Annotated in this window: 53 protein-coding genes, 1 other RNA gene and 2 other annotated features (1 of these 56 cut by a window edge); of the genes, 49 read left to right on the top strand and 5 right to left on the bottom strand. The window is 54.2% G+C overall.

All coding sequences use genetic code 11. From position 1 onward, the window contains the following. The 25 genes from A3EQ_RS0103630 to A3EQ_RS0103795 form a co-directional block, all read left to right on the top strand. Window positions 1–223, top strand: partial view of a GspE/PulE family protein gene (locus A3EQ_RS0103630; RefSeq protein ID WP_020153827.1) — the end only. It extends 1,433 nt beyond the left edge of the window; 223 of the gene's 1,656 nt are visible here — the last part of the coding sequence; its start codon lies beyond the left edge, outside the window; its stop codon occupies window positions 221–223. 12 nt (window positions 224–235) lie between these two features. Continuing rightward, the gene (locus tag A3EQ_RS0103635) at window positions 236–1,273 is read left to right on the top strand and encodes a type IV pilus twitching motility protein PilT (protein WP_020153828.1); all 1,038 of its coding nucleotides are present in this window, start codon (window positions 236–238) and stop codon (window positions 1,271–1,273) included. A gap of 2 nt (window positions 1,274–1,275) precedes the next feature. Further along, complete coding sequence (locus tag A3EQ_RS0103640) at window positions 1,276–2,484, top strand: type II secretion system F family protein (protein WP_026499718.1); 1,209 nt, start codon at window positions 1,276–1,278, stop codon at window positions 2,482–2,484. A gap of 98 nt (window positions 2,485–2,582) precedes the next feature. Then, on the top strand, window positions 2,583–3,050 hold the full coding sequence (locus A3EQ_RS0103645; protein WP_020153830.1) for a type II secretion system protein: 468 nt from the start codon (window positions 2,583–2,585) through the stop codon (window positions 3,048–3,050). A 220-nt stretch (window positions 3,051–3,270) separates the two neighbouring features. Further along, a complete protein-coding gene (gene pilM, locus A3EQ_RS0103650; RefSeq protein ID WP_020153831.1) occupies window positions 3,271–4,257 on the top strand; it encodes a type IV pilus biogenesis protein PilM in 987 nt (328 codons plus the stop codon). Next, window positions 4,254–4,844, top strand: a complete 591-nt coding sequence (locus A3EQ_RS0103655) for a PilN domain-containing protein (protein WP_020153832.1) — start codon at window positions 4,254–4,256, stop codon at window positions 4,842–4,844. The genes pilM and A3EQ_RS0103655 overlap by 4 nt, the downstream gene beginning before the upstream one ends. Further along, complete coding sequence (locus A3EQ_RS21635) at window positions 4,837–5,574, top strand: hypothetical protein (protein ID WP_020153833.1); 738 nt, start codon at window positions 4,837–4,839, stop codon at window positions 5,572–5,574. Before A3EQ_RS0103655 ends, A3EQ_RS21635 begins: the two co-directional genes overlap by 8 nt. Window positions 5,575–5,601: 27 nt before the next feature. Beyond that, the gene (locus A3EQ_RS0103665; RefSeq protein ID WP_020153834.1) at window positions 5,602–6,360 is read left to right on the top strand and encodes a prepilin peptidase; all 759 of its coding nucleotides are present in this window, start codon (window positions 5,602–5,604) and stop codon (window positions 6,358–6,360) included. A gap of 118 nt (window positions 6,361–6,478) precedes the next feature. Beyond that, window positions 6,479–7,408, top strand: coding sequence for an SPOR domain-containing protein (locus A3EQ_RS0103670; RefSeq protein ID WP_020153835.1), 930 nt, complete (start codon window positions 6,479–6,481; stop codon window positions 7,406–7,408). 334 nt (window positions 7,409–7,742) lie between these two features. Continuing rightward, on the top strand, window positions 7,743–8,414 hold the full coding sequence (gene radC / locus A3EQ_RS0103680; RefSeq protein WP_020153837.1) for a RadC family protein: 672 nt from the start codon (window positions 7,743–7,745) through the stop codon (window positions 8,412–8,414). A 150-nt stretch (window positions 8,415–8,564) separates the two neighbouring features. After that, window positions 8,565–9,587, top strand: a complete 1,023-nt coding sequence (locus tag A3EQ_RS0103685) for a rod shape-determining protein (protein ID WP_020153838.1) — start codon at window positions 8,565–8,567, stop codon at window positions 9,585–9,587. Window positions 9,588–9,608: 21 nt separating this feature from the next. Next, window positions 9,609–10,481, top strand: coding sequence for a rod shape-determining protein MreC (gene mreC / locus A3EQ_RS0103690; RefSeq protein ID WP_020153839.1), 873 nt, complete (start codon window positions 9,609–9,611; stop codon window positions 10,479–10,481). Further along, window positions 10,478–11,014 carry a rod shape-determining protein MreD gene (gene mreD / locus A3EQ_RS0103695; protein WP_020153840.1) on the top strand — a complete coding sequence of 179 codons (537 nt, stop codon included), beginning with the start codon at window positions 10,478–10,480 and terminating at the stop codon, window positions 11,012–11,014. The genes mreC and mreD overlap by 4 nt, the downstream gene beginning before the upstream one ends. Window positions 11,015–11,304: 290 nt before the next feature. Next, on the top strand, window positions 11,305–11,985 hold the full coding sequence (gene minC / locus A3EQ_RS0103705; protein ID WP_020153842.1) for a septum site-determining protein MinC: 681 nt from the start codon (window positions 11,305–11,307) through the stop codon (window positions 11,983–11,985). Window positions 11,986–11,987: 2 nt separating this feature from the next. After that, a complete protein-coding gene (gene minD, locus A3EQ_RS0103710; RefSeq protein WP_020153843.1) occupies window positions 11,988–12,791 on the top strand; it encodes a septum site-determining protein MinD in 804 nt (267 codons plus the stop codon). A gap of 430 nt (window positions 12,792–13,221) precedes the next feature. Beyond that, a complete protein-coding gene (locus A3EQ_RS0103720) occupies window positions 13,222–13,923 on the top strand; it encodes a M23 family metallopeptidase (RefSeq protein WP_244874560.1) in 702 nt (233 codons plus the stop codon). Continuing rightward, window positions 13,916–14,776 (top strand): site-2 protease family protein, encoded by an 861-nt coding sequence (locus tag A3EQ_RS0103725; protein WP_020153846.1) that lies wholly within the window; start codon window positions 13,916–13,918, stop codon window positions 14,774–14,776. Before A3EQ_RS0103720 ends, A3EQ_RS0103725 begins: the two co-directional genes overlap by 8 nt. Before the next feature lie 29 nt (window positions 14,777–14,805). Further along, complete coding sequence (locus A3EQ_RS20555) at window positions 14,806–16,224, top strand: Rne/Rng family ribonuclease (protein WP_020153847.1); 1,419 nt, start codon at window positions 14,806–14,808, stop codon at window positions 16,222–16,224. Window positions 16,225–16,658: 434 nt separating this feature from the next. Then, window positions 16,659–16,738: a sequence feature (ribosomal protein L21 leader region), on the top strand. Between the two features lie 12 nt (window positions 16,739–16,750). Beyond that, on the top strand, window positions 16,751–17,059 hold the full coding sequence (gene rplU / locus A3EQ_RS0103740) for a 50S ribosomal protein L21 (protein ID WP_020153849.1): 309 nt from the start codon (window positions 16,751–16,753) through the stop codon (window positions 17,057–17,059). An 11-nt stretch (window positions 17,060–17,070) separates the two neighbouring features. After that, window positions 17,071–17,406, top strand: a complete 336-nt coding sequence (locus A3EQ_RS0103745; protein ID WP_020153850.1) for a ribosomal-processing cysteine protease Prp — start codon at window positions 17,071–17,073, stop codon at window positions 17,404–17,406. A 12-nt stretch (window positions 17,407–17,418) separates the two neighbouring features. After that, window positions 17,419–17,709, top strand: coding sequence for a 50S ribosomal protein L27 (rpmA, locus tag A3EQ_RS0103750; RefSeq protein WP_020153851.1), 291 nt, complete (start codon window positions 17,419–17,421; stop codon window positions 17,707–17,709). Between the two features lie 247 nt (window positions 17,710–17,956). After that, window positions 17,957–18,508 carry a Spo0B C-terminal domain-containing protein gene (locus A3EQ_RS21640; protein ID WP_020153853.1) on the top strand — a complete coding sequence of 184 codons (552 nt, stop codon included), beginning with the start codon at window positions 17,957–17,959 and terminating at the stop codon, window positions 18,506–18,508. Between the two features lie 5 nt (window positions 18,509–18,513). Continuing rightward, complete coding sequence (obgE, locus tag A3EQ_RS0103765; RefSeq protein ID WP_026499719.1) at window positions 18,514–19,797, top strand: GTPase ObgE; 1,284 nt, start codon at window positions 18,514–18,516, stop codon at window positions 19,795–19,797. A gap of 296 nt (window positions 19,798–20,093) precedes the next feature. Next, on the top strand, window positions 20,094–21,425 hold the full coding sequence (gene safA / locus A3EQ_RS21645) for a SafA/ExsA family spore coat assembly protein (protein WP_020153857.1): 1,332 nt from the start codon (window positions 20,094–20,096) through the stop codon (window positions 21,423–21,425). Window positions 21,426–21,803: 378 nt separating this feature from the next. Further along, the gene (locus tag A3EQ_RS0103795) at window positions 21,804–22,529 is read left to right on the top strand and encodes a YebC/PmpR family DNA-binding transcriptional regulator (protein ID WP_020153860.1); all 726 of its coding nucleotides are present in this window, start codon (window positions 21,804–21,806) and stop codon (window positions 22,527–22,529) included. A 102-nt stretch (window positions 22,530–22,631) separates the two neighbouring features. On the opposite strand, the gene A3EQ_RS0103800 is transcribed toward A3EQ_RS0103795, so the two are convergent. After that, complete coding sequence (locus A3EQ_RS0103800; RefSeq protein ID WP_020153861.1) at window positions 22,632–23,186, bottom strand: ferritin family protein; 555 nt, start codon at window positions 23,184–23,186, stop codon at window positions 22,632–22,634. Between the two features lie 163 nt (window positions 23,187–23,349). Here A3EQ_RS0103800 and A3EQ_RS0103805 point away from each other — a divergent pair, with 163 nt between their 5' ends. The 7 genes from A3EQ_RS0103805 (at window position 23,350) to yajC (ending at window position 28,680) form a co-directional block, all read left to right on the top strand. Beyond that, the gene (locus A3EQ_RS0103805; RefSeq protein WP_020153862.1) at window positions 23,350–23,841 is read left to right on the top strand and encodes a hypothetical protein; all 492 of its coding nucleotides are present in this window, start codon (window positions 23,350–23,352) and stop codon (window positions 23,839–23,841) included. Window positions 23,842–24,364: 523 nt separating this feature from the next. Then, window positions 24,365–24,958, top strand: coding sequence for a Holliday junction branch migration protein RuvA (ruvA, locus tag A3EQ_RS0103815; protein ID WP_020153864.1), 594 nt, complete (start codon window positions 24,365–24,367; stop codon window positions 24,956–24,958). Between the two features lie 14 nt (window positions 24,959–24,972). Beyond that, a complete protein-coding gene (gene ruvB, locus A3EQ_RS0103820) occupies window positions 24,973–25,992 on the top strand; it encodes a Holliday junction branch migration DNA helicase RuvB (RefSeq protein ID WP_020153865.1) in 1,020 nt (339 codons plus the stop codon). Further along, entirely contained in the window at window positions 25,971–26,177 is a 207-nt protein-coding gene (locus A3EQ_RS0103825) for a DUF2905 domain-containing protein (RefSeq protein WP_020153866.1), read from the top strand. The genes ruvB and A3EQ_RS0103825 overlap by 22 nt, the downstream gene beginning before the upstream one ends. Before the next feature lie 19 nt (window positions 26,178–26,196). Beyond that, window positions 26,197–27,225 carry a tRNA preQ1(34) S-adenosylmethionine ribosyltransferase-isomerase QueA gene (gene queA, locus A3EQ_RS0103830; protein WP_020153867.1) on the top strand — a complete coding sequence of 343 codons (1,029 nt, stop codon included), beginning with the start codon at window positions 26,197–26,199 and terminating at the stop codon, window positions 27,223–27,225. An 18-nt stretch (window positions 27,226–27,243) separates the two neighbouring features. Next, a complete protein-coding gene (gene tgt, locus A3EQ_RS0103835; protein ID WP_020153868.1) occupies window positions 27,244–28,389 on the top strand; it encodes a tRNA guanosine(34) transglycosylase Tgt in 1,146 nt (381 codons plus the stop codon). A gap of 15 nt (window positions 28,390–28,404) precedes the next feature. Beyond that, window positions 28,405–28,680: a preprotein translocase subunit YajC gene (gene yajC, locus A3EQ_RS0103840; RefSeq protein WP_020153869.1), complete on the top strand. Its 276-nt coding sequence runs from the start codon at window positions 28,405–28,407 to the stop codon at window positions 28,678–28,680. A 65-nt stretch (window positions 28,681–28,745) separates the two neighbouring features. Here yajC and A3EQ_RS0103845 read toward each other — a convergent pair whose 3' ends face one another. Continuing rightward, a complete protein-coding gene (locus A3EQ_RS0103845; protein WP_040369100.1) occupies window positions 28,746–29,126 on the bottom strand; it encodes a TIGR04086 family membrane protein in 381 nt (126 codons plus the stop codon). A 541-nt stretch (window positions 29,127–29,667) separates the two neighbouring features. On the opposite strand from A3EQ_RS0103845, the gene A3EQ_RS0103855 reads away from it, so the two are divergent. After that, entirely contained in the window at window positions 29,668–30,357 is a 690-nt protein-coding gene (locus A3EQ_RS0103855; RefSeq protein WP_020153872.1) for a DUF421 domain-containing protein, read from the top strand. Here A3EQ_RS0103855 and spoVB read toward each other — a convergent pair. Beyond that, window positions 30,347–31,894 carry a stage V sporulation protein B gene (gene spoVB, locus A3EQ_RS0103860; protein ID WP_020153873.1) on the bottom strand — a complete coding sequence of 516 codons (1,548 nt, stop codon included), beginning with the start codon at window positions 31,892–31,894 and terminating at the stop codon, window positions 30,347–30,349. The two genes, A3EQ_RS0103855 and spoVB, sit on opposite strands and share 11 nt — an antisense overlap. Before the next feature lie 105 nt (window positions 31,895–31,999). Between spoVB and A3EQ_RS0103865 the strand changes: the two genes are divergently transcribed. The 10 genes from A3EQ_RS0103865 (at window position 32,000) to ssrS (ending at window position 45,715) form a co-directional block, all read left to right on the top strand. Next, window positions 32,000–32,293 (top strand): post-transcriptional regulator, encoded by a 294-nt coding sequence (locus tag A3EQ_RS0103865; RefSeq protein WP_020153874.1) that lies wholly within the window; start codon window positions 32,000–32,002, stop codon window positions 32,291–32,293. Between the two features lie 120 nt (window positions 32,294–32,413). Continuing rightward, window positions 32,414–34,675: a protein translocase subunit SecDF gene (secDF, locus tag A3EQ_RS0103870; protein ID WP_020153875.1), complete on the top strand. Its 2,262-nt coding sequence runs from the start codon at window positions 32,414–32,416 to the stop codon at window positions 34,673–34,675. Window positions 34,676–35,353: 678 nt separating this feature from the next. Further along, complete coding sequence (gene recJ / locus A3EQ_RS0103885; protein ID WP_026499722.1) at window positions 35,354–37,714, top strand: single-stranded-DNA-specific exonuclease RecJ; 2,361 nt, start codon at window positions 35,354–35,356, stop codon at window positions 37,712–37,714. Then, the gene (locus A3EQ_RS0103890) at window positions 37,705–38,217 is read left to right on the top strand and encodes an adenine phosphoribosyltransferase (RefSeq protein ID WP_020153879.1); all 513 of its coding nucleotides are present in this window, start codon (window positions 37,705–37,707) and stop codon (window positions 38,215–38,217) included. The genes recJ and A3EQ_RS0103890 overlap by 10 nt, the downstream gene beginning before the upstream one ends. Before the next feature lie 445 nt (window positions 38,218–38,662). Next, complete coding sequence (locus A3EQ_RS0103900; RefSeq protein ID WP_020153881.1) at window positions 38,663–40,858, top strand: RelA/SpoT family protein; 2,196 nt, start codon at window positions 38,663–38,665, stop codon at window positions 40,856–40,858. 13 nt (window positions 40,859–40,871) lie between these two features. Further along, window positions 40,872–41,318, top strand: coding sequence for a D-aminoacyl-tRNA deacylase (gene dtd / locus A3EQ_RS0103905; RefSeq protein ID WP_020153882.1), 447 nt, complete (start codon window positions 40,872–40,874; stop codon window positions 41,316–41,318). Between the two features lie 172 nt (window positions 41,319–41,490). Beyond that, window positions 41,491–41,667 carry a hypothetical protein gene (locus A3EQ_RS22700; protein WP_169382644.1) on the top strand — a complete coding sequence of 59 codons (177 nt, stop codon included), beginning with the start codon at window positions 41,491–41,493 and terminating at the stop codon, window positions 41,665–41,667. A gap of 442 nt (window positions 41,668–42,109) precedes the next feature. Next, window positions 42,110–42,349, top strand: a binding site (T-box leader). 55 nt (window positions 42,350–42,404) lie between these two features. Further along, the gene (gene hisS / locus A3EQ_RS0103925) at window positions 42,405–43,685 is read left to right on the top strand and encodes a histidine--tRNA ligase (protein WP_020153885.1); all 1,281 of its coding nucleotides are present in this window, start codon (window positions 42,405–42,407) and stop codon (window positions 43,683–43,685) included. After that, window positions 43,685–45,448 carry an aspartate--tRNA ligase gene (gene aspS, locus A3EQ_RS0103930; RefSeq protein ID WP_020153886.1) on the top strand — a complete coding sequence of 588 codons (1,764 nt, stop codon included), beginning with the start codon at window positions 43,685–43,687 and terminating at the stop codon, window positions 45,446–45,448. The genes hisS and aspS overlap by 1 nt, the downstream gene beginning before the upstream one ends. Before the next feature lie 82 nt (window positions 45,449–45,530). Beyond that, window positions 45,531–45,715: non-coding RNA, 6S RNA (ssrS, locus tag A3EQ_RS22030), on the top strand. A 425-nt stretch (window positions 45,716–46,140) separates the two neighbouring features. Here ssrS and A3EQ_RS0103940 read toward each other — a convergent pair. Continuing rightward, window positions 46,141–47,418: a replication-associated recombination protein A gene (locus A3EQ_RS0103940; RefSeq protein ID WP_026499724.1), complete on the bottom strand. Its 1,278-nt coding sequence runs from the start codon at window positions 47,416–47,418 to the stop codon at window positions 46,141–46,143. A 304-nt stretch (window positions 47,419–47,722) separates the two neighbouring features. Here A3EQ_RS0103940 and A3EQ_RS0103945 point away from each other — a divergent pair, with 304 nt between their 5' ends. From A3EQ_RS0103945 to A3EQ_RS0103985, 6 genes are all read left to right on the top strand, one after another. Then, the gene (locus tag A3EQ_RS0103945; protein ID WP_020153889.1) at window positions 47,723–48,382 is read left to right on the top strand and encodes a YczE/YyaS/YitT family protein; all 660 of its coding nucleotides are present in this window, start codon (window positions 47,723–47,725) and stop codon (window positions 48,380–48,382) included. A gap of 6 nt (window positions 48,383–48,388) precedes the next feature. Then, window positions 48,389–48,814: a cysteine metabolism transcriptional regulator CymR gene (gene cymR, locus A3EQ_RS0103950; RefSeq protein WP_020153890.1), complete on the top strand. Its 426-nt coding sequence runs from the start codon at window positions 48,389–48,391 to the stop codon at window positions 48,812–48,814. A gap of 36 nt (window positions 48,815–48,850) precedes the next feature. Next, on the top strand, window positions 48,851–50,002 hold the full coding sequence (locus tag A3EQ_RS0103955; RefSeq protein ID WP_020153891.1) for a cysteine desulfurase family protein: 1,152 nt from the start codon (window positions 48,851–48,853) through the stop codon (window positions 50,000–50,002). A 4-nt stretch (window positions 50,003–50,006) separates the two neighbouring features. Continuing rightward, window positions 50,007–51,119: a tRNA 2-thiouridine(34) synthase MnmA gene (gene mnmA / locus A3EQ_RS0103960; RefSeq protein ID WP_020153892.1), complete on the top strand. Its 1,113-nt coding sequence runs from the start codon at window positions 50,007–50,009 to the stop codon at window positions 51,117–51,119. A gap of 847 nt (window positions 51,120–51,966) precedes the next feature. Then, complete coding sequence (recD2, locus tag A3EQ_RS0103980) at window positions 51,967–54,375, top strand: SF1B family DNA helicase RecD2 (protein ID WP_020153896.1); 2,409 nt, start codon at window positions 51,967–51,969, stop codon at window positions 54,373–54,375. A 96-nt stretch (window positions 54,376–54,471) separates the two neighbouring features. Beyond that, a complete protein-coding gene (locus A3EQ_RS0103985) occupies window positions 54,472–54,663 on the top strand; it encodes a hypothetical protein (protein WP_020153897.1) in 192 nt (63 codons plus the stop codon). A 1,135-nt stretch (window positions 54,664–55,798) separates the two neighbouring features. On the opposite strand, the gene A3EQ_RS0104010 is transcribed toward A3EQ_RS0103985, so the two are convergent. Then, complete coding sequence (locus A3EQ_RS0104010; RefSeq protein WP_020153902.1) at window positions 55,799–57,625, bottom strand: APC family permease; 1,827 nt, start codon at window positions 57,623–57,625, stop codon at window positions 55,799–55,801. Window positions 57,626–57,671: the final 46 nt, after the last annotated feature.

Raw genomic sequence — 57,671 nt, forward strand, 5'->3', positions numbered from 1 at the left:
GAGCTGCAACATGACCGGATACCGGGGACGGATCGCCATCCATGAGCTGCTTTACGTGGATGAGGAAATCCGGAAGTTCATTTTGCGGGAGGCCGATTCGGCGGAAATCCGCCAATATTTGCGGGAGAAGGGCATGAAGTTCCTGATCGACGACGGATTGATGAAGGTGAAGGAAGGCTTGACGACGACGGAAGAAGTCCTGCGGACGGTAACGATCGAATAGGAGCGGAACATCATGGCGTACCATATCTTGGATTTGCTGAGAAAGGCTTATGAGGAAAAAGCGTCGGATCTTCATCTGACCGTCGGTTCGCGGCCGATCCTCCGCGTCCACGGCCAATTGCGGGCCTTCGGGACCGAAGCCCTGACCCCTTTCGATACGGAGGAAATGGCGCGGCGTTTGGTTCCCGACGACCGGTGGGAAACCTTTCTGACCGAGCGGGAGATGGATTTGAATTTTCAGCTGGATGATGCGTGCCGCTTTCGGATCAATGTGTTCCATCAGCAAAATTACATCAGCCTCGCGATCCGGATGATCCCGACAAAGATCCCCACTTTGGAACAGTTGAACATGCCGCCGGTCATCGAAAAATTGTTGGTCAAACCCCAAGGGCTGATTTTGGTGACGGGACCGACCGGGTCGGGAAAATCGACGACTTTGGCGGCGATGATCGATTACATAAACGGGCGTTTTGCCAAACATATCATCACCCTGGAAGACCCGATCGAATATGTCCACGAACATAAGCGTTCGATCATCAACCAACGGGAGGTCGGCAAGGATACGAAAAACTTTGCCAGCGGGCTCCGGGCCGCCCTCCGCCAGGATCCCGACGTCATTTTGGTGGGGGAAATGCGGGATTTGGAGACGATCGCAACGGCGGTCACCGCCGCGGAAACGGGCCACCTCGTTTTGGCCACCCTGCATACGGTGAGCGCCGCCCAAACGATCGACCGCATCATCGACGTGTTCCCTCCCCATCAGCAGGGACAGATCCGGCTGCAGCTGGCGTCGGTCCTGCAGGGGGTCATCTCCCAGCGGTTGCTGCCGAAAAGGGGGTTGGACGGCCGGATCGCGGCGACGGAAATCTTGGTCAATTATCCGTCGGTCGCCAATTTGATCCGGAACGGGAAAACCCACCAAATCCCGAACATCTTGCAGACGGGCAAAGCCCTCGGCATGCACACGCTGGAAATGTCGGTCCAATCCCTCCTTTCCAAAGGGGAGATCTCCGAGGAGACCGCAAAAGTCTACATCGGTGCAGGTGAATGATCGTGGCCGTTTACAAATATGTGGGCAGAACAAAAAAGGGGATGATGAAGAAGGGGACGATCGAAGCCGCGAACAAAAACCAGGCGATCAGCCGGCTCGTGGAGCAGGGCATCCGGCCGCGGGAAGTGACGGAAGCGAAGGGGCTGCTGTACCGGGAAGTGACGCTCGGGAGGCCGGTCAAACATCAGCACTTCGTCATCTATTGCCGCCAATTCGCCACCCTGATCCGGGCCGGGATCCCGATCGTGAAGGCGACGAATATTTTGGCCCGGCAGACGGAAAGCAAGCATTTGCGGAAGGTGCTGCTGCAGATCGAGGACGAACTGCGGTCCGGCCGCTCCTTTTCGGAGGCGGCGGAAAAGCATGCGAAGGTCTTTCCGCCGATGTTCACGAACATGATCCGGGCCGGGGAGGCGACCGGCAGCCTGGATGAAACCTTGGACCGGCTCGCCGCCCACTTCGAAAAGCAGTATTATACGGCGAAAAAAATCCAATCCGCCTTGACCTATCCGGTTTCGATCCTCATCATCATGATTTTCGTCGTCGTATTTCTCATGATTTTCATCGTGCCGCGGTTTACCGACATGTTCCGGCAGTTCGGCGCCGAACTGCCGCCGGTGACGAAAATGGTGATGGGAATGAGCCATGCCGTCGCCAATTACTGGTGGATCGGGCTGCTCGTGCTCCTTGCGGCAGCCGCGCTGTTCGGCTATTTCATGAAAAACAGCAAAAAATTCCATTACGGCGTCCATTGGTTCCTGCTTAGGATGCCGGTTTTCGGGAATTTGCTGCAAAAGGCGGCCATCGGCAGGACGGCCCGGACCCTGTCGTCCCTCGTTTCCAGTTCCGTCCCGATCTTGGAGGCCTTGACGATCACGGAAAGGGTCGCCGGAAATCCGGTGATCGGAAAAGTCATTTTGGAAGCGCGGGAAAGCCTGGCGAAGGGGAATCGGCTATCGGAACCTTTCGAAAAAAGCTGGGTGATGCCGCCGCTCGTGACCCAGATGATCGCCGTGGGCGAGCAGTCCGGTTCCCTTGACTTCATGTTGGGCAAGATCGCCGATTTTTACGAAGCGGAAGTCGACCGCACCGTCGATACGTTAAAATCCCTGATCGAGCCGGTGATGATCATCCTGCTCGCCGGCGTCGTCGGCACGATCGTCGCATCGATTATCATTCCCCTGTTCTCCATCTATCAGCAAGTGTTATAGAAAAAAAATTTCCCTTCGGGGGGTGGTCCGACGGAAAAAAAGCCAGTCGTTCCTGAAATTTGGAACAGGAAAAAATCATGATATGAGGAGGAAATGATATGATTCAAAAATGGAAGAAGCTGAAGAAGAACGAAAAAGGGTTGACGCTGATCGAGCTCCTGGCCGTGCTCGTCATTTTGGGCATCATCGCGGCGATTGTCATTCCGCTGATTGCAAATGTCATTAGCGATTCGCGGGATAAAGCGATTTTGGCGGATGCTTCGAACATTATTTCTGCCGCAAAACTTGCTCACGCTAACGGAGAAGGGACAGAGGATAATACTGCAGGAACAATAACTTTTAATAAGGACATATTAAGTAAATATATGGATAAAAAGGTTAAACTAGCAAACGATGATAAGGTAACTTATACAAAAAGCAGTGGAGAATGGACGATAAAATATAGTAATCTTAAAAAAATTAAAAATGAAGATCTTAAAACCGGTTTAGGGATTAGTAATAATGATGATGAAACTACGGATGATCTGATTAATGACTACTTAGATGACAATGCTTTTACCAAATAAAGGAAATAATGGTGGTGGAGGAGGGGAATAATACACGAACCCTAACTATCCTATAATTCTTGCTTTATTTCAACATTCTCAACAACCCCAGGCGCTCCCCGGCGCCTGGCCCCTCTCATTTTTTTCGGGAAGGGGCCAAGCTTTGGCCTTTTCCCGAGGAAAATGAACGGTTCCCCCGGCGGAACCGGTTTTCATTTCGGCACAGGACGGTGAACCAGCCATGATCTTGAAAAAGAAAACCGTGAACCTGATCGTTGACGATTATGCCATCCGATGCGCGGAACAAAGGGGTTCCGGGCTCGAAGAGATCACCTTGATGGAAAAACCGGTCCCGGAAGGGATGGTGGAACAGGGCCGGATCGCCGACGAGATCGCCTTCTATGAATTTTTCAAAGGGACGGTCCAGGAATGGGGGATCAAACGGAGGAAGGTCCGTTTCTGCGTCCCGGATTCCCTTGTGAGCATGAAAAAGGAGACGGTGCCCGAACATGTGAAAGAGAATGAACTTAAGGCCTATTTCCATATGGAGATCGGGAACAGCATCTATCTCCCCTTTGAAAATCCGGCCTTCGACGTTTGCCTGTTGCCGGAAAGGGACGCGAACGACGGAAAGCGGAAGGCCCTGCTTTTTTCCGTCCCTCTGGAAGAATTGAACAAATACTCGGAGATCTTCATCGACGCGGGATTGAAACCGGTGCAGTGCGATATCCGCTCCCTGTCCGCCTACCGGTATTTTGCCGCCGTCGAGGGGGCGAAGCCGGGGAAAGTCTATTTGTTCCTCGAAGTCAATTTAAATTGGCTCGGGATCACCATTTTTTCCGATGACCTGCCCGAATTTATGCGCTATCAGGATTTGGACATCCCGTTGAAAAACTGGAGATGCGTCCCCGCCGGGGAAAATGCGTTCACTTGGGAATATGCCGGGGATGAAACCTATCTGTCCGGGCTGTTGGAAGACCAGATGGTCGAATTGGAGCGGATCATGAATTTTTACCGTTATTCGATCCATAAAGGGAGGCGAACGGTAACGGGCATCATCCTGTACGGCGACTATCCGGATTTGGCGAAGGTCCGGGAACGGATCGAAGAGAACTTCACCCTTCCCGTCACGATTTTAAACGGCTATGCTTCCCCGGAAAAAATCGCTGCCCTGCCCCGTTCCTTCATTCCCGTCCTGGGGCTGGCCTTGAAAGGGGAGTCGTCATGATACCTGATATCAATCTCTTGCCCGAATTCGAGCGGGAGCGGCCGAAAACGAAGCTCATCTTCCTTCTTTTGGTCCTATTGTGGCTATTGCTCTTTGCCGGGCTGTGCTTGATCTATTGGCAAATGAAAAACGACAATGCCTTCTTGCGGACCGCGGAACAAAATTTAACCATGGAAAAAGCCGCCCTGGAAACGAAGCTGTCGCAAAACGGCCAGCAGGAGGGCCCTTCCCTGGAAAATCTCGTGGCGTACGCGGAGGGCTTAACGGCGCCCGCCTCCCTTTTGATTGAACATTTAAAGGAGCTTTTGCCCGAGAACGGCTATCTCGTTCAGTACAGCTATAATGACGGCCAGCTGACGGTCGTCACGGATTTCGAAACGTTGACGGACCTGTCCGCCTATGTGGAGAAGCTGGGCGTCTCCGAATTCTTTTCCGATGTGAAAGTAAACGAGGTGAGCGCATTCCGGCTGGAAGAAGGCGAGGAGGAGCAGACGGATTTTGCCGTCGTCCCCCGCTATGAAGCGACGATCCAATTGAACGTGAACCGGGGGGCGCTGAAAAAGTCGGGAGGGGAACAGGGTGAATAGTTTTCTGGAAGAAAGGAAAAAACTCGTCTATTTTATCCTCGTCATTCTTTTCTTGCTGCTCGTCCTCCTTTTCGTCCGCTTTATCCTCCCGCTGAAGGAAGAACAGGCGGCGAAGAAGGCGGAGGTAAACCGGCTGGAGCGGGAGATCGGGGCCCTGGAGGACCGGCTGGCCGAGCCGGAGGAAGGTTCCGCCGAAAACGAAGAACAATTGAAAAAACGGATCCCGGATCGGCGGGCGATCGATCAATTGCTCCTTTCCGTGCAGGAGGCGGAATACGCCAGCAATAGCCAGGTGAACTCGATCAGCTTCACCAATTACGACGGGGAGCCCGCAAGCGGCGAAACGGAAACCGCCCCTTCCCCCGGCGGCGGGGATGCGGAAACCGGCGGCAAAACGGAGGAAGGAGGCGCGGCGCAATCCGACGGTTCCGCCGGTGCGGAAGAGACCGCGGAAAGCCCGGAAGAAGGGACGGCGGAACCGGCCGATGGGCCGGCCTCCCTTCCGGACAAGCCGGAGAATTTAAAAACGATCACCTTCACCGTGGACGTCGTTTCCCCGGATTTCGACAGCCTGCTGAAATTTGTGAAGGAATTGGAAAAATTGGAACGAATCCATACAATAGATACGGTCAGTTTTTCCCTGCCGGGGGAAAAGGAGCGGCTGACGGAGGAGGAAGCCGAAACCGTATCCGCGAAGATCCAGGCAACGACGTTTTACTATCAACCTTGAACGAAATCGAGAGAAAAGGTAGGGCCTATGGAGTACATTTACGCAGTTTTCGTCCTGTTGTACGGCATGGTTTTCGGATCCTTTTTCAATGTCGTCGGCATGCGGACGGCCAAAGGGCAATCGGTCATCCGGCCCCGTTCCTCTTGCCCGGCCTGCCGCACCCCGTTGACGTGGAAAGAGCTCGTTCCCCTCTTTTCCTATCTTTTTTTAAGGGGCCGGTGCCGGACATGCGGCGCGAAGATTTCCTTCCTTTATCCCGCAACGGAGCTTTTGACGGGGCTCCTGTTTTCCCTGTCCTACCTGCAATTCGGTTTTTCCTGGGAGTGGCTGCAAGCCCTCGTTTTCCTTTCCTTATTGATGATCGTGACCGTTTCCGACCTGGATTCCATGATCATCCCCAACCGGGTGTTGCTCGTTTTTTCCCTTTTGTTCCTCGTCATCCGGCTGGCCGACCCGCTCGTTCCGTGGTGGGATTCCTTGGCCGGTGCCCTTCTCGGCTTTTCCGTGCTGTATCTGTTGGCCGCCGTCACCCGGGGCGGCATGGGCGGCGGCGATATCAAGCTGTTTTTCGTCCTCGGCCTGTTTCTCGGGACGAAAAAGGTATTGCTCACCCTGTTTTTTGCTTCCTTCCTCGGGACCCTTTTCGGACTGCTGTTGATCGCCTTGAAGAAATTCCGGCGAAAAAAACCGGTGCCCTTTGCCCCCTTTATCGGCGCGGGCGCTTGGATCGCCTATCTTTACGGCGACCGGCTGCTGGCATGGTATTTGTCCACATTTCTACAATGATCAATCCCTGCGGCGAAATTTCCCGAATTCCCCGAAGGACAAGGCGACAAAAGTCTTGTTCTTTTTTTTTCGATCTGTGATAGGATGAAACAAAGCTTCGGAAGGGGAGGCAGGCAGTATGGACAAACTTCCGGAAAAAATCGTCATCAAAATCAACGGGGAAGCAAAAAATGATTCGGAAGGCGGATCCCTTTCCCAAACGCCGGAGAAGGAAATCGCCGCAGGGAAAGCGGAGGCGCCGGCAACGGACGGACGGAAAACAAGAAAAATGCCGCCGGCGATTTGGCGCAATTCTTACCGCCCGAAAAGAAAAACGGGGACGGGCGGCCGGAAAAATGCCCCTTACCCGGCTTTCGCCGCCGTCGGAGCGGCGGTGGCCGCCGGCATTTTGATCGGCTTTTTCCTGCTGAACCTCATGCTCAAGGAAGAGCAGCCGAACCGGGAAAACGCGGCAGCCCCCAAGGAACCGGCGGCGGAGGCGGCGGAAACGGCCGAATTGCCGGAAATGGCCTTCTATATCTTCCAAGCCGGTTATTTTAAAAATGAAGATTCCTTGAACAAGATGGTGGAAGATTTAAAGGGTAAAAATCTGTCGGCAAAAACGGTGAAGGATGCGGACCATTACCGGGTATTCATCGGGGTTGCCGATTCCTTGGAAAGGGGAAAGGAGATGCGGAAAAGCCTCTCCCTTTATTCGGAAACGTGGCCGGCGGAGGTGAAGGCGGGGGAAAAACGGATCGCCCGGCTGACCCGGGAGGAGAAAATCTTTTTGGAAAAGGCGCCGAAGATTTACAAACGGCTGGTGGAAAAAGCGGTGAGCCGGTATTTGAACTCCCCGTCCGCCGTATCCGACGCGGAGATCCTCCGGGACATGGAAGAGATCCGGGCGATGGAATTGAAAAACGAAAAGGTGCTGCGGCTGAGGAATGCCCTTGTGAACGCTTATCAGCAATGGGAAGGGTTCGAAAAAGCGGGGAAGGAAAAAGCGTGGCGGCACATCCAGGAAAACTTGACGGATTTTGTTGAAGCCTATTTTCATCTTTCATGAGGCGGGTTCGGACTTTTCTCCCGGCAGAAGGGCGGGATTTTCCCTTTATTTCCGCGGAAAAATGAAAAGATTTAATGGAGACGTAAAGGAAAAGTAAAATTTGTGTCGTTGTTTGTCGAGGGCGGCTTTGATAGGATTATGTTACGCAATCTTTTTTCGGGAAGATCCGTGAAACGGCGGATCGGCCCGCTGCCGCAAAAGCATCGTTTTCTGTTCATCGGCGGGGCTTAACGCCTTTTTTCTTTGCCATTTTTACCTGAAAAAAACTGTAACACGGAATGCAAAGGGTATAGTAAAATCAAAGGGGAGGGAAGAGCCTATCAAGCAAGCGCTCATGATCCGGGACGTTCCGAAAGAGGAAAGGCCGAGGGAGCGATTTATCCGGTACGGCCCGAAAAGTTTATCGAATCAGGAATTATTGGCGATTCTCCTCAGAACCGGAACAAGATCCGAATCGGTGCTTCAGCTTGCCCAGCGGCTCCTGATTCGCTTCGAAGGCTTGCATCTCCTGAAAGATGCCACCCTGGAAGAATTGACAAAAATTGAAGGGATCGGAGAAGCGAAGGCGATCCAGATTTTGGCCGCCATCGAACTGGGGAGAAGGATCGGCAATATCGCCCAGCAGGAGCGGTACGTGATTCGTTCCCCCGAAGACGGGGCAAGATATTTAATGGAAGAGATGCGTTTTCTCACCCAGGAACATTTTGTCTGCCTGTATTTGAACACGAAAAACCAGGTGATCCACAAGCAGACGGTATTCATCGGCAGCTTGAACGCCTCCATCGTCCATCCCCGGGAAATTTTTAAAGAGGGATTGAAGCGGTCCGCCGCCTCCATCATCTGTTTCCACAATCATCCGAGCGGGGATCCCACGCCCAGCCGCGAGGATATCGACGTCACGAAAAGGCTGAAGGAATGCGGGAAGATCCTCGGCATCGAATTGCTGGACCATATCATCATCGGCGACAGAAAATATATCAGCTTGAAAGAAAAAGGCTACTTGTAACACTAGGATTTTTGGCAAGTCTCATGTATAATAATTATTATGGATTTTTCATCTTTTTGACCGAAACAGGAATACTTTTTCCCAAAAGCGCAAATGCAGTCAGAAAGCGTGCATCATGAGAAAATTGGATCGGAAAGGGAGATACGGACAATGTTCGGATTAGGCACCAAAGATTTGGGAATCGATTTGGGAACAGCCAATACCCTCGTCTATATAAAAGGGAAAGGAATTGTCGTGAGGGAGCCCTCCGTCGTGGCCATCCAAACGGATACGAAGCAGATCGTCGCCGTCGGGAACGATGCGAAAAACATGATCGGCAGAACCCCGGGGAACGTGGTCGCATTAAGGCCGATGAAGGACGGGGTGATCGCCGACTATGAAACGACGGCGAAGATGATGAAGTATTTCATCAACCGGGCGTTGAAAGGGAAGAACGGTTTTGGCCGCAAACCGTACGTGATGGTGTGCGTTCCTTCGGGAATCACCGCCGTGGAAGAGCGGGCGGTGATCGATGCGACCCGCCAGGCCGGGGCGCGGGATGCTTACACGATCGAGGAACCCTTTGCCGCCGCCATCGGGGCGGACCTGCCCGTCTGGGAGCCGACCGGGAGCATGATTGTGGACATCGGGGGAGGCACGACGGAAGTAGCCATCATCTCCCTCGGGGGGATCGTCACGAGCCAGTCGATCCGCGTCGCCGGCGACGAAATGGACGAGGCGATCATCAATTACATCCGGAAAAATTACAATTTGCTGATCGGTGACCGTACGGCGGAGACGATCAAATTGGAGATCGGTTCGGCAGGCATGCCCGAAGGCATCGGAAGCATGGAGATCCGCGGCCGGGATCTCGTCACCGGCCTTCCGAAAACGATCGAAATCACGGCCGAGGAGATCGCCCAAGCCCTCCATGATACGGTGTACGCCATCGTGGAAACGGTCAAGCTGACGCTGGAAAAGACGCCGCCCGAATTGGCGGCCGACATCATGGACCGGGGCATCGTTTTGACCGGGGGAGGCGCCCTGTTGAGAAATTTGGATAAAGTGATCAGCGATGAAACGAAGATGCCGGTTTTAATTGCGGAAAATCCGCTGGATTCGGTGGCCATCGGCACCGGGAAGGCCCTCGAAAATATCGACCTGTTCAAAAACAAGGTCAGAAACTCGCGGTGATGCAATTAAGAGGTGTACATCATGCCGCAATTTTTCACAAATAAGCGCTTGATCCTTTTATTTGTCGGGATTATTTTACTCGTGGCGTTGATCGGTTTTTCGCTGAGGGAGAGGGATCATCTGTCATGGCCTGAGCAGTTTGTAAAAGACACTGCCGGCTTTGTGCAATATCTCGTAGCAAAGCCCGCACATTCGGTTGCGGGTTTTTTTGAAAACATCCGGGACATTCAAAACACCTACAAAGAAAACGAAGTCCTGAAAAAACATCTTGAAGAATATGCCCAACTGAAGGTGGAAAACGACCGGCTGAAAAAGGAAAACGAAGAGCTGAAGGCGATCTTGGAAACGGAGAAGGATCTCTCTTCCGTAAAGACCATCCACGCTTCCGTCATCGCCCGGAATCCCGAACGTTGGAACGAAAGCCTCATCATCAACAAGGGGGAAGTCCACGGGATCAAAAAGGATATGGCCGTCGTCACCGCGGGAGGCATGATCGGAAAGATTTCCAGCACCGGCAAAACCACGTCGACGGTCCAGCTTTTGACGACCCTTGACCGGACGAACCGGATCCACGTCGCCATTCAAGGGAAGAAGGATGTTTACGGTCTGGTGGGAGGCTATGACGAAGAGACGCAAATGCTTCTCGTCAAGGAAATCCCCAAGGATAAAAAAGTGAAAAAAGGGCAGAAGGTGATCACCTCCGGATTTGGCGGGGTATTTCCGAAAGGCCTTTACATAGGGGTTTTGGAAAAGGTCGAACCGGACCAATACGGCTTGACGCAAACCGGGTACATAAAACCCGCGGCCAATTTTTACAATATCGAAAATGTGCTCGTCGTTGAGCGGCTCATGGAGATGCCCGACAACGAAGAAGACCGGGTGGACGGATCATGAAGAAATGGCTGATCGTTCTGGTTGCCTGCCTGCTGTTTGCCGTTGACGGAAATTTTGCCAACTTTTTCCCTGGCCATCTGTTTTCCGCATACGGACTGGCTGCCCCCCGGTTTTTATTCGTTTTTATCCTGCTTGTCGCCATCTATTACGATGCGAAAACGGCCCTGGTTTACGCTGCCGTTTTCGGGCTGATCACCGATTTCGTGTTCACGGAAATTTACGGGATCTACCTGTTCTGGTATCCCGCGGCCGTTTATCTCGTTTCCAAAATCATGAAAGTCCTCCATTCCAATTGGTTCATCGTCATGGTCGTTACCCTTTTTGCCATTTCCGTTCTCGAAGGAGGCCTTTATTTGTTTTACTCCATCCTGACCCCGCTTTCCTTTTCGGCGGAAGAATTTTTCCGGTACCGATTTTTCCCCACCTTATACGTGAATCTCGTTTTCTATTTGGTTGCCGCTTTTCCGCTTCGGAAAGGATTGTCGGTGTTAAAAAGGGAAAAGGATGAGGAAAGAAGCATTTTTGATGCCTAGTTTCGCGCACGCTGGCTGCCTTTCCCCCGGGAAAGGAGGAAAATCCGGTTTCGCCGGTTCCCGTCCCTTTCATTTTCTGTTTTTTGGCGGCTTTTCCGAATCCCGCAGGAGGAAGGCGCGGCAGGGCCTTTTCATGGTTTCCGGCCGGACGGGGGCAGAGCTCCTTTCCGGACGGCGGAAGGATGATGAAGAGGGCTGCCATTCGAGGTTTTTTGCGGCAATTGTGGCAAGGAAAAGAGGATTCACCCCGGCTTTTGTTGAAATTTATTTTGTTGAGGTGAACTTCTAGCATGATCAAATCGCAGAATGTGATGATAAAGGGGACAAAAGACGGGATTCTTTTGCGCTTGGACGATTCCTGTTCCTTTCAGGATCTGATGCGCGAACTGGAAGCGAAGCTTTCCTTCCAAAGATGGGAAGAGGAAGAGTCCCATAAGATCAGCGTGCGCGTCCACACGGGGAACCGGTATTTGTCGGAGGATCAGAGGGAAGAGCTGGAGAAACTGATCCGCAGCGCCAAACATTTGATCATCGAATCGATCGAATCCGACGTCATGCTGAAATCCGAATGGGAAAGAAAAAAAAGGGAGTCGGAGATCAGCCTCGTGAACAAAATCGTCCGTTCGGGGCAGATTTTGGAAACGCCCGGGGATCTTCTCCTGGTTGGCGATGTCAATCCCGGCGGCGTCGTCCGCGCCGGTGGAAATATTTTTATTCTCGGGGCATTGAGCGGAACCGCCCATGCGGGCTGCTACGGAAACAGCGAGGCGGTGATTTGCGCCGCAAAGATGAATCCGTCCCAACTGCGGATTTCCGAATATGTTTCGCTCGCTTCCGACCTTGCGGGGGAACACGGCCGCGAAACGGCATGCGCCTTTCTCGGTCCGGACAACGAGATCGTGATCGAAGGTCTGCACGCGTTAAAGGGTGTACGGCCGCAATTGAACCGTTTTATGGAAGGGGGATTCTAATCGTGGGTGAGGCGATTGTGATTACTTCCGGAAAAGGCGGCGTCGGAAAGACGACAACTTCGGCCAATATCGGAACGGCCTTGGCGCTGCAGGGAAAGAGGGTCTGTCTTGTCGATACGGATATCGGTTTGAGGAATTTGGACGTCGTCATGGGCCTGGAAAACCGGATCATTTACGACTTGGTCGACGTGGCGCTGGAGCGCTGCAAACTTCATCAGGCGCTGATCAAGGATAAGCGCTTCGAAGACAGGCTGTATTTATTGCCCGCGGCCCAGACGAGCGATAAGACCGCCGTAACCCCGCAGCAGATGAAAAAGATCATCCAGGAACTGAAGCGGGATTTCGATTATGTGATTATCGACTGCCCGGCGGGCATCGAACAAGGGTTTAAAAACGCGATATCCGGTGCGGACCAGGCCCTTGTCGTGACGACGCCGGAAGTTTCGTCAGTCCGGGACGCCGACCGGATCATCGGCCTTTTGGAAAAGGAAGAGATTGAACCGCCCAAATTGATCATCAACCGGATCCGCCCCCATATGGTCAAAAACGGGGATATGCTGGACATCGAGGAAATTACGAGCCATCTGGCCATCGATTTGATCGGCATCGTCGCCGATGATGAAGAAGTCATCAAAGCCTCCAACCAGGGGGAACCGATCGCCTTGAATCCCAATTCCAAGGCCGGGATCGCGTACCGGAACATCGCCAGGAGGATCCTGGGCGAATCGGTGCCGCTCCAGTCTTTGGAAAGTGAGAAAACGGGGGTCTTTACAAAAATCAAAAGATTTTTCGGCGTGAAGGCTTAAATTTCCCCGGCTTGCGGCATGGCCGGGAGAACCTGCCTTTTCGCCACGGAAAAGGCGGGCTGCGGCATACCGGTTTCCCGGCCCTTTGCGGCCAGTTTCCGTCGGGTGCCGGTTTGCCGTCCCCGCTTTTTCGGCTTATCCGCGGGAAACGCCCCTTTCCGGATTTGACCGGATGTTCCGGTCTTGGCGGGAAGGGGTTTTTTATTTCCGCCGGCTGGGCAATGTCTTTCCCGTCCTTTGGTTCCCGGTCCCTTGCCGAAGGGGTTTTCCCGCGGCCCGCGGGATTTTTCCTTCTCCGGGAAAACCGGGTTTCGGCCCGATGCCTTTTTCCCCGATTTCGTCATACCCGGAAAGGACAGGTCATACACTGGTATAAAAAACAAAAGGGCTGATTTCCATGGGGAACCGGAGAAAAGAATTGTTGAAAAGGATGGAGAAAAGGCGCCGGGAAATGATGCGCCGGCAAGGAAGAACCGTCGCCCAAATGCCCGTTCCTGATTATGAAGACCCCTTTTTCGCCGGAGGAAAGGAGAAATCCTTCCTGCCCAGAAAGGAAGTTTTTCTGTTTAAAATTTTTGCCTCGGTGCTTCTCGTTTTTTTAACCGCCTTCATCTTCAAGCACCCGTCGGAAAAACTGGAACCGGTCCGCCGCGGGATCGGAAAAGCGATGGAAACGGAATTCCGGTTCGCCGCCGTTTCCCAATGGTACGAAAAAACCTTCGGAAATCCTTTGGCTTTGCTTCCCGACGGGAACGGGAAGAAGGATTCCGCCGGGCAGTACGCCCTTCCGGCCAGCGCGCGGATCGTCGAAGGGTTTCAGCAAGATAACCGGGGTGTGATCATCCGGACGGAAAAGGAAACGCCGGTGGAGGCGATCAAAAAAGGGGTCGTCATCTTTACCGGAGAAAAGGACAACCTCGGAAAGACGGTGATCGTCCAGCATCCCGACAATACGGAAAGCTGGTACGGGCACCTGGGTGAGATTTCCGTGCGGATCTATGAAGAGGTGGAGGCGGGGGAGGCGGTCGGCGCCGTCTCCGCCGCGGAGAATGAAGACTCGGGCGAATTCTACTTCGCCCTGAAAAAGGGCGAGCAATTCATCGACCCGATCCAGGTGATCAAATTTGAGTAAAATCCTCCCCCTTTTCATGAAAGTGAAGATCCACCCGCTCTTTTGGCTGGTGGCCGTCCCTGCGGCCTTGACCGCCCGTTTTTACGAATTGATCCTCCTTTTCCTCCTCGTTTTTATCCATGAATGGGGCCACGCGTTGGCGGCCTCTTTTTTTTCCTGGCGGGTGAAGGCGATCCTGATCCTCCCCTTCGGGGGGTTGGTGGAAACCGATGAATTCGGGGGCCGCCCGATCCGCCAGGAAGCTTTGGTGGCCTTGGCGGGCCCGCTGCAGCACCTATGGCTGGGCGGCCTCTTTCTCGTGCTCCACCGTTTCTCCCTGTTGTCCGATGCCGACCATGCGCTGCTGCAAAAATACAATTGGATGATTTTCTTTTTCAATTGTCTGCCGGTATATCCGCTGGACGGGGGGAAGATCTTCTACCTGGCCGCCGCCCTCGTTTCCCCGTTTTTTACGGCGTTCAAGCGAACGCTCGTCTCTTCCTTCGTGATTTTGACCATCCTTTTTGCCGCCATGCTCTTTTTTGCCCCGTACCATTTCAACGGCTGGGTCATCGCCCTTTTTTTGTACGCCGTCCTGTGGAGAACTTGGAAAAATCGGAATTACATATTCCTGCGGTTTTTGCTGGCGAAATATGCCGGGGCAGACGGGGCGAAGATCGGGCGTGAAAAGGGGATCACCGCAAAGGCCAGCGAAAACATGCGGGCCGTGCTGGAAAAATTCCATCTCGGTTTCCGCCATACGGTCATTGTGAAAGGAAACGGCGAAGTGCTCGGCACTTTTGGAGAAAGGGAGCTGCTCGAGGCGTTTTTTACCGGCCCTTTTCGAAAGACGTTGAAAGATATGCTAAAATAGAAAGAAATTCCTGCTAAAGGTTGGTAATCATGCATCGGCTGATCATCAATGCCAATGGAAAGGAACGGCGTTTTGCCGTCCTCGAGGAAAACCGGATGACGGACTATTTTATGGACCGTGTTTCCCGGCAGTCGAAAATCGGAAACTTGTATTTGGGGATCGTGGACCGGGTGCTTCCCGGCATGGACGGCGCCTTCGTCCGGATCGGAAACAAAGAGAAGGGCTTCCTTTCCCGCGAAATGATCCCTTCCTACATCCGGGACGAGCGTGAAGACAAGAAGGAAAGGCCCTTGTCCTCCTATATTCGCCAGGGGGAAAAGCTCATCGTGCAGGTGAAGAAGGATGAGACGGGCTCCAAATATTGCCGTTTGACCGGCCTTTTGGAACTTTCCGGCCGCCTGCTCGTTTATCTGCCCGAGAGCGGCTATATCGCCGCGTCCAAAAAAATGGCCGAGGAGGAACGGAAGAAATGGAAGCGATGGTCCCAAACCCGGCTGAAGGAGGGGGAAGGGCTCATTATCCGCACCGCCGCCGAGGGGACGAAGGAGGAAGAAATGGATGCGGAACTGGAGGCGCTGCGGGACAAATACGAGGAATTGAAAAGGCGTTCCCGGCGGGTCAAAGCGCCGTCGCTCCTCATGGGGCAGGACGCCTTTTTGGAAAATATCATCCGCAAGGCGGAGAAGTGGGAGGTCGGCGAAATCATCGCCGATGACAGGGAATTGATCCTGGCGCTGCAAAAGCGGCTGAAGGATATCCCCGTCCATTTTTACGGCGGAAAAGAAAATATTTTTTCCCATTTTCAGTTGGACGGGGAATTGGAGAAGCTCGGAAAAAAGGTCATCTGGCTGAAAAACGGGGCCAACATCGTGATCGAAGAAACGGAAAGCGCCACGATCATCGATGTCAATACGGCGAAATTCACGAGCAAGGATCGCCACGGGGAAACAATTTTTGAAACGAACCGGCTGGCCGCCGGGGAAATTGCCAGACAAATCATGCTGCGGAACATCGGCGGCATCATCCTGATCGATTTCATCAATATGGAAAGGGACGAGGAGCGCCGGCGGATCATTGACATTTTGCAGACCGGTTTGGCGCGGGACGATTCCCCGGCAAAAATCTACGGGTTTACCGCCCTCGGGCTTTTGGAAATGGCCCGGAAAAGGACGACCCCTTCCTTGCGGGAGCAGACGGAGGAGAGCTGCCGCCTTTGTGGCGGAACCGGCCGGGTCCGGTCCGCGGAGACGGTTGCCCACCAGCTGGAAAGGGAATTGATGGAATATGCGGGATCGGGGATCGAGGAAGCGGCGGTCGAGGCGACGGAGGACGTGATCCGCTATTGTTTGGCTTCCATCCGCCTGAACGAATCCTTGCCGTTTTCCCTGAATTTCCATCCGGTTCCCGGAGACGCCCCATATTACCGTCTGAAAAGGGTCGGTAAATAAGGCCCGTTCCGGCGCGGCGCAAGCGGGAAATGCAATCGGAAATCCTCCGCTCAAAGATCGTTGGCCGGCTTCGCCGTCAAAACACGGTTATAAACCGGAAGACGGTGCCGGTGAATCATTGTCAGGCACGAAAAGCGGCATAGCAGCGGTGGGTGCGCCCCCCTTTCCTGTCCGCCGTTTACCGCCGGCCCTCTCCCGTTTTTTCTTCCCTCCTTTCCCCGAAACCGTGCCATATGGCCGGAGGGACGACAAAACGGCCGTTATTCATAACTTTTTGCAGGGAAAATCCCCTTCATCAGGGACGAGGGTCCGTTGGGACATTCGTCCGATGGGGACCCGGGAAAATTTTTGCAGGCAAAAAAACCCTCTTCATCCGCTTGCGGTTGACACAAACCTTTTCCTATGTTAAGATGCAAATGTTATGGACGGGAGCACCCGTGCTGCAACCGCGCATGGAAGGTTTTTAAGTTTTGCTTTCGGCAAAACACCTTCCGTGGCGAGTCTGAGTCTGAGGGAGGTGCAAGAAATGTACGCGATTATCGAAACCGGCGGCAAACAATACAAGGTGGAAGAAGGCCGTGAAATCGTCGTGGAAAAATTGGATGCCGGCGAAGGCGAAACGGTCACCTTCGACAAGGTCTTGCTCGTCAAGGGGGATTCCCTCAAAGTGGGCAATCCTTATGTGGAAGGTGCCAAAGTGACCGGCAAGGTGGAAAAACACGGCCGCGCCAAAAAAATCATCGTCTTCAAATACAAACCGAAGAAAAATTACCGCAAAAAACAAGGCCATCGCCAGCCCTTTACGAGAATCCGCATCGAAAAAATCGAGGCGTAAGGCGGCACGCGATGATTAAAGTAACGGTTCATCAATCGGAGAGGGGCGAGATCGCCGCCTTTACCGTGGAAGGGCACGCCAATTTTGCCCGATACGGTTCCGATCTCGTCTGTGCGGGCGTCTCCGCCGTCGTCTTCGGCGCATTGAACGGGATTGTCGAATTGACCGGCGTGGTGCCGAAGGTGGAAGAGGGCGGAGAAGGGGGATATCTCTATTGCGAAATCCCCGGGGATGTTCCGGAAGAAAAACGGCCCGAAGTGGACCTTTTGCTGAAAGCGATGGTCGTCTCATTGCGAACGATCGAAAAGGATTACGGGAAATATATCCGGATTACCTTCCAACGTTAGGAGGTGGCAGTCATGTTTCGATTGGATCTTCAATTCTTCGCGTCCAAAAAAGGTGTCGGCTCCACGAAAAACGGCCGCGACTCCATTTCCAAACGCCTCGGCGCGAAACGGGCGGACGGACAATTCGTAACGAGCGGTTCCATCCTGTACCGCCAACGGGGAACGAAAATCCATCCGGGCTTGAACGTCGGACGCGGCGGCGACGATACCTTGTATGCGAAAGTGGACGGCATCGTCCGTTTTGAACGGATGGGACGCAACCGGAAAAAAGTGAGCGTATATCCGGTGGCAAAAGAAGCGTAACGGATCAAGCGCCGAACTTTCCAGGAAAAACTCTGACCTTCCCAGGTTGGAGTTTTTTCTTTTCCGGGATTCCCCCGTATCCCGCTGGCGGTTCATCCTTCAAAAATCCCGGGAAGGGGCCGCCAAACCGTTCATCCTGCAAATCCCCGCCAAAGGGGGCGGCTTGCCCCTCCATGGTTACCTGCGGCATACTTTGTGGTATACTTTTTGATAACCGATGAAAGGGAAACGGGGGAAGAAATTTTTCATGCAGGAAGAATGGGACGTTGTGGAAATATTAAAGAAGGTGCGCCACGATTCGCTCAACCATATTCAAATTGTCAAAGGGTACCTGGCTTTGGAGAAAATCGATAAGGCGAAAGAAGCATTGGACCATTGGACGGACCGGCTGAGGAAGGAATCGGCGCTTTCCGGGCTGAAAGGGGAGAAATTGTCGGTTTTGCTTTTGACCTACCCTTACCGGCAATGGCCCGTCCGGCTGGAATATGAACTCATCGGCGACGGAAAATCATTAAGGATCGAAGAAGAACGGCTGGCGGAATGGCTGGAAAATTTTTTACGGAAACTGAATCGTTCGGCCTCTTGGGAAAGGGAAAATGTGCTGACTTTGGAAATGCACTTCCGCGAAAAGGAAACCTATTTCTCCTTCCTTTTTAGGGGGAGCTTGAACGACCCCTCCTTTTTGAAGGAAATCGAACAAGCCACGGAAGAACCGCTGTACATCGATCATGCCGAAGACGGAAGAAACCGCTTTTCTTTTGAACTGCGGTGGAATGAGAACGGTAAAGGAAAGGAATGACGGCGATGTTTGTCGATCAGGTGAAAATCTATGTAAAAGGCGGTGACGGAGGAAACGGCATCGTGGCCTTCCGCCGGGAAAAATATGTTCCGAAGGGCGGACCCGCCGGCGGCGACGGGGGCAAGGGCGGAGATGTGGTCTTTGTCGTGGATGAAGGCTTGCGGACCCTCATGGATTTCCGCTATCAGCGGCATTTTAAGGCGCCCAGAGGGGAAAACGGCATGTCGAAGAACATGCACGGAAAAAATGCCGAAGACCTCGTCGTGAAGGTGCCGCCCGGCACGGTCGTCATCGACGACGACACGAAGGAAGTGATCGCCGATTTGACCGAACACGGGCAGCGGGTGGTCGTCGCCAGGGGCGGAAGGGGCGGAAGGGGGAACGCCCGCTTTGCGACGGCGAAAAATCCCGCCCCGGAAATCGCGGAAAAGGGGGAACCGGGTGAGGAACGGTACCTGGTTTTGGAACTGAAGCTGCTGGCGGACGTGGGCCTTGTCGGGTTCCCGAGCGTAGGCAAGTCGACCCTGTTGTCCGTCGTCTCTTCCGCAAAACCGAAGATCGCCGATTATCATTTTACGACCATCGTCCCGAACCTCGGGGTGGTGGAAACGGAAGATCAGCGGAGTTTCGTCATGGCCGACCTCCCCGGCCTCATCAAGGGGGCCCATCAGGGCGCCGGCTTGGGCCTGCAGTTTTTGCGCCACATCGAAAGGACGAAGGTCATCGTCCACGTGATCGATATGGCGGCCGTGGAGGGCCGGGATCCCTATGAGGATTTCCTCACCATCAACGAGGAGTTGGCCCGTTACAAAATGCGCCTGACCGAACGGCCGATGATCATCGCCGCCAACAAGATGGACTTGCCGAATGCGGAAGCGAATTTAAGGGATTTTAAAAAGCGCTTGAAGGAAGATCTTCCCGTTTTCCCGATTTCCGCGGCGACGAAGCAAGGGATCCGGGAGCTGCTGTTCGCCGTCGCCGACCTGCTGGAAAAAACCCCGGAATTCCCCTTGTTGGAAGGGGAGCCTTCCGCGAACCGGGTCGTCTACAAACACCGGCCGGAAGAGGAAGGCTTTACGATCACGAGGGATCCGGACGGCGCCTTCGTCATCAAAGGAAAGAAAATCGAAAAATTGTTTAAAATGACCGATTTCAGCCGGGAAGAGGCCGTCAAGCGGTTTGCCAGACAGCTCCGAAGCATGGGCGTGGACGATGCGTTGAGAAAGAGGGGGGCCAAAGACGGGGACACGGTGCGCCTGCTCGATTACGAATTTGAATTTGTGGAATGACCCGATCGCGCAACGGGATGGGCCTGTTGCGCTTTTTTCATCCGAACGGGCTGCGGCCGAACGAGGCGATGGGCCTGGCGAAGGCAGCCGGATTCGGCAAGCCGGTGAGGGCGGGGAATCGGGAATCGCAATAAGCGGTCCGCCTGCCCTTTAAGGGAGAGGGGTTCCCCTTTCAAGGCCCCCTGGAGCTTCCCTCATAATTTTTTTCCTTCCGTCATAAGTTTTTATGAGAATGGTTAGCAATTCACCCATATTTTCATAAAATATAGGGACATTTACATCAGGAGGGAAGCCCATTGAGAATCCACATCGTCCAGAAAGGGGATACCCTTTGGAAAATCGCCCAAAAATATAATGTTGATTTTGAACAATTGAAACAGCTGAATTCCCATTTGGCCAATCCGGATTATATTTTGCCGGGGATGAAGATCAAAATCCCGGCAAAAAAGGAAACCCATATGCAGAAAAAAGAATATCCGGAAGCGGTGCACCCGTTTAAAGAACATATTCAGCCGGCCCATCCGGTGCAGAAGGAACAGCCGATAAAGGAAGCGCCGAAGAAGGAAATCCCGAAAAAGGAAGCGCCCAAACCGGCTCCGAAACCTTATTATTTCCCCAAACCCCCTTTGACCATTTCGCCGGAAATCGACGTCAATCAATATTATTTGTTCAACATGGCGAATCTGGCCAACCTGAAATTTGAACAGCCGGCGCCCCACGTTCCCCATGTCCCGCCGATGCCGCCCGTTCCTCCAAAGGTGGAGCACAAGGTCAAGGAAAAGCCGGTGGAAAAAGAAAAGAAAAAGGAAGAACCGAAAATGGAGGAGCAGCCGGTATATGTTCCCGCGCCGGTGCCGACCCATTGGTGCGTGCCGGTTACTCCGATATTGCCCGGTTCGGGATTCCCGTGTTTTCCGCAAGGGGGATGGCCCACGGCCGGCTTCGCCTTCCCGGGCGCGTGGCATCCGGCAGGTTACGGCGGCCATCCGATGATGCCCCATCATTGGCCGGGTGGCGAAGGCCAGGAGCAGGAAATGCAAGTTTCTCCCGGATTGCCTACGGAAGAATACACCGACCAGACGTTTCCGTTCCTGCCGCACATGGAATCCTTGGACGCTTTCCACGGCGGCGGTCCCGGCATGACCGAGGGGAAAGTGCAGGCGGCCGAGAAAGGAATGCCGCAGCCTTTTGCACCCGCTGCACTGCCGCATATGGTGCAACCCGGCTATTATCCGGGCTTTCCGGCTTCGTTCCCGGGGGCATCCGATTGCGGCTGCGGCGGATCCGGTGGAACGGCCGGCGTCCAAGCCCCCTACGGCGGAACCTTCGGGCAGCCACCCTTTTTTGCCGGCCCCTATGGCCAACCGATGACCCAAGGGAGCGTTTCGCCAAGCGACGGCTCCCAATGGCAGCAAACGGGAGCCATGCCCTATCCGGCGGGATGGGGCGGACCGCAAGCGGGAGGAATCTCCGGCCCGCCTCCGTTCATGCCGGCGGGCGCGCCCTACGGAGCGGATCCCTTCGGCGGATATTACGGCCCCGAAGCTATCGATCCGGACGATTATATGGCAAAACCGTGGCATCCCGCCCATTATCCGCCGCGGGAGGATGAAGGGGAAGAAAACTGAAGGAGACGGTCGATCTGATCGTCTCTTTTTCCTGTTTTTTGGAGGACCTCTGCCCCAAAAGATGGAAATTTTCCGGCTGGGACAAGCGGAACGGAAGGATTTTACAGGTTTCCGTGCGTGAGGGCGGCGTCCATCCGTGATGAAATTTCTCTGGCGATTCAGGAAGCCTTGCCCCGCCCGGGCCCTTCCTTTAAAGTTTCGAAAAAACGGAAAAGGCCGGCCGCCGAACCGTCCTTTTCTGCGGCCAACCGCCCCTTTCCCTTTCCCATCCTGTTTATTTTCCGGCCGCACATTCCGTGTTATAATTATAAGGCTGAAAAGGCAACCGCTCTTATTTCCTTCCTTTCTTGAAAATCTTGCTTGAGAGGAGATTTCAATATGGCAGGACATTCCAAATGGAAAAATATTCAGAGGAGAAAAAACGCCCAGGATGCCAAAAAGGGAAAACAATTCATGAAATTGGCGAAGGAGATTTACGTGGCGGCAAAGGCCGGCGGAGGGGATCCCGCGGCCAACCCGGCCCTTCGGCTCGTCCTTGAAAAAGCGAAAAACGCCAACATGCCCAATGAAAATATTCAGCGGGCGATCAACAAGGCGACGGGAAACCAATCCGCCGACCATTATGAAGAAATCGTCTACGAAGGATATGGCCCCGGCGGCGTCGCCGTTATGGTCACCAGCCTGACGGATAATAAAAACCGTACCGCCGCCTCCGTCCGTCACGCCTTTGCGAAAAACGGCGGGAATTTGGGCGAAGACGGCTGCGTGTCCTACCTGTTCGATAAGAAGGGGTATTTGGTCATCGACCGGAGCCAACACCCGGTCGATGAGGATACGATGCTTCTGGAGGCCATCGAAGCCGGGGCGGAAGAAATGGAAACGGAAGAAGAAGTGTTCGAAATCTATACCGAACCGGATCAATTCATGGCCGTAAAAGAGGCGTTGGAACAAAAGGGCTATTCTTTCGTCAACGCCGAGATTACCATGGTTCCGCAGACCTATGTCTCTTTGGACGGGGAACAGGCGGAAAAGATGGAAAGGCTTTTGGATATGCTGGAAGATAACGATGATGTGCAAAACGTCTACCATAACTGGGAAGAATAAGGGGAAAGGGCGGGTGTTCGCCGTCCCGCGCTTTCGCGGCAGGGACCCCGCTCCGTTTCTCTTTCTTCCGCACGAGGTTTTCCGGACGGTTCGGGCACCCTTTCATTCGGGTCGTGGGGCTTGTAAAGTGAGATACAGGAAGCTGAAGCGGCTGGCATGTTCCATTTCATCGGTCATGGCGAGAAAAAAGGTGTCTTTGATGAGGGCGTCCGTCGTGGAAAGCTGCACGTCCCGGTAGGCTTCTGCCGCCTCCAGCTCGTCTTTGTAGGCCTTCAGCAGCCCCTCTTGGTAGGACGCATACCGGACCGGCTCGAATTGATATTGGGGTTCTTGCCCCGTGAAGTGGATATAGAGGCGGGTAAAGGCCTGCAAATGTTTTTGCTCGTCTTCGTAGGCGTGGCGGATGAATTCCTTGTGCAGGCCGTCGGGCGCATCCTTCAGCAATTTCGAATAAAAGTCTATGGCCGTTGCTTCACCGATGATCGCCTGATACAGCACCCAAATGAAATTGGCCAGCGACTGCTTTCCTTCAATGGGAAGGAAGGGGATGTTGCTCGTGTCGTTCCTGACCGCGGGAGGGAAGGTACCTCCCGGGACAAAGTTCACCCCCGGATAATGGTCGAATCCGGGATAAAGAAACATTGGATGGGGATACATGGGCATTCCTCCTCATATCTGTTCCTTTTATCAAGCTATGCCGGAGATCCCGGTCGGTGAACCGGAAATGCCTTTCCCCGCCCGAAGGGTCCCCGTTTAATTCCCCCTTTTTTGGCCAAAATAGGAAGGAAGGGAAAAGATTCTGTCAAACGGGGGCAGCAGCATGAAAAGGAAAAAGCGTATCGGAGCGTTGACAGGCATCCTTCTCATTTTTTCCTGCTTTTCCGTGCTTTTCTGCGGGGAGGAATCGGCCGTTGCGGCAAAAAAGGAAGGGTTCCCGGCGGAAAAAAGCGGCGTCCGCCCGGCGGAAGTTCCTGCCGCCAAGATGCGAATCATCTTGCGATGCGATTATGCCGACGGGGACAGAAGCGAAACGGTCGTTGAAGAAAAGGGGCCGTTTCACCGGTGGCTGGGGGATTACCGCGGCTGGGACTTGTCCGATATGGGAACGGATCACATGATTTTGACGAAAAAGATGGGCGGGCATTCCCCTTTGCATTTTTCCTTCCCCGGAAAAGGACGGGATCTTTTTCAAGGCCTGTCCGAACTGTTTAATCATCCTCCCTTCCTTCAATTCGATCCGGAATGGCTCGAGGCGAAAGAGGGCCGGGAAGATCCGGCCGGTTCCGGAAAAACGGCCGTCCGGCAAGGTTGAAGAAAGAGAATTTTTTCCGGGAAGGAAGGAACTTTTCCTGAAGCATCCTCCGCGGACCGGGGACCCCCGCGGGGTTTCCGGAAGCGGGAGAACCTTCCCTTGGGACATCATCTCCCAAGGCGGGACCATGGCTGCAGCGGACAAGGCGAAGTCCGCCTTCCCTTGAGACATCATCCGTTGAGGGCGGCCTCTTTCCCCCGCGGAACTTTTCCGAATCTTCCCGATCATGACCTTTTTTCAAGCGCGCACGGATGAAACGGCCGTGCCTTTTCTTTTCCTGAGGATGGGGCGGAAGCGCCGGGAGGCTTTTTCCTCTTGGCCGCATCGGGAAGCTCAAAGCCGCTTCGGCGCGGCAGGGGATCTCCGGGGTGGGCGGCTTTTTCCGGAGTGGCGGAATCCACCGGTTTTCCTTAGCCGCCATGCCCACGCGGCCCAATCTTTCGATTCCCGGTCAGGCGGAATGGATACAGAAAACCGGAAATATGATAAAATGGTTTCGAACAACCGGTAGGGAGAGAGAAAATTGTTTGAATATATCATCGGTACGGTTGAATACGTGGGGCCGCAATACATCGTCGTCGAAAACAACGGCATCGGCTACCAGATTTACACCCCGAACCCGTACGCCTTCCGGAAAGGAAGCGAACGGGAAAAGGTCTATACATATTTGTATGTCCGGGAAGATGCGAACATATTGTACGGCTTCAAAACGCGGGAAGCGAAAATGCTCTTTGAAAAATTGCTCACCGTATCGGGCATCGGGCCGAAAGGCGCGCTCGCCGTTTTGGCGTCCGCCGATCCCGGGCAAATCATCCGGTCGATCGAGGGAGAGGACGAGGAGTTTCTGATGAAATTTCCCGGCATCGGGAAAAAAACGGCCAGGCAGATGATTTTGGACTTAAAAGGAAAATTCAAGGAATTTCAAACGGAACCCGAAGGCCTCTCCGTGGAGGCCGGGGAAAACGGGGAGCGCCGCGAGCTGAAGGAGGCCATCCTTGCCCTGGAGGCCCTCGGTTTTACGCAGCGGGAAATCGGCGCCGTCCTGCCCGAATTGAAAAAAGCGGATTTGTCGGCGGAGCAATATATTAAGCTTGCTTTGCAAAAATTAGCCAAGTAGAGGGGGTCGGGACGTTGGAAGAAAGATTGGTATCGGAACAGGCGGATGCCCAGGAACGCTCCCTTGAACAATCGATTCGTCCCCATTCCTTGGATGAATACATCGGCCAAAACCGGATGAAGGAAAACTTGAAGATCTTCATCCAGGCCGCCAAACAGCGGGAAGAGACGCTGGATCATGTGCTGCTGTTCGGCCCGCCGGGTCTGGGGAAAACGACCTTGGCGTCCATCATTGCCCGGGAGATGGAAGGGAATCTGCGGATCACCTCCGGCCCCGCCGTGGAAAGGACCGGGGATTTGGCGGCGATCTTGACATCCATCGAACCGGGGGATATTTTGTTTATCGATGAAATCCACCGGCTGCCCCGCGCCATTGAAGAAGTGTTATATTCGGCCATGGAAGATTTCAGCCTGGATATCGTCATCGGAAAAGGCGGCGCGGCCCGTTCGATCCGGATCGATCTTCCCCCCTTCACCCTGGTGGGCGCGACCACCCGGGCCGGGGCCCTGTCCGCGCCCCTCCGGGACCGTTTCGGCGTTTTATGCCGCCTGGAATATTATCAAATTGAGGAACTGAAACAAATCATTCTGCGGTCGGCGGGCATTCTGAATGTGCAGATCGCGCCGGAGGCGGCCCTGGAGATCGCCAAAAGATCCCGCGGGACGCCCCGGATCGCCAACCGGCTGCTGCGTCGGGTGAGGGATTATGCGGAAGTGAAGGGGAACGGAAGGATCAGCGGCCCCCTCGCCTTCGAGGCGCTGGACAGGCTGCAGGTCGACCGGATGGGTCTCGATCCGATCGATCATAAATTGTTGATGGCGCTCATTGAAAAATTCCGGGGAGGACCGGTCGGCCTGGAGGCGATTGCCGCCACGATCGGGGAAGAGGCGGAAACCATTGAAGATGTCTATGAACCTTTTTTATTGCAGATCGGATTCATCCAACGGACGCCGCGGGGGAGGATGGCGACGCCCCTCGCCTACCGACATTTTCAATTGGAGGTGCCCGACAAGTGGAAGGAATCGGAAAAATGATCGTCACGATCGGCCTGATTCTCGTCGTGATCGGCCTGCTCGTGCAGTTTACGGGATTCGGGAGGCTGCCCGGCGACATCATCATCCGCAAAGGGAATACGACCTTCTATTTTCCCATTGTCACCTGTCTCCTCCTCAGCGTGATTTTATCCCTCATTCTTTTTGTGATCAGCCGTTTCAGATAACTTAAAAGGTGGCGGAAGAATGAAGACGGAAGAATTTGATTTTGATTTGCCGGAAGAATTGATCGCCCAAATCCCTTTGAAGGAGCGCACATCCAGCCGGCTGATGGTCCTCGACCGGAAAACCGGCGGCATCGTCCACGACCGGTTTTCCAACATTAAAACCTATCTGCGCCCGGGGGATTGTCTCGTTTTGAACAACACGAAGGTCATGCCCGCCCGGCTGTACGGGGAAAAAACCGACACCGGGGCCCATGTGGAAATCCTCCTTTTGAAACAAAGGGAGGGGGATGAATGGGAAACCCTGGCCAAGCCCGCGAAGCGCATCAAGCCGGGGAGCGAAATCAGGTTCGGCCGCGGGGAACTGACGGCGGTATGCGTCGGGACGACCGATTTCGGCGGCCGCATTTTAAAATTCCGCTATGAAGGGATTTTTTACGAGATTTTGGAAAAACTCGGCGAGATGCCCCTCCCCCCTTATATCAAGGAGAAATTGGGGGATCAAAGCCGGTATCAAACGGTTTATGCCAAGGAAATCGGTTCGGCGGCAAGCCCCACGGCGGGCCTTCATTTTTCCGAAGGATTATTGGCAGAAATCAAGGAAATGGGGGTCCATCTTGCCTTTCTCACCTTGCATGTCGGCTTGGGGACCTTCCGGCCGGTGACGGCCGAAAATATCGAAGATCACAAGATGCATGCGGAATTTTACCAATTTCCGGAAGAAACGGCGGAACTCCTGAACCGGGTGAGGGAGGAAGGGGGCCGCATCATCTCCGTCGGCACGACCTCGACGCGGACGCTGGAGACGGTCGCTTCCAGACACAACGGGAAATTCGCCCCGGAAAGCGGCTGGACGGACATATTCATCTATCCGGGCTACCGGTTTCAGGCCATCGACGGCTTGATTACCAATTTTCACCTGCCCAAATCCACGTTGATTATGCTTGTCAGCGCCTTCGCCGGGAAAGAGCGGATCATGAACGCCTATCGGACCGCCGTTCGGGAAAGATACCGCTTTTTCAGCTTCGGCGACGCGATGCTCATCATTTAATAGCGACAGAAAGGGGCAATGCATTTGGCACCAATCCGCTTTGAATTGATAAAAGTTTGCAAACAGACCGGCGCGAGGCTCGGCATCCTCCACACCCCCCACGGCTCTTTCGAAACGCCGATGTTTATGCCCGTCGGTACCTTGGCGACGGTAAAGACCATGTCTCCCGAAGATTTGAAGGAATTGGGGGCGGGAATCATCCTGAGCAATACCTACCATCTTTGGCTGAGGCCCGGGCATGAAATCGTCGAGGAAGCCGGGGGGCTTCACGCCTTCATGAACTGGGACCGGGGGATCTTGACCGACTCCGGCGGCTTTCAGGTGTTCAGCTTGAGCGATTTGCGCCAGATCGATGAGGAGGGGGTCCATTTCCGAAGCCATTTGAACGGGGACAAGCTGTTTCTTTCTCCGGAAAAAGCGACGGAGATCCAAAACGCATTGGGGGCGGACATCATCATGGCCTTCGATGAATGCCCGCCCTACCCGTGCGATTACGATTATATGAAAAAATCGGTGGAACGGACGTCGAGATGGGCGGAGCGATGTTTAAAGGCCCATAAAAAACCGGATCGGCAAGGGATGTTCGGCATCGTCCAGGGAGGCGCTTACGAGGATTTGCGGAAACAGTCGGCCGCCGATTTGGTTTCCCTGGACTTCCCCGGCTATGCCATCGGCGGCCTGTCCGTCGGCGAACCGAAGGAAGTGATGAACCGAATGCTGGAATTCACTGCGCCGCTCTTGCCGGCGGATAAACCCCGCTATTTGATGGGCGTCGGTTCGCCGGATTCCTTGGTGGACGGGGCCATCCGCGGCATCGACATGTTCGACTGCGTCCTTCCGACGCGGATCGCCCGCAACGGGACGCTGCTGACAAGCTCCGGGCGGCTCGTCGTCAAAAACGCCCAATACCGGCGGGATTTCCGGCCACCGGATGAGGCATGCGACTGCTATGTCTGCAAAAACTACACCCGGGCCTATCTCCGCCACTTGATCCATGCGAATGAAATACTAGGATTCCGTTTAGCCACTTACCATAACTTATATTTTCTGTTAAAATTAATGGAGCAAGTCCGCCAGGCGATCCGGGAAGACCGCTTGGCGGATTTCCGCGAACAATTTTTTGACCAATACGGTTACAATAAACCGGATGCGAAAAATTTCTGAAAGGAGGGAGAAGGAATGGACAATCCGGTGATGCAGAGCTTTTTCATGCTCATTTTGATGCTCGTGATCTTTTATTTCCTCCTGATCCGGCCGCAGCAGAAACGGCAGCGGGCCATTCAGGAAATGCAAGCTTCCCTGCAAAAAGGGGATAAAGTGGTCACGATCGGGGGATTGCACGGCACGGTGGATTCCTTGGATGAGGGGACCGTTGTGATCCGATGCGGTGACGGCAGCCGCCTTACATACGACCGTTCGGCAATCCGGGAAGTTTTGGAGAAGGCATCGAAATAGCCGCAAAAACCTGGCGAAGAAAAAGCCAGGTTTTTTCATTTCCGGCGAAAATGCAAGCGGCGGGATCACGCCTTTTTGGAACGTTTTCCCGAGGCGTTCACCCCGAATACTCCCCCGGCCGTGGCGGCGAGGAGAAAGAAGGTGTAATATGCTGTTTGTTCCAAAGTGAATCCCGAGTCGCGGCCCAAAAATTGAAACATAAAATTGATCACCGCATAAAAGACTCCCGTCAACGCCCCCAAGATCCACCCTTTTTCCTTCCCCTTTCCCCCCGCGACAAAACCGCCGATGAAAAGGAGGAGAAAGGAAAAGGCGGTGACGACGCCTTCCAGGGAACTTTCATGGAGCGAAGTGAAGGAGAGCAAAAGGGAAAAGATCAAGCTGAACAATGCGGCGATCAAATATATGGTCAAAAGGCCGTAAAAAACGGAGCGCATCATCTTCATGGACACTGTCCACCCCCGGCAAAAAAATTCACGCTTTGTAGTACATGCATATTCGTCCCGCCGGAAATTTAGAATCCCGATTTTCCCATTCTTCAAATGGCGCTCCATCCTTCTCCCGTCCCTATGCAAGAAAACGCTCCCCGCGTCCGGCAATCCCTTTCCGCCTTTCAGGCAAGGGGTAAAACGCCGCATTCAGATGGGCGAAAAAGGCCGGAGCGGGAAATCCCCTTTTCAACGGGGAGCGAGCGCCGAAGAAAGCGGATGTTCCCGGCGGGCAGGCGGAACAAACCGGGAAGACGGCCTAAAGCCGCAAGGCGGGCGGGTTTGCCGGCCGCCGGGTTCTTGCGGAAGGGCTGAAAGACAGCGGGCCGTTTCCGGCGCCGGAAAAGGAAAACCGGCGGATCCTCCCCTGGCGGAACTCTTCCGGTTCCGTCCCGCCGGAGGGTCCGCCAAACGCCCTCCCGCCTTTCCTTTCCCTTTTTTTCCGGAAAAATATTTTTTCCCGAATCGTGCAAGATAACAAGGGAAAGGGGAAATCCAAATGTCCATCCAGCTGTCCGTTTATCTCAATATCATTTTGCGCACCTTGTTTATGTACGCCTTGATCACCGTCATTTTCCGGATTATGGGGAAAAGGGAGATCGGGGAATTGAGCATCCTCGATCTGGTCGTCTTTATCATGATCGGGGAGATGGCGGTTTTGGCCATCGAAAAACATTATTTGTCCATTTGGGATTCGATCCTGCCGATGCTCCTTTTGATGGCCATCCAGGTCGGCTTGGCGTTTCTTTCGTTAAAGGTCAGCCGCTTCCGCAAGCTCATGGACGGCCATCCCTCCATCATCATCTTTCAGGGGAAGATCAATGAAAAGGAAATGCGAAGGCAGCGGTATAATTTCGACGACCTGATGATGCAGTTGCGGGAAAAAGAGGTGTGGAATCTGAACGAGGTGGAATATGCCCTTTTGGAACCGAACGGCAAGCTGTCCGTCCTGAAAAAGGAAAACGCCGCCAAAAAGCCGGAACGGGCCGTTCCGTTGATCATCGACGGGGAGATCCAAAGGGAAGGCCTGAAGGAGCTCGGCAAAACCGAGGACTGGCTCCTCGCGGAATTGAAAAAGACCGACATAGCCGAGCCCGGGGATGTTTTGTTCTGCAGCTATTCCGGCGGCAATTTGCACATCCACGAAAAGGAAAGAAAAAGGAAAAGCCGTCCGGGGGCTAATGCCTGAAGAAAAAGTTCCGGAACCATCCCGTCAACTCCTTGAGGTAGACCGTTTTCGTGGCCAAAAGCAGGAAAATGTAGGCGGCGGCGATGGCGGCGATCGAAAGCAAAATGGCGAAAAGGGGCGTCGTTTCCCCGAGAAAATACGGGTACGCCAAATGCCCGAAAATCCCCGCGGCGACGGCTAGGGAGGCGACTTTTCCGTAAAACCGGAGATTGATCGAGAGGGGGATGATTTTTAGGATCGTCGCCAGATGAAGGAGGGTGACGAGCACCGTACCCGTCGCCATCGCCAAGGCCACTCCGTTGATCCCGATGTTCGGGCGGGAGGCGAGGAGGAAGATGAGCAACGTCTTCGCCACGGCCCCGATCAAGCTGTTGACCATGGCCGCCCGGGCGGCGTCCAAAGCCTGCAAAGTCGCCAGCAGCGGCCCCTGGAAATATTGAAACAGGAACAAGGGGGCCATAATTTGAATGAATATGGTGCCGGAAGTGGAGCGGTAAAGGATCGCCATGAGCGGTTCCGCCAATGTGAAAATGATGACGACGCTGGCCGCCCCGGTGATGAGGCAAAACTTTAATGCCTGCTGGATCCGGTATTCCGCCAAATAGTAATTTTTTAAGGATGCCGCTTCGCTGATCGCCGGAACGAGGGAAGTGCTGAGGGCGGCGGTAATGAAGGAAGGCAAGAGCAGCAGGGGCAATGCCAGGCCCGTCAATATCCCGTATTGTTTGGTCGCGGCTACGGCGGAAACGCCGGCCAATGCCAGGCTTTGGGTGACGACGATCGGTTCGATGAACCAGGATACCGAACCGATCAGCCGGCTTCCCGTCGCCGGAAGGGCGATCGCCATCAGCTCCCGGAATTCGGCCCTGCTGTTTTTCAGCGAGCGGAAAAAGTTTTTTCGCAACTGGAAGGCCTTTTTGATTTTAAACAACCCGGCAAGATAAAGGCAGGACAGAAATTCGCCGCCGATGATCGCCAGCATCGCCGCGCTGGCGGCATATTCGGGCCCGTAAGGGACAAACAGGCGGGTGAGCGCGAGAAGCAGGAAAATGCGGACCAGCTGTTCGATCAATTGCGACAGGGCGGAAGGGAGCATGTTTTGTTTTCCCTGGAAATACCCCCGGATGACGCTGGAAGCGGCGACGATCGGCAAAACGGGGGCGATCGTTTGCAGCGGATACAAGGCGCGCTGGTCGGTGAAGAGGGCCTCCGTGAGGTACGGCGCGCCGAAATACAAGACAGGCGTGACAAGAAAGGAAAGGGCCAAGGTAATGAATAAGGACAGGGCGAAAATTTTTTTGATCTTCCGATGCTCTCCCAGGGCTTCCGCTTCCGCGATCCGTTTCGAAACGGCGACGGGAATCCCCAGCTGGATGATCGTCACCGCCAAAATGAAGGCCGGATAGGTCATCATGTACAGCCCGACCCCTTCCTCCCCGATGGATCTGGCGATGACCACCCGGTTGATGAAACCCAAAATTCTCGTCATCATCCCGGCGGCCAACAGGATGATCGTTCCTTTAACAAACTTGGACATTTTCCTTCCCTGCCTTCTCAAATGCTCGTTTTTTTTATACAATGATATATATGCGGTAAATTGGACAAACAATGACTAGTTTTTCTCATCGGGGGAGGATAAAGAATGGATCATCCTTACGACATATACAGGGAGGAAGTGAAAGAGGCGCTCCGCTGCAAACTGGATGAATTCGCCCTGTTGGATTTCACCGAGGTAACGGAAGACGACCTATGGGAAATGCTGACCAAGAAGCGATGGAAGAAACCGCAAGAAGATATACATATCTATCAAATCGTGAGCGACATCATGTCCGTAAAGCCGAGCGATATGATGAACTTTATTTCCGCTTTAGAGATGACGGCGGAAAATTTATTTTCCGAGAAAAACCAAGAAGAATTAAGGGAATTATTGAAATGATTCCGGAATGCCGGGCTGACCGGCGGGAGGGCGGCAGGGAGCTTCGCCGGGGCTTTTTTCCTGCCCGATCCGCGGGTGTCTGACCGATTGTTGTGCCCAATGAAGGAGGATCGATCACGCATGGTAAAAAGGAACCGCCTCATCGCATTTCTTCTCATCGTCTTCATTTCCTTCGGCGTTATGATCCCGACGGCAAAACCGTTATTGGAAAGCCAGAAGCTCGGCCTGGATTTGCAGGGCGGTTTTGAAGTGCTGTACCAGGTGGAACCGGTAAACGAAGGGGATAAGATCACGAAAGAAGTTTTATCCAGCACCGTCGAGGCCCTGGATAAGCGGATCAATGTTTTGGGAGTCAGCGAACCGAGCATCGAGATCGAGGGAGGGAACCGGATCCGGGTCCAGCTGGCCGGCATTGAGGATCAAAATCAGGCCCGGGAAATTTTGTCCACGACGGCCGAATTGACCTTCCGGGACGCGGATGACAACAAGCTGCTGGACGGCAGCGACCTGGTTCAGGGTGCGGCCAAGCAATCCTATGATGCGACGGGAAAACCGAACGTGGTTTTAAAACTGAAGGACGCCGGCAAGTTTGCGGAGGCCACGAGGAAAGTCCTCCAATCGGATACGCCGGTTATGGTGATCTGGCTGGATTTTGAAGAGGGAAAAGATTCCTATAGGGAAGAAGCGAAGAAAGCGAATCCGAAATACATATCCGCCCCCGTCGTCGATGAGGTGATCAACAGCACGGACGTGGAGATCCGGGGGAATTTTACCGTAGAAGAGGCGAAAACGCTGGCTGACTTGTTGAATGCGGGCGCCCTTCCGGTGAAATTGAAGGAGATCTATTCCACATCCGTCGGCGCCCAATTCGGGGAAGACGCGCTGCAGAAAACGGTGCAGGCGGGCATCGTCGGCATCCTCCTCGTCTTCCTTTTCATGATCGGTTTTTACAGGCTGCCGGGGTTGATCGCCACCATCACATTGCTCATCTATATTTATTTGGTCTTGGCCGTAAACGGCGGGCTGAACGCCGTATTGACGCTGCCCGGCATCGCCGCGCTGCTGCTCGGGGTGGGCATGGCCGTTGACGCGAACGTCATCACCTACGAGCGGATGAAGGAAGAAATTAAAGTGGGGCGGACCCTGCAGGCGGCTTTCAAAGAAGGGAACAAATCCTCCTTCATCACGATTTTTGACGCCAATTTGACCACCATCATATCCGCCGCCGTGCTGTTCTATTTCGGGACGAGTTCGGTCAAGGGCTTTGCGACGATGCTGATCGTCAGCGTCATTCTCAGCTTCGTCACCAACGTTTATCTGACCCGGCTTTTCCTCGGGCTCTTGGTGCACAGCCGCTACTTCGACGGAAAACCGGGCTGGTTCGGCGTTAAGAGGGAGGATATTAAAGACATCAAAGAAGGCTATGACATTTACACCCTGCCGACCCGTTTCGACAAATGGGATTTTGTCCGGTTTAAGAACATCTTCTTCACCTTTTCCGTCGCCCTTTTGCTGATCGGTGCGGTGCTCCTGGCGGTATTCAAACTGAATTTGAGCATCGATTTTACGAGCGGAACCCGCATCGAAATCATGGCGGACCATCCGTTGACCACCGAGGAGATTGAAAAGCAGCTGGACAACTTTAATATCAAGCCGGATCAAATCGTTTTCTCCGGCGACAATCAGGAATCCGCCGTCGTCCGCATGAAAGGGGATATTGACCAGAAGACGGTCAACCGGATCAAATCCCATTTCGCTGAGGAATACGGCCACGATCCGAGCATCAGCGTCGTGACGCCGATGGTCGGCCAGGAGCTGGTCAAAAATGCGATCATGGCCGTCGCCATCGCTTCCCTCGGCATCATCTTGTATTTGGCCTTCCGCTTCGAAATCAAAATGGGCATCGCTTCCATCATCGCCCTGCTCCATGACGCCTTTTTCGTCATCGCCATTTTCAGCATCGTCCGGATGGAAGTGGATCTGACCATTGTCGCCGCCGTGCTGACGATCATCGGTTATTCCGTCAATGATACGATCGTCACCTTCGACCGGATCCGGGAAAATATGCGGATGAAACGGAGAATCAGGAAATATGATGAAATTGTCGAGATCGTCAACCGGAGCCTGCGGCAAGTCTTTACCCGCTCGATCAATACGATGTTGACCGTCCTGTTGCCCGTCGTCCTCCTCTTGGTCATGGGGAGCGAGGCGATCCGGAACTTCTCTTTGGCCATGTTCGTCGGTTTGATCGCCGGGGGCTACTCGTCCCTGTTTATCGCCGCCCAGCTGTGGCTCATTTGGAAAGGAAGGGAATTGAAGAAAAAGGGCGTTTTGATCACCTACAAGGAGAAAAAGAAATTTTCCGACGAGCCGCAAGTATAGGTGCGGAAACGCACCCCGGCTTCCGATGAAGTCCAGGAATTTGTGTAAAAAGAGTGGGCGCAAAGCCGTTCCATTTCCGGAAGGCGATGTTCCCTTGACTGGGAGCAGGATTTTACACAAATAGGAGGACTTGATCCGGCATCCCATCCGCCCCGGTTTCCGGGGCTTTTTTCTGCCCCTCGGGATTCAAGGCCGGGAGGGGCGCCCCTTTCAAGGCTTGTCCGTGGCTGGCCGCTATTTCCTTCAGTAATCAAAGTTCGGGCGGGATGTCGCCTTCCTTTCAGATTCTTCATCCACAACCGAAAACGGCGCATCTTTGCCCCGGGAGAGGCACCGTCCCCTTCAGTTTTCGCAGGGCTGCCCGTCTTCTTTTTCGGGTGCCGCGGGAAAGGAGGCGGTCCGCCGGGTTTTTCTTCATCCCCAGCCATTTTTCGGAAAAGGATGGCCTGCCGGCGTCCGCCGCGATGGGCGGCCAAGCTGCCCTTTCCGTTCCGGCCCGGCGCACCCGGGGACCATCCCGGTGATTTTGGCCGGCGGAATGGGAAAAAGGGGATCCGGGCCCCGGACCGTTCGCCGGAGGGATGGAAGATCCTTTCTTTTCCTTTCCGGGAACCGCAAAGACTCATTGAAAAAGACCGGACGGCTTTAGTATAATAAATGAGTTGAGAGGTGAAAGGAATGCTAGAGCCCAACACGCGCTGGGTCATGCGCCGGGTGGACGAAGGGGCCGTCCGAAAATTGGCCGAGCAATTGCAGATCGCACCTCTTGTCGCCAGAATACTGGCCGGCCGGGGCATCACCGATGCGGAAAATGCCCGCAGTTTTTTATTTTCTGACGGGATTTTTTACGATCCTTTCTTATTGCCCGACATGGAAAAGAGCGTGGAAAGGATCAGGCGGGCGGTCAGAGACGGGGAAAAAATCATGATCTACGGGGACTATGATGCGGACGGCGTCACCAGCACCTATTGCCTGTTGAAAACGCTAAAAACCCTCGGCGCAGACGTGCAATATTACATTCCGGACAGGCTACTGGAAGGTTACGGCCCGAACGAAAAGGCGTTCCGCCGGTTTAAAGAAGAAGGGATCCGGCTGATCATCACCGTCGACAACGGCATCTCCGCCCTCCATGAGGCCAAGGTTGCCAAAGAGAGCGGAATGGATTTGATCATTACCGACCATCACGAACTGAAGGATGAACTGCCGGATGCTTACGGGATCATCCACCCGAAGCGGAAGGATTCCAAATATCCCTTCAAGGATTTGGCCGGCGTCGGCGTATCCTTCAAGCTGTCCAGCGCGTTGCTCGGGAAAACCCCCTCCGAATTGCTGCCCTATGTAGCGATCGGGACGATCGCCGATTTGGTCCCTTTAACCGGGGAAAACCGGTGGATCGTGAAAAAGGGAATCCCTCTCTTGAAAGAGACGAAGGATATCGGCTTGTCGGCGTTGATAAAAAACGCTTCATTGGATATGCACCAGATCGATGAAAACGGGATCGCTTTCGCCCTGGCCCCCCGGCTGAACGCGCCCGGGAGGCTGGGGAGCGCAAACCTTGCCGTCGAACTGTTTTTGACAAAGGATCCGGGAACCGCCGACGAATTGGCCGGAGAGCTGAACCGGATCAATCAGGAGCGGCAGGACCTCGTCAATCGGATCACCGGGGAGGCAGTCGAGCAGGCGGAACGGCTTTTCCGGGAAAGGGATGACAAAGTCCTTGTCGTCGGGGATCCGGATTGGCATCCCGGCGTGATCGGCATCGTGGCCTCCAAATTGGTCGAAAAGTTTTATAAACCGGCCGTCGTCCTTTTCTATGACGAGGAAAACGGGACGGCGAAAGGCTCCGCCCGGAGCATCCATGGCTTCAACATTTATGAAAACCTGGCCGAATGTGCCGATCTTCTTCTCCATTTCGGCGGACATCCGATGGCTGCGGGAATGGTTTTGCGGCTGGAGGATGTGGACGAATTGCGTTCCCGGCTGAACCGGCTCGCCGACCAGCAATTGACGGAGGAAGATTTCACTCCGTTGACGGAATACGATTGCCGCGCATCCTTGCAGGAAATCACCCTGGACGCCGTCGAACAGCTGGAAAAGCTGGCCCCTTTCGGAACCGGCAATCCGAAGCCGAAAATATTGGTGGAAGATGTCCGGCTGTCCAATTGCCGCAAAGTCGGGGCCGATGAAAACCATCTGAAGACGGTTTTGCAAAAGGACCCGGCCCTCCTGGAAGGCATCGGTTTTGACATGGGGCCCTTTGCGGACCATATTTCGCCTTTGGCCAGGGCATCCGTGATCGGCGAACTGGGGATCAATGAGTGGAATTCAACCCGGAAACCGCAAATCTACATAAAGGATATCGCCGTCAACGAGTGGCAATTGTTCGACTGCCGCGGGAACAAAAATCTTCCGCTGTGGCTTGCGAAAGTCCCCGAGGAAAACAGAAAGATCATCGTCTTTCGGGAAACGACGCTGGCCTATATTCGGGAAAGGCTCAACCCGGACGCCGTTACGAATGTTTTTTCCGATGCCGAGGCGGAATCGGCCGTTTTGGACGGCCAAAACGTCGTCCTCCTCGATTTGCCGCCGACGAAAAATCGGCTGGTCAAGCTCGTCCAAGGAAAAAGGGTATCGAGGATCTACGCCCATTTTTACCAGGAAAGGGATCATTTTTTTGATACGGTTCCGGAAAGGGAACATTTCAAATGGTACTATGCGTTTTTATTGAAAAACGAATCCTTCGATATCGGCCGCCACGGGCGGGATTTGGCCAAATATCGCGGCTGGACCGAGCGGACGGTGCACTTCATGACCCGGGTATTTTTGGAGCTCGGGTTCATAGAAATGGAGAAGGGGATCGTCTCCGTGAACAGGTCGGCAAAAAAACGGGATTTGTCCGAATCCGCCGCCTACCGGGAGCTGCGGGAACATGTCGAATTGGAGAAGGAATTGCTTTTTTCCACGGCCGAACAGCTGAAAAATTGGTTTGACCGCTTATTAAATATGTCAAAGATTGGGGAGGAAAAAATATGGATTTGAAAAAATACATCGCCATTGTGCCGGACTGGCCCAAGCCGGGCATCCAGTTCAAGGATATCACCCCGCTCATGAACGACGGGAAGGCGTTCCGCTATGCGACGGAACAAATCGTCCAATATGCGCGGAATAAAAAAATCGATATCGTCGTCGGCCCGGAAGCCCGCGGATTCATCATCGGCTGTCCGGTCGCCTATGAACTGGGCGTCGGTTTTGCCCCCGTTCGCAAAGAAGGAAAATTGCCGCGGGAAACGATCAAAGTGGAGTATGATCTGGAATACGGGAAAGGGGTTTTGACGATCCATAAGGACGCGATTCAACCCGGGCAAAGGGTGCTGATAATCGACGACCTGCTCGCCACCGGCGGAACGATCGGCGCGACGATCAAATTGGTGGAACAGCTGGGCGGAATCGTCGCCGGATGCGCCTTTCTCATCGAGCTGACATACCTGGAAGGGCGGAAGAAGCTGGAAGGTTACGACGTGTTGACGCTTATGGAATTTTGACGGATAGGGAATGATGAATCCAAGGGGCGAAAAGGTTTCGTTGCGGGAAGACCGCCGGCCCGCCCAGGCAGCGGACGGGCCGCGGCCGTTCCCGAAATTTCGCCCGACCCCGGCGCCTTTCCGGGGATGTTGGACGTTGACCGGATGTTGGCGGGAAATGACCCCACGGGTTGGCGAATCCGGGAAATCTCGGCATTTATGGGGGAAGAAATCCGGGGACGGAAGGTTCTTCCCTTCGTCGGGCCGCTTTCCGGTTCCCTCTTTTTCGTGCGGGACGGGCGCCGATCCGCCCCCTTGTTGCAATATGTTGAAAAATGCTTAAAAACCTTCCGGGAAACGCATCCTTTCCAGTGCAAATACTTTACAATTTTAATATTTTTATTAATAATAATTACAATCCATCCCTAACTCCTGGGAATAACCCGCAAATTTAAGGTGATTATTCATGAACGACGTGGATCAATCCTGTATCGTTGCCAACGTTTTCAATAAAATAGCGAGCTATTTGAACGAGGAACATATGGCCGTCGTGCGGAAGGCCTACGAGTTTGCCAAAAAGGCCCACGAAGGCCAATACCGGAAATCGGGGGAACCGTACATCTACCATCCGGTCCAAGTTGTCGAAATTTTGGCAGATTTACGAATGGATCCGGCAACGCTGGCCGCCGGCTTTCTCCATGATGTGGTGGAAGACACGGATGTATCCCTCGACACGATCCGCGAGGAATTCGGCGAAGAGATCGCCATGCTGGTGGATGGAGTGACCAAGCTGGGGAAAATCAAGTATAAATCCCATGAAGAACAGCAGGCGGAAAACCACCGGAAGATGTTTGTCGCCATGGCGAAGGATTTGCGGGTCATCCTGATCAAATTTTCCGACCGGCTCCATAACATGCGGACGCTGAAGTATTTGCCGGAGGAGAAACAGCGGCGGATCGCCACCGAAACCTTGGAGATTTTCGCCCCCCTCGCCCACCGCCTCGGGATCTCCAAAATCAAGTGGGAACTGGAAGATACGGCGCTGCGCTATTTGAATCCCCAACAATATTACCGCATCGTCAATTTGATGAAGCGAAAGCGGGCGGAACGGGAAAAGTATTTGCAGGAAGTGATCAACGAGATCAAAAACCGGCTGAACGAGGTGCAAATCAAAGCCGAGATCACCGGAAGGCCGAAGCATATCTACAGCATCTACCGGAAGATGGTTCTGCAAAACAAACAATTCAATGAGATCTACGATTTGCTTGCGGTCCGCATCATCGTCAACAGCATCAAAGACTGTTACGCCGTGCTCGGCATCATCCACACCTGCTGGAAGCCGATGCCCGGCCGTTTCAAAGACTATATTGCCATGCCGAAACAAAATTTGTACCAATCCCTGCACACGACGGTGATCGGCCCGAAAGGCGAACCTTTGGAAGTGCAAATCCGCACATACGGCATGCACCAGATCGCCGAGTACGGGATCGCCGCCCATTGGGCCTACAAGGAAGGGAAAAAGGTCAATCCCCAGGACGATTTTGAAAAGAAGCTGAGCTGGTTCCGGGAAATTCTGGAGTTTCAAAACGATTCCTCCAACGCGGAAGAATTTATGGAATCTTTGAAACTCGACCTGTTTTCCGACATGGTGTACGTCTTTACCCCGAAGGGGGATGTCATCGAGCTGCCGACGGGATCGGTGCCCATCGACTTTGCCTACCGCATCCATTCGGAAATCGGCAACAAAACGATCGGGGCCAAGGTGAACAACAAGCTGGTGCCCCTGGACTACAAATTAAAAACCGGGGACATCGTCGAGATCATCACGTCGAAACATTCCTACGGCCCGAGCGCCGACTGGCTGAAGCTGGCGCAAACCTCCCAAGCGAAAAACAAGATCAAGCAATTTTTCAAAAGGCAGCGGAAAGAAGAAAACATCGTCAAAGGCCGGGAGATGGTCGAAAAGGAAATCCGCAGCATGGACTTCGATGTAAAAGAGGTGATGACTGCGGAAAACTTGAAGCAGGTGGCGGAAAAATACAATTTTTCCAACGAAGAGGACATGTTTGCCGCCGTCGGTTACAACGGCATCACCGCCGCCCAGGTGGCCAACCGGCTGACGGAAAAATTCCGGAAAAAGAAGGACGAGGAAGAGGCGACCATCCTCGAACAGGTGTCCGAACTCCGGCCGATCCCCGCCGTCAAGCGGCATGACACCGGCGTGAAGGTCAAAGGGATCGACAATTTGCTGATCCGCCTTTCCAGATGCTGCAATCCGATTCCGGGGGATGAAATCATCGGCTACATCACGAAGGGGCGGGGAGTATCCGTCCATCGCGCCGACTGTCCGAACATTAAAAACGAGGACAACAAGGAACGGCTCATTGAAGTGGAATGGGAAAACTACGCGGGCAAAAACAAGGAATACAATGTGGATCTGGAGATCATCGGCTACGACCGCCGCGGCCTGCTCAACGAAATCCTGCAGGCCATCAACGAGGCGAAGACGAACATCACCCAGGTTTCCGGAAGAACCGACCGGAATAAGATGGCGACCATCTTTGTCACCATCTCCATCTACAATATTTCCCATCTGCAAAAGATCGTGGACCGGATCAAGCAGGTTCCCGACATTTTTACCGTGCGCCGCGTCATGAATTGAGGAGGGTTTTCTTATGCGTATCGTGCTGCAACGGGTATCGAAGGCGAAGGTGACCGTCAGGGGAGAGACCGTCGGGGAAATCGGAACCGGATTTCTCCTGTTGGTCGGCGTCACCCATGACGATGAGGAAAAGGACGCCGAATACCTGGCGGAAAAAGTGGCGGGTTTGCGCGTTTTCGAAGACGGGGACGGGAAGATGAATTTGTCCGTTCTTGACGTCGGTGGCGAAGTCTTGTCGGTCTCCCAGTTCACCTTATATGGGGATGCGAGGAAAGGGAGGCGCCCGAACTTTATGGCTGCGGCAAAACCGGACATGGCGGAACGGCTGTACGGCCGCTTCAATCAATTTTTGCGGGAAAAAGGCTTGCGGGTGGAGACGGGAAGATTCGGCGAACGGATGGAAGTCCATCTCATAAACAACGGTCCGGTAACCCTCATTTTGGACAGCAAGAACCGGTGACGCAAAAAGCGCCGGGAGCGGGGAAAATGGGCCGGAAAGAAGGTGGCCGAAGGGAAACAATGATTCCGTGCGGAGGGGATCATTGTTTTATTGTGCCAAAAAATTTTTCCGCCGGCGTGTAAAAAGGCCCCGCATCCGGAAAAGCTATGAAAAAACGAAAAGGATGAGGCCGATGCGCGCCGGAGAAAAGGATGGACGGATTCATCAGGAACCGAAGGATCTATTCGGGATCTCCTTCCACGATCTGATCGAGCAGATGCGGAGCGCCACCCCGATGGAGCTGGCGAAGGAATTCGGGATCACCCTCGGGGAAGTGCGAAGATTGAAGAAGCAGATGGACAGGCGTTAAACGGGCGTCCTGGATATGGGCCCGGCCGCTATTTTGTCTATTGGCGGGAAGCGGAGGCTGCCCCTCCGGCCGAAAAGGGGATCGGCCCCGGCCGGCGCGGAAATCCATTTTTTCCGTCCGGGAGGAAAAATGGCAAGGTGGGGGCAAGGCCGAATCTGCCCTTGACAGACGAGGGTCGAAAAAGGGAGAATGGAATCAGGAGACGGGCCCGCATCCCGTTAAGAAAGGCTTTCGCCCGGAAAACAGCAGGCTTTGGATGCCGATGGCCTTGATCCGGGCTTGTTTTGATTGCCTCCCTTCGGCAAAGCGACGGCGGACGCCGCGCAAAGAAGATGCGGACCGAAAAATCTTGCGCCGGGCAAAAGGAGCGGCAAACCCTTGACAATCCCCCGCCGCAAGCGGTATAAAATATAGATAAAATTAACCTTTCAAGATGGAATAGGCGGATCCAATGATGGAGAGAAGTAGTCTTGACCCACATGGAAAGAGAGGGAATGCCCCGGCTGAAAGCATTCCTCCATGATGGCAAGACGAAAGACACTCCGGAGGATGGTCCCCGAAAGAAAGCCCTTTTTGAGTAGGGGATTCACGCGGGCAGGCGTTAGCTGCGGAAGCGGAAAAAGACTCGGGGAAGTCTTTTTCAATTAGGGTGGCACCGCGGGTATTTTTGCTCGTCCCTGATCGGCAGAGGACGGGTTTTTTATTTTCCCGAAACAGAAAAAAGGAGGGTTTTTTATATGAAAGTGCAGATCCCTCGGGGCGTGCAAGACATTTTGCCGGAACAGGCGGGGTTGTGGAGGGCCATCGAGAGCAAGGCGGCGGATATTTGCGAAAGGTACGGCTATGAGGAAATCCGCACCCCGATTTTCGAATACGCGGAAGTCTTCTCAAGGAGCGTCGGGGATACGACCGACATCGTCCAAAAGGAGATGTACACGTTCCAGGACAAGGGAGGGCGTCTGTTAAGCCTCCGTCCGGAAGGCACCGCCCCCGTAGTCCGCGCCTATGTCGAAAACAAACGGTTCGGACATCCGGTGCAGCCGGCCAAGTTCTATTATATCGGGCCGATGTTCCGCTATGAACGCCCCCAGGCCGGAAGATACCGGCAATTCGTCCAGTTCGGGGTGGAGGCGCTGGGGAGCGATGACCCGGCCATCGACGCCGAAGTGATCTCCCTCGCTTACCGGTTTTACGTCGAAATGGGATTGAAAAATCTCCAGCTTTCGATAAACAGCCTCGGCGACAAAGAAAGCCGCAAGGCGTACAAGGAAGCGTTGATCGCCCATTTTAAACCGAGGATCGGGGAGTTTTGCGAAGACTGCCAAAACCGGCTGGAAAAAAATCCGTTGAGAATCCTGGATTGCAAGGTGGACCGGGATCACCCGCTGATGAAGGAATCGCCCGTGATCCTCGATTATTTGAACGGGGAATCGAAGGAGTTTTTCGACAAGGTATTGCGCTATTTGGACCAATTGCAAATCCCCTACACGATCGATCCCCATCTTGTCAGGGGGCTGGATTACTATCATCATACGACCTTTGAGATCATGAGTACGAAGGAAGGCTTCGGCGCGATCACCTCCCTGTGCGGCGGGGGAAGATACAACGGGCTGGTGGAGGAGTTCGGCGGTCCCAGCGTTCCGGGGATCGGCTTCGCCCTGAGCATCGAACGGCTCATCGCCTCCCTGGAGGCGGAGGGCATCCGGATCCCGACGGAAAAACAGACGGATGTGTTCATCGTTACCCAGGGGGAAGCGGCGAAGGATTATTCCGTACTCCTGCTCCAGCAGCTGCGCTCCCTCGGGCTGAAGGCGGACCGTGACTATATGGACCGGAAAATGAAGGCGCAGCTGAAGGCCGCTGACCGCCTGAACAGCAAGTATGCGGCCATTATCGGCGACAGCGAAATGGAAAGGCAAGTCGTTCTCCTGCGGAAAATGGATACGGGAGAACAAAGGGAAATCCCGATGTCCCGCTTTGCGGAAGAATTTCAACGTATGGTCGGAGGAGGAGCATGATGTTTGGGCGTACCCATTATTGCGGTGATGTGACGGAAAAGAACGTCGGCGAACGGGTGACGTTAAAGGGATGGGTGCAAAAGAGAAGGGATTTGGGCGGATTGATCTTCATTGATCTGCGGGACCGGACCGGGATCGTCCAGATCGTTTTCAGCCCGGAACATTCCCCGGAGGCCTTTCATACGGCGGAGGCCATCCGCAGCGAATACGTCCTTGACGTGACGGGGAAGGTCGTCCCCCGCAGCGAAGAAACGGTGAATCCGCGGCTGAAGACGGGGAAAATCGAGGTTTTATGCGAGAAAGTTTCCATCATCAACGAAGCGAAAACCCCTCCCTTTGTCATTGCCAACGATACCGACATATCGGAGGAAGTCCGGTTAAAATACCGCTATTTGGATCTGCGCAGACCGGTCATGTACGAGACATTGAAATTGCGCCATCAAACGGTCAAGGCGATCCGCGATTTTCTCGACGAAAACGGATTTTTGGAAGTGGAAACGCCGATGTTGACGAAAAGCACGCCGGAAGGGGCGCGGGACTATCTCGTGCCGAGCCGGGTGCATCCCGGGAAATTTTACGCCTTGCCCCAATCGCCGCAAATTTTTAAACAGCTCCTGATGGTCGCCGGCATCGACCGGTATTTTCAAATCGCCCGCTGCTTCCGCGACGAGGACTTGCGGGCGGACAGGCAGCCGGAATTTACCCAGATCGACATCGAGATGAGCTTTATGGACCGGGACGAGATCATCGGGCTCGTGGAACGAATGGTCAAGTACGTCATGAAAAAGGTGAAGGGGATGGATATCGAAACCCCCTTTCCCCGTTTGACCTACCGGGAGGCGATGGAACGGTACGGCTCGGATAAGCCCGATACCCGGTTCGGGTTGGAACTGGTGGATGTGTCGGACATCGTAAAACATTCGGCCTTCCAAGTCTTCGCCGGCGCGGTGGAAAAAGGGGGACGGGTGAAGGCCATCAACGTCAAAGGGGCGAAGGACAAATATTCCCGGAAGGACATCGACGGATTGGCGGAATTCGTAAAACCTTACGGGGCGAAAGGACTGGCCTGGATGAAGGTCGAAGCGCAAGGGGTCACCGGGCCGATCGCCAAATTCTTCACTGAGGCGGAAAGGGAAAAACTGCTGGAACGGTTATCCGGCGAACCCGGGGATTTGTTCCTGTTCGTGGCCGACCGGCCCGACGTTGTCGCCGCCGCCCTCGGCGCCTTGCGGGTAAAACTCGGCAAAGACCTCCGGCTGATCGACGAAAGCCGCTACCATTTCCTATGGGTCGTCGATTGGCCGCTATTGGAATACGATGAGGAGGAAGGCCGGTACTTTGCCGCCCACCATCCCTTTACGATGCCGGCCCTGGAAGATTTGGATCTTTTGGAAAGCGATCCCGGGCAAGTGCGCGCTCAAGCCTATGATCTTGTTTTGAACGGGTTTGAGCTGGGGGGCGGTTCTTTGCGGATCTTTGACCGGAAGATCCAGGAGAGGATGTTTCAAGTGCTGGGCTTTACGAAGGAAAAGGCGGTGGAGCAGTTCGGGTTCCTCCTCGAGGCCTTCGAATACGGGACGCCGCCCCACGGCGGGATCGCCCTCGGCCTGGACCGCTTCGTCATGCTCCTTTCGGGAAGAAGCAATTTGCGGGATACGATCGCCTTCCCGAAGACGTCCAGCGGAAGCTGCCTCCTGACGGATGCCCCCGGCGAAGTGAGCGCGGAGCAGCTGGAAGAGCTCCATTTGTCCGTCAAAAAATGAGCCCCTTCCGGGGCGGTTTGATTTCGGGATTCGGGCTTTATTGAAAACCCGAATCCCGATATGTTATTATTAAAATAACGGGAGAGTCCTGATGTGTGCGTTGTGAAACCAAGTTTTGACCGAACACCAATTGCCAAGGGAGTCCGGAGTTCCTATGCGGCGCAAAAGCCTTCTCCGAAAGGACTTGCAAAGTATAGGACAGGACACCCACCTGCCGAGAGCGGGTTCAAAACGTTGGCGATAGACAACGGCACGATTGGGACTCTCTTTCCTTTGGAATTTGGATCGGATTCCGATGCGGATGTCGTTCTCCTCGACCGGTTTGATCGGGGATTTTTTATTTATATCGGATTTTTCAAAGAAAAGTTGAGCAATTTCGCGAAAGGCCGGCCGGAAACCGGCAGAAAGCCCCTTGCCTTGCCGGAATCGGCAAAGGTTGTCTTCCCCGCCGGGAGGGGGCGCCCCCCTGGGACCGGTTCGCGGCATTTGCCGGAGAAAGAGACGGGGGAAACGGAAGCCTTCTGAAAATGCCGGAGAGGATCTCCGGGCGGAAACCGCCCGGAAGGCGTGATCAGGATAACGTTTCGCCCGCCGCTAGCGCCTGCCGCGGTGTTGCGAAAATTCGCCCGCGGCGCCGGAAGCTGACCGGGAAAAGCCGCTAGGCGGCGAAAGGGTCCTGCCCTTTCCGGCGTTCAGTTTTCCGAAAGCTTTCGGATCTTTTCATAGACTTGGGCGAGGGCCTGCTCGAATTTCGAGGTCTTTTTCGGTTCATAATAGGTCCTGTTTTTGATCCGATCGGGCAAATACTGTTGTTTCACCCAGGCGTTTTCATAATCGTGGGGATACTTATAATCGATGCCCCGGCCCAATTCCTTCGCCCCGCGGTAATGGGCGTCTTTCAAATGATCGGGCACTTCGCCGCCGAAGCCCTTGCGGATGTCATCCAAAGCCCTGTCTATGGCCACGATCGCCGAATTGGATTTCGGCGAAAGGCAGAGTTCGATGACGGCGTTCGCCAGCGGGATCCGGGCTTCCGGGAACCCGATTTTTTCGGCGGTCATGACGGCGGCCAATGTCCGCACGGCCGCCTGGGGATTGGCCAGCCCCACATCTTCGTAGGCGGTGACGAGCAATCTCCGGCTGATGGAAGGAAGGTCGCCGGCTTCGATCAGCCTGCCCAAATAATGGAGGGCGGCGTTGACGTCGCTGCCCCGGATCGATTTTTGGAAGGCGGACAAAACGTCATAATGGGCGTCCCCGTCTTTGTCGTGGCTGAAACTTTTCTTTTGGATGCATTCTTCCGCCGTCCGCACGTCGATCCGGATCTTCCCTTCCTCATCCGGTTCCGTCGACAATACCGCCAATTCCAGGGCGTTCAGCGCGTTCCGGATATCCCCGTTGGCGGCAAAGGCAAGATGCTTGATGGCCTCTTCGCTGATTTCGACCGGATATTTTCCCAGCCCCCGTTCCTCGTCGGCGAGGGCCCTGCGCAAAGCCGTTTCGATATGTTCCGGCTCGAGCGGCTTCAATTCGAAAATCTGGCACCGGCTGCGGATCGCCGGATTGATGGCGTGGTACGGGTTGGACGTGGTCGCCCCGATGAGCACGATCAGCCCGTTTTCCAGAAAGGGCAAAAGGAAGTCCTGCTTGGCCTTGTCCAGGCGGTGCACCTCGTCGAGCAGGAGGATGACTTTGCCGCTCATTTTCGCTTCTTCGGCGACGATCTCCAAATCCTTTTTGTTATTGGTCACCGCGTTCAGCATGCGGAAGGCGTATTCGGTGCTTCCGGCGATGGCGCTGGCGATCGAGGTTTTCCCGACCCCCGGAGGCCCGTAAAGGATCATGGAAAACAATTGCCTTGCCCTCACCATCCGATCGATGATTTTATTCTTGCCGACCAGGTGTTCCTGGCCGATGACTTCCGACAGCTTTCTCGGCCTCATCCGGTAAGCCAGAGGTTCTCCGTTCATTTTCATTCTCCTTGTACGTCTTTTCCTTTTACTTTTAATGTAGCACAAAGGGCCGGGATTCCGAAAGCGCGGGGAACCCGGCGATGACAGATTGACCCGGTTCTCATGTGTGTGTGAAATCCTGCTTCCGGTCCAGGGAACACAGCCTTCCGGAAAGGGAACAGCTTTGCGCCCGCTTCCTTTTGCGCCAATTCTTGGACTGCCTCACATATTTCGTTTGCCGGCAAAAGTATGCTATAATTCGGGAAGTAAAACCCTTCGTTTTTCAGCAGGATGATCCTTTAAAGACTGATGGGGCGTTCGGATGGAAAAGAACATCTTTCGTTACCTTCTTTTTTTTGCCGGGCTGGCCGTCATGTCCTTCGGCATCGTTTTGACGATCAAAGCCGATTTGGGCGCGGCCCCCTGGGATGTGCTTCACATCGGTTTATACAAGCAATTCGGATTATCGATCGGAAGCTGGTCGGTCATCGTCGGGGTGTTCATTCTCGGCCTTTCTTCTGCGATCATGAAACAATGGCCCCGGATGGGCTCCTTTCTGAACATGATTTTCGTAGGCCCGTGCATCGATTTGTTTATGGCCGTTCCGTGGCTTTCCACGCCGGATACGCTGGCGGGAAAGTTGGCCATGCTGATTGCGGGCATTCTCATCCTCGCCCTCGGAATGGGGATTTACATCTCTGCAAGGATCGGCGCCGGACCGCGGGACAGCCTGATGCTGGCCCTTCACCTGAAAAAGGGATGGAAGATCGCCCATGTCCGCCTGGCCATGGAAACGATCGTGCTTTTCATCGGTTTTATCCTCGGCGGCCCGGTCCATCTCGGCACATTGGTGATCACCGTTTCCATCGGGCATGTAACGGGGATCACCCTCCCCCTTTGCAGAAAACTGGCCGACCGCTTTCTTTTTCAAAACGGCGGGAAAACTGCGAACAGAATATGGCATCCTAATAAAGGAGTTTGATATTCGGTGAAGATATCGACGAAAGGGAGATACGGCCTGACCATTATGATCGAACTGGCCAAAAATTACGGAAACCGCCCGACCCCGCTCAAGGCGATCGCCCAAACCCATGACTTATCCGAGCATTATTTGGAGCAGATCGTGTCCCAATTGCGGAACGCCGGGTTGGTCAAAAGCATCCGCGGCGCTTACGGCGGCTATGTGTTGGCGAAGGAGCCGTCGAAGGTTACGGCCGGGGATGTGATCCGCGTGTTGGAAGGCCCGATTACCCCCGTCGAAGGGATCGAAAACGAGAAACTTCCCCAGCAGCGGGAGCTTTGGCTGAGGATCCGGGACGCGGTCAAAAACGTCCTCGACGGGACGACCCTGCTGGATTTGGCCAACTATTCCGAGGACAGGGAAGCGATGGAAGGTTACATGTTTTACATTTGACAAGGGAACTTATCTTGCGGAAAACAGGTGATGGAAATGGAAAGAATCTATGCGGATCACGCGGCGACGACTCCGGTCATTCCGGAAGTAAAAAAGACGGTCTTGGAAATCACGGAAAAAATGTTTGGCAATCCGTCGAGCATCCATGCCTTCGGCCGGGAGGCCCGGGCGGTCGTCGACCAGGCGAGGCAGAACGCCTCCCGATCCATCGGGGCAAAATTCCATGAAATCATCTTCACGAGCGGAGGAACGGAAGCGGACAATTTGGCCTGGATCGGAACCGCCCTCGCCAACCGGGGGAGGGGGAAACACCTGATTACCACTTCCATCGAACATCACGCGGTGCTGAAGACGGCGGAATTTTTGGAAAGCCTTGGCTTTGAAGTCACCTATTTGCCGGTGGACGAATCCGGCGCCGTAAAGGCGGATGCGGTAAAGCGGGCGCTAAGGGACGATACGATCCTCGTTTCCGTCATGTTTGCCAACAATGAAACCGGGGTCATCCAGCCGGTGAAGGAAATCGGGGAACTTTTGCAAAACCATCCCGCCTATTTCCATACGGACGCCGTCCAGGCTTACGGTCATATTCCGATCGATGTGAACGAGCTGCACATCGATTTGCTGTCGGTATCCGCCCATAAAATGAACGGGCCGAAGGGCGCGGGATTCCTTTATGTGCGGGACGGCGTGAAACTCGCCCCCCTCATCCACGGCGGGGAACAGGAGCGAAGGAGGCGGGCCGGCACGGAAAATGTCGCGGCCATCGCCGGTTTCGGGAAAGCGATCGAAATCGCCATGGAAAGGATGGCTGCCAACAAGGCGCATCATGAACGGCTCCGGGACGCTTTTATCCGGAAGCTGCGGGAAGAAGGGGTGGATTTTGCCATCAACGGCGACCCGGAACAATCGCTGGCCAACATCATCAACCTCAGTTTCCCGGGGACGAGAACGGATCAGGTTCTGGTGAATCTGGATCTGGAAGGGATCGCCGCCTCCAGCGGCTCCGCCTGCACCGCCGGCTCCCTGGAACCGAGCCATGTCCTGAAGGCGATGTACGGGGAAAATTCCCCCCGGATCGGGAATTCGGTGCGCTTCAGTTTCGGTTACGGCAACACGGTTGAGCAGATGGAGATCCTCGGGGAAAAATGCGCCGCAGTGGTGAAACGGCTGTCATCAGACGGGAGGTGAGAACGTGCGGGACAGGAAAAACATCCGCGTCGTCGTCGGCATGAGCGGCGGCGTGGATTCGTCGGTCGCCGCCTTATTGTTGAAAGAGCAAGGCTACGACGTGATCGGGGTTTTCATGAAAAACTGGGATGATTCCGACGAAAACGGCGTATGTACGGCGGCCCAGGATTACGAAGACGTCGCCCGCGTCGCCAACCAGATCGGGATTCCCTACTATTCGGTCAATTTTGAACGGGAGTACTGGGACAGGGTCTTCACCTATTTTTTGGACGAATACAAGGCGGGAAGGACGCCCAATCCCGATGTGGTCTGCAACAAGGAGATCAAATTCAAGGCCTTTTTGGACCACGCCATGAAACTGGGCGCCGACTGCGTGGCCACCGGCCATTACGCGAAAGTCGTCTACCGGGACGGGGAGTACAAGCTCCTGCGGGGAGCGGACAAAAACAAGGATCAAAGCTACTTCTTGAATCAGCTGTCCCAAAAGCAAATTTCCAAAGTGATGTTCCCGCTCGGCGGATTGACGAAGGAGGAAGTCCGCAAGATCGCCAGGGAAGCGGGTCTTGCCACGGCGGACAAGAAGGACAGCACGGGGATCTGCTTTATCGGCGAACGGAACTTCAAGGAATTTTTAAGCAAATATCTTCCGGCCCAACCGGGCAAAATGATGACCTTGGACGGGGAAGTCAAGGGGACCCATGACGGCCTGATGTATTACACGATCGGCCAGCGGCACGGCCTGGGAATCGGCGGCGCCGGCGAACCGTGGTTCGTCGTCGGAAAGGACGTCAAGAAAAACATCCTCTATGTCGGTCAAGGATTCCACAACCCTTATTTGTATTCCGATTCCATCATTGCCACGAAGGTGAATTGGGTCTCCGAAAAGGAAAAGCCGGATACCTTCCATTGCACCGCCAAATTCCGCTACCGCCAGCCGGACTACGGCGTCACCGTGGAAAGATTGGACGGGGACCGGGTCCGGGTCGTTTTCGACGAACCGGTCCGCTCGGTCACGCCCGGCCAAGCCGTCGTCTTTTACAACGGGGAAGAATGCCTTGGCGGTGGCACCATCGATGAAGTGTTTAAAAACGGGGAAAAACTGAAGTACGTCAGCTGAAAACGAAAAGGCCCGATTCCTCCCGCCAAGGTCCGGCAGAGACGGGAGGAGGAGCGGGAAACGGATCAAACCGGCGGCGCTCCCGCCGAGAGCCGTGATGGACTCGTCCACGGCCTGCCGCCGGATGCGGGATCCGGGCCCCATGGAAAACGGGGATTTCAGCCGTTAAGCGGGCGGCTGCGTGTTCCTTCTCTTATTTGCCCCGCTTTCAAGCTTTCTCCAAGGATCCGCGGAGCTTTCGTTCCGCGGTTTTTTTAACGGTCCACAAAATCCGTCTTTCTTCCCCGCGGATCTGATTACACACGCGAAAGGGTGAAAGCGGCGCCCGGCCAAAGGACTTTCCGGCGGAAGGATTTCCGGCAATCTCCAGGGGATCGCCGGGTTTGACCGGATGTGCCCGTCCCGTGAAAGGATCTCCGAGTTTCTCCGCCTGGACTCGGGAATAAGTGAGGCCGTCGGGTTTGGGAGCGGTTATGCGTTCCCGGAATCTCCGTCCGGGGTTCTCCCGTTCCGAAAGAAGGATCCGGGAAGGAAGGCTCGGAATTGCTTTGAGGGGAGCGGCCGGCATTTGAAAAATCGGGGAAGTTCCGGCGCTTTTTTAATCTTTTCTTTTTCCCTGACGATTCCTTTCCGCATGGCAAAAGGCGCTGTGCTATAATGTTTGTGAAAAGCCAAAGGCTTCCGGATGAAGGATGCCGGCGTTACGGACAAACGGGATCCGGCGCGCGCTTTCGGCATGCCGGGTCCGTCGGGCCATTCGCGGGCCTTTTGCTGAAGACTTGGGAGCGAGGAAGGACAAAGTGAAAGATTGGGTATTTGCCGAACCGTCCATTGGGGGTGGGGCGTCATGACGGAACAAGGGACGGCGCCTTTCGCCGACGGAAAAAAATATATCAAAGGCCGGCTGATCGTCACGATTTTCCATAATGAAAAAAATTTGTACACGGTGCTTCGCCTGCGGGTGGAGGAGACGACGGAAGATTTCCGCGACAAGGAAGTCGTTGTGACCGGCTATTTTCCCCCGATCCACGAAAATGAGACGTATGTTTTTTACGGCCGATTTGTCGAGCATCCGAAGTACGGCCTCCAATACCAGGCGGAGCAATTCCGCAGGGACATCCCGACCACGAAGCAAGGGATCATTCAGTATTTGTCGAGCCCCCTTTTTAAAGGAATCGGGAAAAAGACCGCGGAAAAGATCGTCGAGCATATCGGCGAAAATGCCATATCCAAAATCCTCGAGCAGCCTTCCGTGCTGGATTCGGTGCCGAATTTGCCGGCGGAAAAGGCGAAGCAACTGTACGATGCCCTCGTTTTGCATCAGGGGCTGGAAAAGATCATGATCGCCCTGAACGACTACGGGTTCGGCACAAATTTGGCCCTGCGGATTTATCAGGCCTATAAGGAACAGACATTGGAAATCATTGAACAAAATCCCTACCGGTTGGTCGAGGACGTTGAGGGGATCGGATTCAATAGGGCGGATGAACTGGGTTCCCGCCTCGGGTTTCAGGGCAGCCACCCCTACCGGATCAAAGCGGGCATCCTGTATGCGCTGGAAACCCTTTGCCTTCAGGAGGGTCATTGTTTTTACGAACGGGAATCCCTGAAGCAGGCGGTCAAGGAGCTGTTGGAAAAAAGCCGGGATGCCGAAATCGATTCGGATGCCATCGAACTGGAAATGCTGAAGCTGGAAGAGGAAGGAAAAATCATCGCCGAAGAAACGAGGGTTTACCTGCCTTCCATCTACTTTTCCGAAAAGGGGCTCGTCAACAATATCAAACGGCTGTTGGCGCAAGAACGGAACGGCGGGCGGTTCAGCGAAGCGGAAATTCTCCTGGCCTTGGGCGAAGTGGAAGAACGGTTGGGAATCGAATATTCCCCTTCCCAGAGGGAAGCGTTGCGCACGGCTTTGCATTCGCCGATGATGATCTTGACCGGGGGGCCGGGAACGGGGAAGACGACGGTCATCCGGGGGATCATCGAACTTTACGGCAAACTGTACGGATATTCCTTGAATCCGGCGGACTACCGGGGAGACGAACCGTTTCCCTTCCTGCTCGCCGCGCCCACCGGGCGGGCGGCCAAGCGGATGGCGGAATCGACGGGGCTGCCCGCCGTCACCATTCACCGCCTGCTCGGCTGGAACGGGACGGAATCCTTCGAACACGATGAAGACCATCCCGTTTCCGGTAAACTCCTGATCATCGATGAAATGTCGATGGTGGATATTTGGCTTGCCCACCACTTGTTTAAGGCGCTGCCGGACGACATTCAGGTCGTCATCGTCGGCGACGAAGACCAGCTCCCCTCCGTCGGACCCGGCCAGGTTTTAAAGGATTTGCTGGCATCCAACCTGATTCCGACGGTAAGGCTTACGGAAATTTATCGCCAGGAAAACGGGTCGTCCATCATCCCCCTCGCCCACTCGATTAAAAACGGAGTGATCCCCCCCGATTTGACGGAACAAAAGAAGGACCGTTCCTTTATCGCCTGTTCCTACCGGCAGGTTTCGCATGTCGTCCGTCAAGTCGTGGAAAAGGCGCTGGAGAAGGGGTATTCGAAGAAGGATATTCAAGTGCTGGCCCCCATTTACCGGGGCAACGCCGGCATCGATCATTTTAACCTTCTGCTCCAGGATCTGCTCAACGGAAACGAAGACGGAAAGAAACGGGAACTGAAGTTCGGGGACGTGACGTACCGGGTCGGGGATAAGGTCTTGCAGCTCGTGAACCGCCCGGAAGACAATGTGTTCAACGGGGACATCGGGGAAGTCGTCGCCATCCTTTACGCCAAGGAAAATGTCGAAAAGGAAGATGTATTGATCGTTTCCTTCGACGGGAACGAAGTCGCCTATACCCGGCAGGATTTGCAGCAGATTACCCTCTCCTATTGCGTCAGCATCCACAAATCCCAGGGGAGCGAGTTCCCGGTCGTCATTTTGCCGGTCCTGAAAGGCTATTATCGGATGCTGAGGCGGAACCTGCTCTATACGGCGGTGACGAGAAGCAAGCGGTTTTTGATTATCTGCGGGGAGGAAGAAGCTTTCCGCATCGCCGTTTCCCGGGCCGACGACCATCAAAGGAACACGTCCTTGCGGGAAAGATTGCTCCGCGCCTGCCGGGAAACGGAAGAGGAAGATCCGGAAGCCGTCCGAGAATCGTCTCTGGAAGAGGAACTAATGAAGGTCGACCCGATGATCGGAATGGAAAATATCACGCCGTACCATTTTTTGGAGTCCGGGGAAAAGGAATGAGGGGCCGGATGTTTCCTCCGCGGCAGTTATATTTTTTCCGTCATTTGGGCAGGATGAAAATGTTTAACATTCCTTCTTTTCGGCGAGGTGCGAACATTGTTGGTCTGCCCGAATTGTCACGGAAAAGATATCGGAAAAATCGGCATTAACCAATACTACTGCTGGAACTGTTTCATCGAATTGTCCGTTGCGGACGGAAAGATCTGCGTCCATCAAATCGAAGAGGACGGCACCCTTTCCTCTTTGGATGATTTGTTTACCGAAGAGGAGCGGCGCTATCGGGCGTGAACGTCTGATCCCCTTTTTTCGGCCTGGTTTTGCCGGCCGGCTGAAAAACCAAGACGATTCACGTCTTTTTTTGTTTCTTTTTTGACCGGAAGATTTTTGCACGACCGGCTTGATCGAATCCGGTTTCACCCTTCCATCCCGCCGGCAACATCGCCGGGCAACCCCGGATCGGCTTCCGCACATAAGCTGCAGATGCAAATTCCTGATCAACCATGAGCGGACGGTTTCATGCCCTGTTATTCGCCGTTTCCTGGCCGGAAAAATCATCCGCTGAAAGCCTCGGTCTTCCTCTCCGCATCCCGTTCTCGGCCCGCTTTCGGGCCCCGCATTCCCGCAAATTGGACCTTCCATGGACTCTGCAGAATCCCATTAATGACAGTAAGCAATCCGCATCGAAATTCCTCCCGACAAGCAAACAGAAAAGCGGTCCATGCAAGCGGGCCGGCTCTTTTTCGCGAAAAGAAAAACGATAGCCCGCTTCATCTGCCTCCGGTCAGGGGACCCGGCCGTGGAAACCCGCCGGAGCGGCTCCCCCAGTTGTTTTCCCATATTTGCCGGAAAGCGAATTATCCATTCGAGCGGCAGGAAAGAGAAAGGTGAATGCGTTCCGGTCGGGAACCGGTCATTGCATTCGGAGCACCTCAATGAATCTTTCAAGTACAAATCGAGGGATTAAGTTGAATGTATATAAAAATGACGGAATATTCATAAAGTTTATTGATATTGAGAATCGGTATTAATTAAAAATCGGAAGGTGGAAGTCTGCATATTTTCCGGACCGAAAATCGAGAAACAGAAATAAAAGGAGGAAAGAGACGGGAATTGAGAAATTTCCCGGGTTCATCCCGTAGGGTATTTTACGGAAGGGCTGAAAGATTACGAACTCTGCACGGCAAACTTATTCAGTCCTTTCCCGGCCGGATGTTTCCGTCGGTACGCTTTCCGCAGGGCGGAAGAATAGGATGCCGTGGGCTGATCCATTCGTTTTAGAACCGCCAGCGCCTCCAAAAAATGTACAGCCTGAGTCCTCAGCCATTTGGGACTCAGGCTGTTTTTCATTTCCGGCCGTAAGACCGGGAGACGCTTCGCCTCCTTGAACAGGGCGGGTTGTCTTTTTCCGCCGGAGCCCGTCCCCTTATTTTTTCAAGTGGTAGGGAACGGTGCTGACCACGACGTTTTTCCTGTGCAGCAAGTATTCGCGAAGGATCAGGCCCGATTGGTTATGCAAAATGTTGTGCCAGCCTTTCTTCGGCAAAAATTGGGGAATGATGACCGTCACGCCGTAATTGGCTTTCATCGCCCGGGAATTCACCATGTCAATGAATTTCCCCAATTTCCCGTTGATGTTCCTGTAGGAGGAGTAGATGGTGACAAGCCGGACCCCGGGCTGCCACTTCTTCCATTTCTCCTCGAATTTTTTCGTCTCTTCCTTCGTAAATCCGACGTAGACGGCGATGATCAGATCCGGCGACAAGGATTTGGCGTAAATCAGGGAATTTTCCACAACCCTCGTAATGCCGGATACGGGCACGATGATGATATTTCCCTTAATCGGCTTGGCGGGTTCATCGGGACAGAGCCGCAATTGATCCCCCACCGCAAGATAGTGGTTCCGGATGCGGTCGAAAAACAAAACGATCAGCGGCAGGAAGATGAGGACCGGCCAAACCTGGTTCAATTTGGTAATAAAAAACATGGACGTAACGATGAAGCAGATGATTGCGCCGGTCGTATTAATCAAGAACCTTTGCACCCAGCCGACGGGTTTTTCCCGCATCCATTTGACCATCATTCCCGTTTGGGACAAGGTAAAGGGAATGAAGACGCCCACCGCATAGAGCGGGATCAGGTGTTCCGTATTTCCGTTGAACAGGAATACCAAAATAATGGCGGTCACGGCAAGGGTGAGAATTCCGTTGGAATAAACGAGACGTTCCCCCCGGCTCAGAAACATTCTGGGCAAATATTTGTCTTTGGCCAGATTTACGGCCAACAGCGGAAAAGCGGAAAATCCGGTGTTGGCGGCAAGCACCAGGATGATCGTCGTCGCCACTTGGATGAAATAGTAAACGATGTTTCGCCCGAAGGTATGGGACGCGATTTGGGAGACGACCGTTTCCGTCGCCGAGGGAACGATCCCGTAGTAATAGGCCAAAAAGGTGATGCCTGCCACCATGATGGCGAGGATCGTTCCCATGACCGCCAACGTTTTTGCCGCATTGGCCGGGGCCGGATCCTTGAAATTCGGGACGGCGTTGGATATGGCTTCCACGCCCGTTAAAGCGGAACATCCCGAGGCAAAAGCTTTCAGCAATAAAAACAGGGAAATGCCGGCGACCGGCGTCCCGACGGATACTTCCGTCTCCGGCGGCACCGCGCCGGTAACGATCTTATATAGGCTTGTTCCGATCAGCAACAATATGGCAAAGATGAACAAATAGACAGGAAAAGCGAAAACGTTGGCCGATTCGGTGATCCCCCTGAGATTTAAAATGGTGATGAAGATAATGAACGAAACGGCAATCTCCACTTTGAAAGGCAATAGAACCGGGAAAGCGGAAGCGATGGCATCCGCCCCCGACGAGACACTGACCGCCACCGTCAAAATATAATCCACCAACAAGGCGCCGCCGGCGATTAACCCGGGTTTGGCGCCGAGGTTTTCCTTCGATACGACGTAGGCCCCTCCCCCATGGGGGTAGGCGAAGATGATCTGGCGATAGGACAAGACGAGCGCCGTCAATAATATCAGAATTCCGAAGGCAATCGGAAGGGAATACCAGATGGCCAGATAGCTGAATGTGGCGAGAACGATGATCACTTGCTCAGGGCCGTAAGCAACCGATGAAAGCGCATCGGAAGAAAGGATGGCCAATGCTTTGACATTCGACAATTTTTGTTCATTGATTTCCGTCGACTTCAGCGGTCTTCCAATGAGCAGTCTTTTTACTGAAAATGCCAAAATCTCACCTTCTTAGTCCGAATAATGAGGTTTGCGGATGCTTTGT

Origin of the sequence: Caldibacillus debilis DSM 16016 (assembly GCF_000383875.1) — a bacterium.
GTDB lineage: Bacteria > Bacillota > Bacilli > Bacillales > Caldibacillaceae > Caldibacillus > Caldibacillus debilis.

What these genes read in the sequence shown, in the direction of transcription:
- recD2 (WP_020153896.1), top strand. Translation starts at nt 51,967, where the DNA reads ATGACGGAACAAGGGACGGCGCCTTTCGCCGACGGAAAAAAATATATC.
- A3EQ_RS0103655 (WP_020153832.1), top strand. Translation starts at nt 4,254, where the DNA reads ATGATACCTGATATCAATCTCTTGCCCGAATTCGAGCGGGAGCGGCCG.
- secDF (WP_020153875.1), top strand. Translation starts at nt 32,414, where the DNA reads ATGGTAAAAAGGAACCGCCTCATCGCATTTCTTCTCATCGTCTTCATT.
- A3EQ_RS20555 (WP_020153847.1), top strand. Translation starts at nt 14,806, where the DNA reads ATGCATCGGCTGATCATCAATGCCAATGGAAAGGAACGGCGTTTTGCC.
- aspS (WP_020153886.1), top strand. Translation starts at nt 43,685, where the DNA reads ATGTTTGGGCGTACCCATTATTGCGGTGATGTGACGGAAAAGAACGTC.
- A3EQ_RS0103805 (WP_020153862.1), top strand. Translation starts at nt 23,350, where the DNA reads ATGAAAAGGAAAAAGCGTATCGGAGCGTTGACAGGCATCCTTCTCATT.
- tgt (WP_020153868.1), top strand. Translation starts at nt 27,244, where the DNA reads ATGCATTTGGCACCAATCCGCTTTGAATTGATAAAAGTTTGCAAACAG.
- A3EQ_RS0103685 (WP_020153838.1), top strand. Translation starts at nt 8,565, where the DNA reads ATGTTCGGATTAGGCACCAAAGATTTGGGAATCGATTTGGGAACAGCC.
- A3EQ_RS21640 (WP_020153853.1), top strand. Translation starts at nt 17,957, where the DNA reads ATGCAGGAAGAATGGGACGTTGTGGAAATATTAAAGAAGGTGCGCCAC.
- A3EQ_RS0103745 (WP_020153850.1), top strand. Translation starts at nt 17,071, where the DNA reads ATGATTAAAGTAACGGTTCATCAATCGGAGAGGGGCGAGATCGCCGCC.
- radC (WP_020153837.1), top strand. Translation starts at nt 7,743, where the DNA reads ATGATCCGGGACGTTCCGAAAGAGGAAAGGCCGAGGGAGCGATTTATC.
- mreC (WP_020153839.1), top strand. Translation starts at nt 9,609, where the DNA reads ATGCCGCAATTTTTCACAAATAAGCGCTTGATCCTTTTATTTGTCGGG.
- A3EQ_RS0103720 (WP_244874560.1), top strand. Translation starts at nt 13,222, where the DNA reads ATGGAGAAAAGGCGCCGGGAAATGATGCGCCGGCAAGGAAGAACCGTC.
- rpmA (WP_020153851.1), top strand. Translation starts at nt 17,419, where the DNA reads ATGTTTCGATTGGATCTTCAATTCTTCGCGTCCAAAAAAGGTGTCGGC.
- A3EQ_RS0103855 (WP_020153872.1), top strand. Translation starts at nt 29,668, where the DNA reads ATGTCCATCCAGCTGTCCGTTTATCTCAATATCATTTTGCGCACCTTG.
- A3EQ_RS0103635 (WP_020153828.1), top strand. Translation starts at nt 236, where the DNA reads ATGGCGTACCATATCTTGGATTTGCTGAGAAAGGCTTATGAGGAAAAA.
- A3EQ_RS0103645 (WP_020153830.1), top strand. Translation starts at nt 2,583, where the DNA reads ATGATTCAAAAATGGAAGAAGCTGAAGAAGAACGAAAAAGGGTTGACG.
- obgE (WP_026499719.1), top strand. Translation starts at nt 18,514, where the DNA reads ATGTTTGTCGATCAGGTGAAAATCTATGTAAAAGGCGGTGACGGAGGA.
- A3EQ_RS0103900 (WP_020153881.1), top strand. Translation starts at nt 38,663, where the DNA reads ATGAACGACGTGGATCAATCCTGTATCGTTGCCAACGTTTTCAATAAA.
- A3EQ_RS0103845 (WP_040369100.1), bottom strand. Translation starts at nt 29,126, where the DNA reads ATGAAGATGATGCGCTCCGTTTTTTACGGCCTTTTGACCATATATTTG.
- pilM (WP_020153831.1), top strand. Translation starts at nt 3,271, where the DNA reads ATGATCTTGAAAAAGAAAACCGTGAACCTGATCGTTGACGATTATGCC.
- mreD (WP_020153840.1), top strand. Translation starts at nt 10,478, where the DNA reads ATGAAGAAATGGCTGATCGTTCTGGTTGCCTGCCTGCTGTTTGCCGTT.
- queA (WP_020153867.1), top strand. Translation starts at nt 26,197, where the DNA reads ATGAAGACGGAAGAATTTGATTTTGATTTGCCGGAAGAATTGATCGCC.
- A3EQ_RS0103955 (WP_020153891.1), top strand. Translation starts at nt 48,851, where the DNA reads ATGGAAAGAATCTATGCGGATCACGCGGCGACGACTCCGGTCATTCCG.
- dtd (WP_020153882.1), top strand. Translation starts at nt 40,872, where the DNA reads ATGCGTATCGTGCTGCAACGGGTATCGAAGGCGAAGGTGACCGTCAGG.
- A3EQ_RS0103865 (WP_020153874.1), top strand. Translation starts at nt 32,000, where the DNA reads ATGGATCATCCTTACGACATATACAGGGAGGAAGTGAAAGAGGCGCTC.
- recJ (WP_026499722.1), top strand. Translation starts at nt 35,354, where the DNA reads ATGCTAGAGCCCAACACGCGCTGGGTCATGCGCCGGGTGGACGAAGGG.
- spoVB (WP_020153873.1), bottom strand. Translation starts at nt 31,894, where the DNA reads ATGTCCAAGTTTGTTAAAGGAACGATCATCCTGTTGGCCGCCGGGATG.
- A3EQ_RS0103795 (WP_020153860.1), top strand. Translation starts at nt 21,804, where the DNA reads ATGGCAGGACATTCCAAATGGAAAAATATTCAGAGGAGAAAAAACGCC.
- A3EQ_RS0103890 (WP_020153879.1), top strand. Translation starts at nt 37,705, where the DNA reads ATGGATTTGAAAAAATACATCGCCATTGTGCCGGACTGGCCCAAGCCG.
- rplU (WP_020153849.1), top strand. Translation starts at nt 16,751, where the DNA reads ATGTACGCGATTATCGAAACCGGCGGCAAACAATACAAGGTGGAAGAA.
- A3EQ_RS0103670 (WP_020153835.1), top strand. Translation starts at nt 6,479, where the DNA reads ATGGACAAACTTCCGGAAAAAATCGTCATCAAAATCAACGGGGAAGCA.
- A3EQ_RS0103945 (WP_020153889.1), top strand. Translation starts at nt 47,723, where the DNA reads ATGGAAAAGAACATCTTTCGTTACCTTCTTTTTTTTGCCGGGCTGGCC.
- A3EQ_RS0103940 (WP_026499724.1), bottom strand. Translation starts at nt 47,418, where the DNA reads ATGAACGGAGAACCTCTGGCTTACCGGATGAGGCCGAGAAAGCTGTCG.
- hisS (WP_020153885.1), top strand. Translation starts at nt 42,405, where the DNA reads ATGAAAGTGCAGATCCCTCGGGGCGTGCAAGACATTTTGCCGGAACAG.
- A3EQ_RS0103800 (WP_020153861.1), bottom strand. Translation starts at nt 23,186, where the DNA reads ATGTATCCCCATCCAATGTTTCTTTATCCCGGATTCGACCATTATCCG.
- yajC (WP_020153869.1), top strand. Translation starts at nt 28,405, where the DNA reads ATGGACAATCCGGTGATGCAGAGCTTTTTCATGCTCATTTTGATGCTC.
- A3EQ_RS22700 (WP_169382644.1), top strand. Translation starts at nt 41,491, where the DNA reads ATGCGCGCCGGAGAAAAGGATGGACGGATTCATCAGGAACCGAAGGAT.
- A3EQ_RS0103665 (WP_020153834.1), top strand. Translation starts at nt 5,602, where the DNA reads ATGGAGTACATTTACGCAGTTTTCGTCCTGTTGTACGGCATGGTTTTC.
- minC (WP_020153842.1), top strand. Translation starts at nt 11,305, where the DNA reads ATGATCAAATCGCAGAATGTGATGATAAAGGGGACAAAAGACGGGATT.